The sequence below is a fragment of the Paraglaciecola arctica BSs20135 genome (assembly GCF_000314995.1).
GTDB classification, from domain to species: domain Bacteria; phylum Pseudomonadota; class Gammaproteobacteria; order Enterobacterales; family Alteromonadaceae; genus Paraglaciecola; species Paraglaciecola arctica.
Map to the genome: position 1 here is coordinate 1 of NZ_BAEO01000014.1, position 57671 is coordinate 57671.

Here is a 57671-nt window from a genome sequence, read left to right on the forward strand (position 1 = left end):
GAATTAGTTAGCGCAGCTAAAGGTCATCCAAAAATGCATCGATATCATCTTCTAGTGCTTCTTCCTCTTCGGATTTTTCTACCTTTCCATCTTTCACTTTAAATTCTAAGTTTTGGAAATAGGCACTTTTTACAAAAGCATAGGGATCGGCTGAAGAATTGAGTTGTTGTTCTTGTTGTATTACCGAGGCTCGGCTTTCTAATGCTTTAATACCTATACGCAAGAAGCTAAAGTAAAAATTGAGACCATCTATAGGTAAGTAGTATGAATCCACATAATCGCCTACTGAACTGCGTATATCGCTAGGTCCTAGCGCAGGTATCATCAAATAGGGTCCTGTATTTACCCCCCACTTGCCCAAGACTTCTCCAAATTCCTCTTCCTTAGGCTCTAAACCAATTTCACTGGCGACATCTATTAAACCAAGTATACCCACAGTGGAATTCAACAAAAAACGGCCCAGACTAATAAAGGTGCCATCCAGCTTGCCTTGCAGCAGATTATTCAGACTGTTTGAAGGCTCTTCAAGATTTTCTGCCATGTTCAGTAAACCTGTGCGCGCTATTTGTGGCATATAATCCACATAAGCCACTGCAGTAGGCCTTAAGATATATTCATCTAAAACCTCATAATTGAAGTCCCACATAGTGCGGTTTAATGATTCTAATGGATCTTTAGGATCTTGGTACTGCTGCGCTTGGTCACTAGTAGTTTGCTGGGAAGCACACCCTCCGAGCAGCAACAAACCAGTTGCCATTATTAGAACAGCTATTTTATTCATTATAATTCTCTATCTATCGTTATTGTGACTTGCGTCATCTGATCTGCGCTCAGGACTGTTATCAATTCACCTTGCAAGTCACCTGCTGCCTGAGTCCCATTTCCATCTATAGAAACCCTAGCGACCAACTTAGCTTGTTGTAATTGCGACAAGGTATAATTTGGCGTCATGGCATTGTCATCAGACAACTCAACTACAATTGGGAATTCACCTAGAGGCATTTTCACCACAGCAGCTGGCATTTTCATTTTTCCGGTACTTTCTTGAGCAAATACGAATAAAAAGCCGTTTTCAGGCAATTTTGACTGCAGCTCAGCATTGATATTAATAGTTACCGATACTCGTGTTGAACCTAGGCTGTCCTCTGAAGGCTTAGTCTGGTTCTGAGCCACTTGCTGGCTAGTTTGGTCAAGTTCTGCCTGCAATTGCAAAATTCGTTGATTAACCGCCATATAATTCGGGTCAGTTTCAGGTATAAAAACCATTAATCTTTGCCAATTTTCCAGTGCTAATGCCTTATCACCTAACTCAGTGGCAGCAATAGCCAAAACGCCCATAGCATTAGTGTTGTCTGGTTCCAATTTGAGTATGTACAACAACACATTTTTAGCCTGCAATACTTGCTGCTCTTGCCCTGTCATCAATAACGCTTGAGCGTAGCTTGATAAAGTTCCAACGTTATTGGGATCATATTTCAAAGATTTTTCAAACGCTTCAATAGCGCTGTCAATCCTATTAATGGCACCTGATACTCTGCCTAACAACATCCAACCAGTGGCGTCTTCAGGGGTGTCGACCAATTTTGTGCGCAATCCTAAGGCAAAGGTTTGTAAATCTTCTAAATTAAGGCTTTCATCGCCTTTAATCATTCTCTGCCCAAGCTCACTAGTTTGTTGTTGCGCAATCTGCCATTGCTCAATAGATTGAATTTGATTCGCATAATAATACACAGCTATGCCTATCGACACACTCACCAAAGCGCCAATGATAATAGCCAGTCGTGCACTAGAACCATTGTCTTGACTGGTATTAATTTCATCTAACAGAGCTAGTTTTAATTCATTTTCTGACTGTAGTCTGTCTGTGTCGCTCAACAAACCTTGTTGCTGCTCAGTCTGTAATTCATTTAGTCGTTGTTTAATTAATTTCTTATTGGTTAACGCACTAACAGATCCATCAGCAGTTTTTCTAAAACATGGAAAAGCGATAAACAATAGGCCAATAACAACAAACAACACTGCACCTAGATAAAAAAGAGTCACTCGTCACGCTCCAAAATTTCTTGAGCCTTGGCTAACTGCTCACTGTCCATCTCAACCCCTTGACGTTTGCGAGTGATAACAATTCCCACCAAAGCGGCAAAAACAAATAACACAGGCAATAACCATAACCAAATTGTCATAGGATTTACTGGGGGTTGGTAATACACAAAGTCGCCATATCTTTGCTTCATATATTCAATCACTTGCTCTTTATCGTAATCTTTTTGTAGCAAGTCGTAGACCTTGCGTTTTAGATCCACCGCTATCATGGCATCAGAATCGGCAATATTTTGGTTCTGGCATTTGGGGCAGCGTAATTCTTTGGTTAACTCTAAAAATAATGCGTCTTTTTTAGGCTCATCAAAGTGAAACTTGTCTTCTGTTGCAAGTGCAAGGTTGATAACACTGCCTAGTATAAGAATCATTAAAGTAGTGACTAAGCGATTCATTGCGCCACCAACAAGTCGTATACAGGTGCAAATTTGTTCTTCCACACACGAGGATTGATATCACCAATGTGGTGCAAGCGTATCTTGCCTTGTTGATCAATAAGATAAGTTTCTGGTGCGCCGGTTACGCCAAGATCCATGGACAGATCCCGTTTGACATCAAATATATTGAAGGCATAAGGATTGCCCAATTGACTGAGCTTATCTGTGACTTCCTGCTGCACGCGTGCGACAGTTTTAATTCCAAAATCCGGGTCCATATCTTGGTCAAAGTACAAACCCACAATGTGTTTACCTTCACCTTGTAACTGCTTGAGGTAAGGCAACTCAATGGCGCATGTGATGCACCATACTCCCCAAACATTAAGAAGTGTCACTTTGCCAAGAAATACATCTTCGTTATAAGTCTGCTCAATATTCATTAAATCAGGCAAAACAAACTCAGGCATAGGTTGTTCAAGTAGGCTAGATTGATGCTCTCTTGGATTGGAAAACAACCCTTGATACAAAAATATAATTAACCCCAAAAACAGTCCCAATGGGATCAAATATAATGCGATTTTTTTCAAGACAGTTGCTCCGCTAAGGTCGGATTGGATGTTTTATTCGCTTTGGATTTATGCACAATTTTAGTCATACGATAACGTTTATCACTAATAGACAAAACTCCGCCAAAGGCCATAATAAATGCGCCTAACCATATCCAGTTAATAAAAGGTTTTACATAAATACGTAATGACCAATCGCCATTTTTAAGCTGCTCACCTAAAGCCACAAATAAATCTCGTGTGAAACCAGAATCTATACCCGCTTCGGTCATGACATTTCGTTGCACCGGATAAAAACGTTTTTCAGCGGCAACTGATGCCACTTTATTACCCTGTTGATATACATCAACATGGCCTACATCAGCAGTAAAATTAGGGCCGGAATATTCTGATACGTTTTTGAAAACAAACTCATAACCTTGCAATGTTACGCTGTCTCCGGGCGCCATTCTGACATTGCGCTCTACGTTATAGGCACTAACTAATGCAATACCGATAAGCGTAACGGCAAAACCTAGATGCCCAGATACCATGCCCCAATGACTAGGCGTCAGTTTTTGTAAGCTCTGCAAAATGGAATATTTACCTGAGGTGATTTGTGGCTCAATACGCTGGCGAATTTCCATAATAGTAGTGACAACAATCCAAAAACTCATCACTAAGCCTAAGGTCGCCATATAACTGGATTGTTCAAAACTGGCATTAACTAATACTGCAGCCGATACACTTAAAGCAAAAGCTATCAACAATTGTTTGTAAAGGGCCTGTGGCGATTGGCTTTTCCAGCGCGACAGTGGGCCTATTCCCATAATCAATACAAATGGCACAATGAGATAAGTAAACATTTGATTGAAGAATGGCGCGCCGATAGAAATAGACCCCATGCCTATTTCCTTGTGAACCAAAGGTAATAAAGTGCCTAACAACACCACCAAAGTGGCGGCGCTTAAGAACACATTATTACCAATCAATAATACTTCTCTTGAAAACAGTTGGTATCTGCCATTACCTTTTAACTGTGGAGCCCTGTAGGCGTACAAAGCCAATGAACCGCCGATAATCACCACTAACAAGCCAAGAATAAATAGTCCACGACTAGGATCGCTAGCAAATGAATGCACTGAAACCAATACCCCTGAGCGCACTAAAAAGGTACCCAAGAGGCTTAATGAAAACGCAGATATCGCCAGCAACACTGTCCAAGACTTAAACACTTTACGTTTTTCAGTCACAGCCAAACTGTGGATCAAAGCAGTACCTATCAACCAAGGCATAAAAGAAGCATTTTCAACAGGATCCCAAAACCACCAACCGCCCCAACCAAGTTCGTAGTAGGCCCACCAACTACCCAGGGCCACCCCTACAGTGAGAAACGACCATGCAGCTAATGTCCAAGGCCTAGACCATCGAGCCCAAGTTGAATCCAACTGGCCAGAAATCAACGCAGCAATCGCAAAAGCAAAAGCAACAGAAAAACCTACATATCCCATGTACAACATTGGAGGATGAATAATCATGCCAATATCTTGCAATAATGGATTTAAGTCTTTGCCATCTATAGGGAAAAAGGGCAATAAACGATCAAATGGGTTAGAGGTAAGTAACATAAACAAGTAAAAGCCAATCGCTACCATACCTAAGATGGATAACACTCTGGCGACCATTTTGATGGGAATAGCCTTACTAAAAAGTGCCACCGCCACTGTCCAGGTAGAGAAGATCAACACCCACAATAAAAACGAGCCTTCATGCCCGCCCCACACGGCGGTAATTTTGTAATAAATGGGCAAGGTACTGTTCGAAGTATTAGCTACATAAGCCAAACTAAAATCATCGGTAATAAAACCATGGGTCAGGCAAGCATAAGCAAATACAGTAAACACAAACATACCAATGGCTAAAGGTTTTGCCATGGCCATCATGCGAGAATGATTCACGTAGGCGCCCCACATAGGGTAAATAGACAACAATATGCCCATCATCAAAGCCATTACTAACGCAAAATTTCCTAATTCAGCTACCATGATTATTCACCTGCCTGTGCTTTACCATAACTAGCCTGGTCTGGTTTAATGTGTTTAATGCCTTTCATTTTTTCTGCCAACTCGGGTGGCATATATTCTTCATCATGTTTAGCTAACACTTCATGAGCATCAATATGGTTATTTTTAGTCAGCACTCCTGTTGCAACAATGCCCTGCCCTTCTCGAAACAAGTCGGGTAAAATCCCTTGATAACTCACAGTCACGACAGGGCCGGTATCCACTAAATCAAAACTGACCTTCAAGGTTTGTTGATCTCGCTTAACAGTACCGGGCACAACCATGCCACCGATACGCAAACGCTGACCAACCTGAGGAATTTGTCCATCTTTACCCTCAATAATTTCGGAAGGTGTATAAAACAGGTCGATATTTTGGCTAAGTGCATACAACATCAAACCAATAGCGCCACCTAATACCAGTATGATTGAAGATACCACCAGCAATCGTTTTTGACGTCTTGGGTTCATATTGTTTCTCCGTTAGTTCTTTGTTCCGCTGTAGCACTTTTCTGAGCTGTAGCACTTTTCTCAGCTGTAGCACTTTGCTCAGCCGCAGCTTTAATGCGCGCTTGCCTTTTTTGTTCAGTCAAGACTTGTTTCAACATGGCTCGTTTTGAAAAAAATGAGTCTAGCCATAAAACCAATAGACTTATGGCTGCACAACCAAATGACAACCAAACGTATAAACCGTAACCGGCCATATCTAAGAAACTACTGAAGTCTTCAAAATGCATTATTTGCCCTCACTAGAGGCTGCGCTTTTATTTGCCAAAGCCACTACCCAAGGGCGTTTAAGCTCTCGTTGCAGGATCTCGTTTTGCATACGTAATAAAAAAATAGCCCCACTAACCAATGCCCAGCCAAGAATAGACAGTAGAAGTGGCCATAACATTTCTGGCGGCATTGAAGGTTTATCGAATTTCATGATGCTGGCGCCTTGATGCAAGGTGTTCCACCATTGTACTGAGTAATGAATAATCGGCAGATTGATCACCCCAACTATCGCCATAACCCCAGCAGCTTTACCCGCTTGTTGTTTATCTTCAAAAGCTTTGTATAACGAAATCACCCCAAGAAATAAAAACAATAATATCAATTGCGACGTTAACCTAGCATCCCACTCCCACCATGTGCCCCACATAGGTTTTCCCCAAGCGGCGCCAGTGATAAGCGAAACAAAAGTAACAGTTGCACCTACAGGTGCTAAGGCCATCATCGCCATAAAAGACGTTTTAACCTGCCAGACTAAACCAACAAAAGCGGCAATGGCCATTGCGCTGTATAAACTTTTTGATAGAACGGCACTAGGTACATGCACATAAATAATTCGGTAGGCTTCACTTTGTTGATAATCCATAGGGGCAAAAGCCAAGCCCCAAACGGTTGCGACTAAAATGACAGCCAACCCCAGCAGACTAAACCAAGGCAACAATTTTTGGCATAGATGATAGGTACGTTCAGTTTTAGCGTAAGGATGTAACCACTTCCACATCAGGTTTGACTCACTCTAAGTGCATAAGCGATGGCAAAAGGGGCCAAGGCTAAGGAGAAAAGGAACATAGCGCCAATGATCGCCAGTTGTGCAGTATATTGTAATTGCATAGAAGCAGATTCTACGGCCGAGGTAGCAAAAATTAACAGCGGAATAAACACCGGAAGTAGCAATAACGCTAACAACACGCCGCCGCGATTTAATCCAACAGTCAAACCTACCGCTATAGCACCAATCAGGCTCAATAAAGGAGTGCCTAATAACAAGGTTTTTAATAATGCCCAATACATTGGTTCACTCAAGTGTAAAAACAGCGCCAACAAGGGCGATAATATGATCAAAGGCAGAATACTAGTTAACCAATGGACCAGCACTTTTACTAAAGCAGCAGCAGGTAATGAAGTACTCGACAACATCAATTGTTCCAATGAACCATCTTGAAAATCATCTCGAAATAATCGCTCTAAACCTAACAGCGAAGATAATATAGCAGCCACCCAAATAACCCCTGGGCCAATGAGTTGCAAGGTTTTTGGTTCAGGTCCCACAGCCAATGGAAACAGGCTTATCACCAAAATAAAAAATAACATCGGCTGCATCAACTCAGCTCTTTGTCTATATGCCAAGGCTAAGTCACGCTTTAAAATAGCCATCAATGCCGCCACTAAATCCGGTACTCCAAGGTCAGTTCATCCGTTGGATAATCAATACGTAAAGCTTGGTGAGAAGTCATCACTACTGCACCACCACCACTGAGAAATTGAGTAATTTGATTGCTTAACAAATCAATACCTTGAGTATCAAGCGCGGTAAAAGGTTCGTCCAAGATCCATAATTTTGCATCTCGTTTAAACCAAAATCTTGCCAATGCCACCCTACGCTGTTGTCCAGCAGATAAATTTGCTACTGGAATATCTTCTAATCCTACTAAATTTAGCTGAGCTAAAGTGTCATAAATTGTATCAACTGAAATACTAACCAGATGTTGTTTGCACCAAAACTGCAAATTTTCCACCGCACTGAGTGTCTGGTTAATTCCTAACTTGTGACCAAAATACACCAAATTTTGATGATAATTTTCGCGACAATCTTGGATGTTTTGTTGTGAGAAATAGACTTCACCAGAATCAGCCGCCACTAAACCCGCCAGCACTCTAAGCATACTGGTTTTACCGGCGCCATTTTGCCCTTTGACGTACAGTAAACCGCCTTGCTTTACGGCAAAGTTTAGGTTTTCAAACAATAATCGATCTCTTTTGACTACAGACAAATTAGTTACAGAAAGTACCGCCAAACGGATCCTCGTTTTTTCTATTAGAGTGCGTTTAAATTAGAGTGCGTATAATGCGTATAAAAAATAGTGCTTATAAATTTAACTTATAAATAGCACGGCAAAGAGCGCAGCAAATTAACTTTCAATAATATCATAGGGTTTGGCTCTGACCTACTAGCAAAAACAAATTGAAATACCAATTTGTCCTAATAATTGGTAACAAAATAATTAGCATGCTAAATCCAATAAAGTGTGACTAATAAACAAGTGGATTAGCCAATATAGGTGAGTTGCGGGTAAACTATAATTTAACTCATGCTTAATAATATCAGCCGATAACCTTTATATGCCTGACATTTCCCAATCTTCCCAAGCAACCATATCTCAGGCTATTACCCAACTGAGTCAATTGGCCCCTACGTCAGAGGTAGCTCGACAAGGTGTTGATGTATTAGTGAAACATTTAGCCGGTAACGTTTTAAGTTTAAATAAAAACACTGTTTTACTGAATAAAGTTGTTTTAATAAACAATCCAGAGATCACAGGAAAACTAACAGAAGGTCAAACTCACCAAGTTAAATTATCTTTAGAAAATAGTCCTGCACTTGAGTTTTTTTTCAACATCAAGTGCCAAATTAACGAATGTTATTCCACTCACTGAACAACAATTGCAAAGTTTACTGAGGTTACCAGCAAAACAATTAATTCCCAGTAACCTACTCGTTAAATCAGATACAACCAATACACTCCCCGTTCTTAATGCAACAGTTTTAGCTGCATTGACCAAAGGACTACCCAATACCCAAATACCTTCGGAGTTAATCAAACCACAAACTGCAACAAGTCCTATACAGACACAGCAGAATACTCTTAGAGTAAGTCTGACGGATCAAAAGCCAGCTATCGAACTTGCATTACCGGTCAAACAATTAAATCAATTTACAGTAGGTGAAAAAGTCAGCCTGAGTCTTGCTCCTAAAGGCAATAATTGGCAACTTACTATTGTGCAAAATAAAATGGACCTATCTAATCAGCCAAAAAGCATCAGCGAAGATAAGGTGCAGTTAAGAAACCAACTAAGCACTTCTGCTTTGCCTACTCAGCTAGCGCCAAATAAAATTGCGAGTCAGCTTTTAGCGCAAACCAATGTAACTGCAACTCAAACAAACTCCAATTCAGAAATGAGAGTTGTTAAAGATCAACAAAGTTTACTCACCCCAATACTTGCCACGCCTATAATAAAAGCCAGCTTAGGAGAACTAAAGCTAGATAAATCAGCTAGTTTTGAACTACCCATCAAGCCAGTTTTACAGCAATTGAGTAAAATCAATAATGAACAGAATCAAGCTCTGATACAAAAACTGCAAGCCTTACCTATAGATAAAATATCTCTGCAAATAAAACCCAGTGGTGAAATTGGTTTATTAGTACAAAACACTAAACCTGTAGCCACTATTGTTATTACCAAAGAGATTGCTCAGGCATTAGCACCACTCAAACTGCCAAATCAATTAGCAGTCATGAAAGAATTAAATTTATCTATTGAGAACAGCAAACTAATTCAAACACCGGTGCAAACAACTCGCTCAGAAGTAAGCCCAAAGACCCAAAGGTTAGGCACTGAGAACTTGCAGCAAATAACCGCTGACAATAAAACTAGGCCTATTGTGCCTCCAGTGGATGGCACTAAATCCCCAGAAACTAGATTAAGCATGCAAGAGGCCGCCTCTAATTTGCAGGCTCAAATACAAGAAAGACCTTTGGCACAAAGTGTGATTAGCCAGAGTCTACTTGCCAACAAACCAGAACAAATCAACTTAGTACAAAGTTTATTACGCATAGTCCAAGCAAAAGCAGAAGCACCAGCTATCACCCTGCAATCAATAGAAAAAGCTTTAGTTGATGGGGAGTTTTTTAAGGGAGTAACCGAACAACCAAGCAAACAATTAGTAGAACAAGTATTACAACAAATTAAACAAGCTTTGCCCCAAGGTAAAGAACAAGACGTAAATCAAATAAGACAATTGCTCACCACCCCAGCACTGAATTTATCGGCTTTACAAATGATTAATCCAACATCAAGCCAAGGGTTTATGAGTGGTTTGATTACCCTATTACAAATGTCTCTGAGTGCAAGGCTGACACGTATACAAACAAGTCGTACTGAACATATTACTGAAACATTAAATAATGTATTAAGTGGCACCAGCAAAGCCAAACCAAGTGTGAGCTCAAAAGCCATGGGCGAGATGTCACAATTGGAACAAAGACACCAATTGATGAAGGAAATTGGTCGTTTGTTATCTGGTCACCAAACAAGCAAACTAAGTAATGCAGAACAAATGATCCAGGGCCAAGAAAGCTTCTATTACAATTTACCAACAGCCTTTGGCGGTACCATCAAAGATATTGAACTGCTGATTAAACGAGAAGATAACGATAAAGAAGACCAAGCTGCTGACGAGCAGAGTAATAAAACTTGGCAACTTACTATGAAATTAGCGGTTGGTGAATTAGGAGAGTTATTAACTAAGGCTAAACTGAGATCTGACACCTTAGAAATAAACTTTTACGCCTCCAATGAAGCAGTAAAAATTCAGGTAATGAACTACCTGCCATTATTACGTAGAAAATTTGATTCTCTTGGCATTGAAGTGAGCAAAAGCCATTGCCAGTTAGGGAAAATCCCAGATACTCTGCAACAACGTCCGTATCACATGTTCCAAGCTAAAGCTTAAGAGGTCTAGACATTTATGACAGACAAAACACCAAAAAAGCCCAAGCAAAAAAGCGCAGTAGGCCTTAAGTATAATCAGAGTAATCAAAATATCCCGCCTACTGACGGCGCATCATCCGGTGGCGCACCAACCATAATCGCCAAAGGATTTGGCGATTTGGCAGAAGAAATTATTGCACTGGCAAGACAAAACGGAGTGTTGGTGCATGAAGACCCTTACCTGAGTGACTTTCTAGCCACTTTAGACTTAGGTCAAGAAATCCCCGACCAGCTATACCATGTAATAGCAGAGCTCATATCGTTCTCATACGTATTACAAGGTAAGTTCCCCGATAGCTGGGCCAAAACACATAACAAAATATCCAAGAAGGTATAACTTTATATATGCTATTAACTTTAAGTAGTACCAAATTAGTGGTATAAAAATTAATTGCTTGAAATTAGATTAAAATTTACTTGAATTTTAGTTAAATTAAGCTTGCTCCGCCAAATACACCTAGGGAATGAATATTTGCCATCTGATTTTAGCGTTCGTGCACTCGTCATATTATTATTATTTTCAATAAGTGTTCTGATATTTCACAGATACGATGGCTTACAAATAACCTTACCCTTGTTATCAAAAAACGAAAATTTTGGTTTTGGTTCGTTATCTAATAATAACGTTATCAGTAATGTTGTAGAGCAAGATGGCGTTCCTTCAGTTACTTGTCAGTTAATGGAGCCATCGGGATATAATTATTGTGGCCTATCGATTGAGCTAGGTGAAAATCCGAAAATAGGCAGGGATCTGTCTGTATTTAACGCGATCGAATTAAATATAGATATACAAGCGCCCACCGAAAACACAAGGGTCCGCTTCTCATTTAGAAACTTTAATGCATCTTATTCAGACCCTGACGACTTTGTTTCATTAAAATTTAATAGTATTAAATATGCCCCAAACTCACTTAATGGCAGCATCAAAGTACCACTCAATGCCTTTCAAGTTGAGTCTTGGTGGTTGGAAGAATATACAATTGGGTTCGATGATGCGCAGCTAGATCTCTCGAATATCCCCTTTGTAGAAATAGTCACTGACGATATGAAAGCTGTCGGCACTTATGTCATTACTGTGCGCAATGCGACACTTTCAGGCGAGTTAATCTCAGAGCAGGATTTGCTTAAAATCATTTTGTTGGTTTGGTTAATTGTCATCATTTTACTCATCACCTTACAACACAATAAACTAAAAACAGTATCAACCACAGATCCACTTACTGGCCTTATTAATAGAAGAGGATTAGAAGAATGGGTAAGTAATAATCTGCCAAGTTTTTCAATTGGCGCTCCCCTTACGATGTTCTATTTTGATCTCGATGACTTTAAAAAAATCAATGATTCCTTTGGTCACCTTGTTGGTGATGAATTGTTGTGTCGTTTCAGTGAAAAGATATCTTCCACCATAGGATCCTTGCCATTATCTGCCCATAAATATGTCTTTTCACGCTTATCTGGTGATGAATTTTCACTGGTATTAAAAGGATTAAATGCACAACAGATAGAAAGTCTAGCGAAAGAAATCTTTCATGCATTAAAAAAGCGAATTTCACTTAGCAGCAGCACAGTAAATATCAGTTTAAGTTTAGGCATTGCCTCTAGTGATCAGAGCGCCTCTACTTTTAGTAGTTTAATGTCTCGAGCAGATTCGGCGATGTATTACGCCAAAAAGAGTGGTAAAAATCAGTTCAAAATATTCGATGAAAATGTATCCAAAGACATTCTTTTCCGTAAAAAAGTAGCAGAAAAGGTACGTACAGCTTTAAAGAAAAATGAATTTACCCTCAATTTCATGCCCATTTACCAAGCATCTGATTTAACCATTTATGGAGCGGAAGTGTTACTAAGAGCTGGATCAGAAAGTCTCAAAAATATAGGCCCAGATATATTTATTCCTATTGCGGAAGAATTTAACATCATTAAAGATATTGACTTATGGGTAATCGAAAACACTTTCAAATTAATTGACGCCAACCGAGTATATATTCAACAAAATCCGCTAATGTTTGGGATCAACATTTCATCTGTAGAGCTTCATAATAATTATTTCCCGAAAGAAATAAGTAAATTATTGCACAAATATAAAATTCCCCCTGAATGGATTGAAATGGAAATAACCGAAACCAGTTTAATTGAAGCCGATGAGCTCAGCATTACTGTTCTCAACGATATTCGTAATCTGGGTATTAGGCTTTCACTGGATGATTTTGGCACAGGTTACACCGCGTTTAACCAGCTTATGCGCTACCCAGTAGCCTGTCTAAAAATTGATAAATCATTTGTAGATGATTTGACTTCAACAAACGAGTCTAGAAAAACTATGATTAAAGCCATACTGTCTATTGCCAAAGCGTATCGTCTGGCAACTGTAGCTGAGGGTATTGAAAATATCGAGCAATACAAATATGTCTCCGAAAGAGGATGTGACATGGTGCAAGGGTATTTATTTTCTAAACCACTAGACTGGGTATCCTTGACCCTATTGCTTGCAGAACCTAAAGAAAAACGAATGGCATTAATTCAAACAAATTCGACTAGTCACGGCTCCATTAGGGATTAGGGCTATTTTAGCTTTTTCTTGTGTCTAGTTTAAATCAATAGGATTGTTTCAGTTTTACACCAATCAGCCGAAAACTAACATAAGAGGAAAATAGCAGGAAATTATACAGAGCTTAAAACAGAAGTTATGTTATAAATCTTCATTGCTTACAAAAGGGACATTGGACCTTTATTATTTTATTGCACATCTGGAGTCTCAATTTATGTTGGTCAGGAAAAGCAGATACGTTGAATTAGAACAAAAACTAGCTCATCTAGAAGCAGAAAAAAATCGCTATAAAACTGAGAACGAAGACCTCATTGAAGAGTTAAGTGCTGAGAAGGCAGCTGCGGCCGTTCGACAAGAAGAAAGTTTTGATCAGCAGATTTGGCCAAACTTACTTGATTGTATTGGTCAGGTAACAAGCATAAGAGAGTCTGTACTGTCTTCATATGAAATGATAAATCACGAGTCTGAATCTATCTATGAACTAAACGAAGTATTAAATTTAGGTCAAAAGTCGATAACAGCTATTGCTGGCGGTATGGAACAAATTACCAAAAAAATGCACAATATGTCGCAAAGCATGGCTAATCTGGAAGCCATCGCCGATAGCATTAATTCATTTGTAGAAACCATATCCAAAATATCCGACCAAACCAACTTGTTAGCACTTAATGCGGCAATTGAAGCTGCCAGAGCTGGCGATGCGGGTCGAGGCTTTTCTGTTGTAGCGGATGAAGTAAGAAGTTTGGCAAGTAATACTAGTAAGTCTGCCGAAGAAGTAGGCGGCCTTATTGCTAGAATTAAACAAGACACCGAATCAGGCGTTAAATTTGCTACTGAGCTGGAAGAGTCGAACGTTGAATTATCTAACACCATCGCTGGTTTAAACGATAGTTATAGTGGTATCAACGGTACAGTCAGCACAATGAAATCATCTATTGTAGGGGTAACGGATAGAAGTTTTATTCAGACTGTGAAGTTAGATCATATAGTTTGGAAAGGCGAAATATATGAGGTGGCACTAGGAAGATCTCAAAAATCTGCGGATTCATTCGTAGATCATAAACAATGTAGATTAGGACAATGGTATAACAGTGAACAATCACACAGTTACCAAAAAAGTTCGTCTTTTAAAGCACTCGATAGACCTCATGCAGAAGTGCATCAAAATGGCATAGCTGCATTAGCACAATTACAAAAAGGTGATATCAAACAAAGTTTATTGTCTTTCGAAAAAATGGAGCAAGCCAGCGAACAAGTTATTAATATTTTGGATGACTTATCAAGCCAACATAATTAGAACGAACATATTTCAAACGGAACAAAAAAAACCCGCTAAGTTAGCGGGTTTTTGGTTTTAATCTTTAAATTATTAAGCGTCTTCTTTTTTCTCAGTTTTGTCAGCCTCTACTGGCTTTGACAATAATAAATCTCTTAAACGCTTATCAATGTCTTGTGCCATCTCAGGGTGCTCTTTCAAATACACGATTGAATTAGCTTTACCTTGCCCAATACGCTCACCATTGTAGCTATACCAAGCACCGGCTTTCTCAACCATCTTATGAGTGACACCTAAATCAATGAGTTCACCGTGGCTGTTAATGCCTTCGCCATACATAATTTGGAATTCAGCTTGTTTGAAAGGAGGCGCAATTTTATTTTTGACTACTTTAACGCGGGTTTCATTACCCACTATTTCGTCACCGGCTTTAACCGCACCAATACGACGAATATCTAAACGTACCGAAGCATAAAACTTCAAAGCATTACCACCAGTAGTGGTTTCAGGAGAACCAAACATTACGCCAATTTTCATACGAATTTGGTTGATAAAAATCAACATTGTATTCGAATTTTTTAAGTTACCAGTTAGCTTACGCATAGCTTGGCTCATCATTCTGGCAGCAAGCCCCATGTGTGAATCACCGATGTCGCCTTCGATTTCAGCCTTAGGTGTAAGCGCAGCAACCGAATCCACTACTATTACATCAACTGCGCCAGAGCGGGTTAACATGTCGCAAATTTCTAGCGCTTGTTCACCAGTATCGGGTTGTGATACTAAAAGCTCGTTTACATCCACACCAAGTTTTTTGGCGTAGATAGGATCAAGCGCATGCTCTGCATCAATAAAGGCACAAACCTTACCGTTACGCTGTGCTTCGGCAATCACTTCGAGAGTTAAGGTGGTTTTACCACTGGATTCTGGGCCGTATATCTCAACGATACGTCCTAAAGGTAAACCTCCAGCACCAAGAGCAATATCTAAACCAAGAGAGCCAGTTGAAATAGTTTCAACGTCCATGGTTTTATTATCGCCCAATTTCATGATAGAGCCTTTACCAAATTGCTTTTCGATTTGGCCTAAGGCGGCGCTCAACGCTCTAGTTTTGTTGTCATCCATCAGAATGTCCTTTGTGATTGTCGTGTATCGAAGTGGTTTGCTTCAATACTTATTCATATACCGTAGTTGGGCTCGAAGTATACTGTATGGTTATACAGTTACAAGCGAAATGTAAAAATTCTTTTTTGCTCTCAAAGTATTGTTTATTTTAGCAACAATTTGAGGGTATTTGATAAAGCAAACTCAATCGCTTTTATTCGAACGGCTTGCCTGTCGCCATTTATTAGCAGTTTTTGGCTTATGTTCTGTCCGTTAATAAAAAAACCAAACCAGACTGTACCTACAGGTTTATCGGGCGTTCCACCATCGGGGCCAGCAATACCGCTGATGGCAATGGCAACTTCAGCATTGGCCTGCTTTGCAGCACCAGCAGCCATTTCTTCCACTGTTTGCGCCGACACAGCTCCGAACTGAGTTAACGTACCTTCACTGACTCCCAACAGTTCATGTTTAGCCTCGTTTGAGTAAGTGATAAAACCTTTTTTAAACCAAGCTGAGCTTCCAGAAATACTTGTGATCGCGTATCCTACTCCGCCTCCGGTGCATGATTCTGCACAGGAGATTTGCCAACCTTTAGCAGAAAGCTGATTTCCTAAAAGTTGAGCTAATTGGGTAATGTCTTCAGTCATGTTGGCAACCTTATATGTGATATCTAATAATCAATATGTCACGCTAACCATCAGATAAAAAGAATAAAAGTAATCGCTATTATGCCATCGAGTAATTTTTCAGAGCAAACCTTAACAAATAGTCCAGCGCTGCAAACTCATACCCCAATGATGCAGCAATATCTAAAGATAAAGGCTGAACATCCCGACATTTTACTATTTTATCGTATGGGCGATTTTTATGAATTGTTTTTTGATGATGCCAAAAAGGCCTCTGAATTACTGGATATATCACTAACAGCTAGAGGTAAATCAGGCGGCAATGCCATTCCTATGGCGGGTGTTCCCTACCATGCGGTAGAAAACTATCTAGCCCGTTTAGTCAAAATGGGACAATCAGTTGCAATAGTCGAACAGGTTGGCGATCCGGCCACAAGCAAAGGTCCGGTAGAAAGAAGAGTACAACGTATTGTCACTCCAGGCACTGTTTCAGACGAAGCCTTATTGGAAGATAAACAAGACAACATATTAGCCGCTGTGGTCAGCGTCAAACAACAGAACAATCTATATTTCGGCTATGCCACGCTAGATGTCACTACAGGTCGTTTTACCCTTTGTGAACCCAAAGATATCGAAGCATTAGCCGCTGAAATTCAGCGCACTAATCCCGTAGAACTATTGTATCCAGAAGACTTTGCGTTTCAACATATTATTGAACAACGCAAAGGTTTGAGACGTCGCCCACAATGGGAGTTTGATTTTGATACCGCTACTAAACAATTAAACCAACAGTTTGGTACCAAAGAACTCACTGGTTTTGGGGTAACAGCCAACAAAACAGGTTTATGTGCGGCAGGTTGCGTAATGCAATATGTTAAAGACACACAAAGAAGCGCCCTGCCCCATATTCGTAATATTGTGCTCGAAACAGAGTCAGATACCGTATTGATGGATGCTGCCACTAGGCGCAATTTAGAATTAACCCAAAATTTAGCGGGCGGCAAAGAACACACCCTTGCCAGTGTGTTAGACAACGCTTCAACACCTATGGGTAGTCGCTTGTTACAACGTTGGTTACATCGCCCTTTAACTAATATAAAAATACTCAAACAACGCCAGCTAAATATTAAATCACTGCTCAACAGTGATTATCCACAGTTACAAGCTAGCCTCAAACAAGTGGGCGACATGCAACGCGTATTAGCCCGTTTAGCGCTGCGTTCAGCAAGACCTAGGGATTTCACCCGTCTCAGACAAGCTTTTAAGTTACTCCCTGATATTCAAGGTTTTGTCACAGACCAATCAGCAGAGTCTGCTAACGCTGGATTGATGCAGTTGGCAAACGATATCAATCAGTTTCCTAGTTTTGCAGACTTGCTCACTAATGCCATAGAAGAAGCCCCTCCGGTATTAATTCGTGACGGCGGCGTGATCAAAACAGGTTACAACGCCGAACTAGACGAACTTCGTGCCTTATCTAAAGGGGCGACCGATTATTTAGATGAATTAGAGCAGCGCGAAAAAGAGCGTACCGGCATTTCTACCTTGAAGGTCGGATACAATCGCGTACATGGATATTTTATCGAAGTCAGCCGCAGTTATGCCGACAAGGTACCCGCAGATTATGTACGCCGGCAAACCCTAAAAAATAATGAACGTTATATTATTCAAGAATTAAAAGAACACGAAGACAAAGTGCTCACCAGTCAAAGTAAATCTTTGGCCTTAGAAAAACGCCTTTACGACGAACTGTTCGATATTTTATTGCCTGAGTTGGCAAGTTTGATGCAAAGCGCAGATGCCGTAGCCGAACTCGACGTGCTCACAAATTTAGCCGAACGAGCTGAAACCCTAAACTATCATTGCCCTGAACTCAGTGAAAAAAACGGTATTCACTTCGAACAAGGTCGCCACCCGGTAGTCGAACATGTGATGAAAACGCCTTTTATTGCTAATCCTATTGCAGTCACCCCACATAGACGTATGTTAGTGATCACCGGCCCCAATATGGGCGGTAAATCCACATACATGCGCCAAACAGCCCTCATAGTATTGATGGCATATATAGGTAGTTTTATACCTGCCGAAAATGCCCAAATTGGTCCTATTGACCGAATTTTCACCCGTATTGGCGCATCGGATGATCTAGCCTCAGGTCGCTCAACTTTTATGGTAGAAATGACCGAAACCGCTAACATCCTCAATAACGCCACCGCCAATAGTTTAGTATTAATGGACGAAATAGGCCGTGGTACCAGCACCTACGATGGATTATCATTGGCTTGGGCATGTGCTGAATACCTAGCAATCACATTACAATCTTATACCTTATTTGCCACTCACTACTTTGAACTCACTCAGCTCGCCGATGAGTTGCCTGAACTGGCTAATGTGCATCTTGATGCCGTAGAACACCAAGAAACCATTCGTTTTATGCATGCAGTGCAAGAAGGTGCGGCCAACAAAAGTTACGGCTTACAAGTGGCGCAACTAGCCGGTGTTCCCAGAAGCGTGATCCAGCAAGCCAAACGTAAATTAGCGGAGCTAGAAAGTCAGACGGTGTCGGGCAGTCCGTCACCCGTTAGGCACGAGCAGCAACTCAATCTACTTAATTCTGTAGATGACTTACGCCTCAGTTTAAAACAAATTAACCCAGACGATTTAACCCCTAAACAGGCGTTAGAATATTTATATCAACTTAAAACCTTGGCTGCTGAAGACTAAACTCAGCCATACCATTTAATAAGGAATAGCTATGGAATTACCTGCAATTGTTACGCTTATAGCGTTATTAGAATATTTATTTTTTGCTTTCAAAGTAGGCTTTAGCCGCGAGAAATATAACGTGATTGCTCCAGCTGTGTCTGGCAACCCCATTTGGGAAAGACTTTATCGGGTTCAACAAAATACCCTAGAGCAATTAATTGTGTTTTTACCTGCTTTATGGATTTTTGCCTATTTTGTCAGCCCATTAATAGCTTCCATAATTGGCATCTTTTTTCTGGTAGGCCGAGTTATTTACTACATAAGTTATGTCAAAGATCCTCGCAGCAGAGCCATGGGTTTTGTCATGGGATTTTTAGCAAACCTAGTCCTAATACTGGGTGGTTTAGGCGGAGCGATTTATAGTCTAATAGGATAAGAATATGTTATTCAATTAAATGGAATACATTCTGACTTTTATTTCAGATTAATCTTTGTCTGAGATGGCAATCTTGGGTATACTATTGCGCCGTCTGGTAGTGGTTTTTTTCTTGGCTTTATAGCGAGAAATTCAAACCTAACTGTACAAAAATAATTCAACTCAACGCCTATATTAGGGTTCTCATGACACATTATATTTTCGTCACAGGTGGTGTAGTTTCATCACTTGGAAAAGGTATTGCTGCCGCTTCGCTTGCAGCAATTCTAGAAGCTAGGGGCTTAAACGTCACTATGCTTAAGCTTGACCCTTATATCAACGTTGATCCAGGCACTATGAGCCCAATTCAGCACGGTGAAGTATTTGTCACCGATGATGGTGCCGAAACGGATTTAGACTTAGGTCACTACGAACGTTTTATTCGTACCCGTATGACCAAACGCAATAACTTCACTACTGGCCGAGTGTACGAAGAAGTACTCAAACGGGAACGTCGTGGTGATTATTTAGGTGCCACCATTCAGGTGATCCCCCATATCACTAACGAAATTAAACGCCGAATTATTGAAGGTTCAGAAGGTGTAGATGTCGCCATAGTAGAAATTGGCGGCACTGTAGGTGATATTGAATCACAACCTTTTATTGAAGCAATACGTCAATTAGGCGTTGAAGTAGGCCGTAACCGTGCGATGTTTATGCATCTTACCTTAGTGCCCTATCTTGCAGTGTCGGCTGAAGTTAAAACTAAACCCACACAGCATTCAGTAAAAGAATTACGCTCGGTTGGGGTACAACCCGATATTCTTGTATGTCGCTCAGAAGTACCTTTGCCCTCTAATGAAAGACAAAAAATAGCCTTGTTTACCAATGTTATAGACAAAGCCGTTATTTCTCTTAGAGACGCTGACAGCATTTACAAAATCCCAGCCATGCTTAAGGCCCAAGGCTTAGATGAATTAGTAGTTGAACGTTTTGGTTTGGAATGCCCAGAAGCCGACCTAACTGAATGGGAACAAGTACTTTTCGCAGAATCGAATCCTATCGGTGAAGTCACTATTGGTATGGTGGGTAAATATGTTGAATTGCCAGATGCTTACAAATCCGTAAACGAAGCCCTAAAACATGCCGGTTTAAAAAATCGCTTGGCTGTGAATATCAGATACATCGACTCACAAGATGTCGAGAGCAAAGGCGAACATATCTTAGAAGGCCTTGACGCCATCTTAGTACCCGGAGGTTTTGGTGAGCGTGGTATTGAAGGTAAAATCACCACAGCCAAATTCGCTCGTGAAAATCAGGTACCTTATTTAGGCATTTGTTTAGGCATGCAAGTGGCATTAATTGAATATGCGCGCAATGTGGCTGGTATGGAAAATGCCAACAGTACTGAATTCGATCGTGATACACCTTTCCCAGTTGTAGGTCTAATCACCGAATGGTTAGATGCAGGTGGCACTACTGAGTCTCGTGACGAAAGTTCAGACTTAGGTGGCACTATGCGTTTAGGTAGCCAGCTATGTCACTTACTTCCTGGTAGCAAGGTACATGCTATGTACGGAGCCAGCGAAATATACGAACGTCATAGACACAGATACGAAGTGAATAATAACCTACGTGACAAAATCGAAGCTGCGGGATTAAAAGTCACAGGTCTATCTGCTGACAAACGCTTAGTAGAAGTGATCGAAATTGCCGAGCATCCTTGGTTTGTAGCCGGTCAATTTCACCCAGAATTTAACTCAACTCCTCGCGACGGACACCCTCTTTTTACAGGGTTTGTAAAAGCCGCAGGCGAATATTTTAAGAATCACAATTAATAAAGGGCAACAACAATGTCAAAGATCAGCAAAATTATCGCTCGTGAAATCATGGACTCTCGTGGTAACCCAACAGTAGAAGCAGATGTGTATTTAGAATCTGGTGCTATGGGTAGAGCTGCTGCGCCTTCAGGTGCATCAACAGGTTCACGTGAAGCGTTAGAATTACGTGATGGTGATAAAAGCCGTTATTTAGGTAAAGGGGTATTAAAAGCCGTTGCCGCCATCAATGACAACATCGCTCCTGCATTAATTGGCAAAGATCCTATAGCGCAAGCTGAAATCGATCAAATAATGATCGATTTAGATGGCACAGAAAACAAAGAAAAATTTGGTGCTAATGCAATTTTAGCGGTTTCTTTAGCCGTAGCTAAAGCAGCAGCAAATGCAAAAGGAGTTCAATTATTTGAGCACATTGCTGACTTAAACGGCACCCCAGGTATTTATTCTTTACCATTACCAATGATGAACATCATCAACGGTGGTGAGCATGCTGATAACAACGTTGATATCCAAGAGTTTATGATTCAACCTGTTGGCGCGAAAAGCTTTAAAGAAGCATTACGTATGGGTGCAGAAATATTTCACGCTCTTAAAAAAGTATTATCTGCAAAAGGCTTAAACACAGCTGTTGGAGATGAAGGTGGTTTCGCACCAGATTTAGCATCAAACGCTGATGCATTAGCGGTAATCAAAGAAGCTGTTGCGGCGGCAGGTTACGAGCTAGGTACAGACGTTACTTTAGCCATGGATTGTGCGGCCTCTGAGTTCTACAACAAAGAAACGGCTATCTACGACCTTAAAGGTGAAGGCAAACAATTTACAGCTAACGAATTCTCTGATTTCTTAGCCACACTTTGTGATCAATACCCAATTGTTTCAATTGAAGATGGTTTAGATGAGTCAGACTGGGACGGTTTTGCTTACCAAACTAAATTATTAGGCGACAGAGTTCAAATCGTTGGTGATGACTTATTCGTTACAAATACTAAGATTTTAGCGCGCGGAATCGAAAACGGTATAGGTAACTCTATCTTAATCAAGTTTAACCAAATCGGTACTTTAACTGAAACATTAGCCGCTATCAAAATGGCTAAAGATGCTGGTTTTACTGCTGTCATCTCTCATCGTTCAGGTGAAACTGAAGATGCCACTATCGCAGATTTAGCGGTGGGCACAGCTGCTGGTCAAATCAAGACGGGTTCTTTATGTCGTTCTGATCGTGTTTCTAAGTACAATCAATTATTACGTATTGAAGAATACTTAGGTGACAAAGCTATCTTTAATGGTTTATCTGAAGTTAAAGGTCAATAATTGCTCTTATGCTATTTGTAGTTAATAAAACTGCAAATTCAGTGGCATAGAGTATAAAATGGTCAGCTAACGCTGGCCATTTTAGTTTTAAGCACTTTTATTAGCACTATCCTATATGCACATTTCAAACTCACAACAGGTAGACATTTTTTCTGACGATCAACGTCAGCTGCATTATGCTGAATTATGTAATGCCCTGTATGAGCGTGAACTCGCTAGTTTATCCCAGCAAAAAATAACCAATATCAGCCTGCTACAACGAAAAATAGCAGGCCTTAGACACCATGTGAAACGCGCCGCTTACAGCTTATTAGAACAACAATCACCGCTACAAGTGGATATACACAACGCCAGTTGGCAAGCAAAACAAGCCGCTAAATGTATGGCTAATAACTACGATACACAAAAAACCCAACAATGGTTTTCTAGCAATATTCAAATTGGTTCCAGTATCGCCATTCACGTTAAACAACTTGGCAGTGAACATATAGAACTGGACTCAATTGACAGAATAGAACGAACCACTCAGCGCTTGCATACCAATAAGTTTGGCTGGTTCAAAATTGATGGTGAATTTGCCGAAGAAAATTATAGACAAAGCGATGTGCTGAGTTTAAGACTACTCAAACCCACAAAAGCGATTTTAACTGCAGCATGTTGTGGTCACAAATGGGTGCATAAGGGTAAAGGTCAACAACGGGCATTATCTATTAGGGAGTTACTTTTATCCCTAAGTATCAATTGGAAGACCTTTCGCTAAATCACCTGTAGGCGGGTACAAAACAAGAATTAAAATGAAGTGAATAAGGCTACAACAAAGCTCAAATATTTACACCTTTGTATACAATCACTTAGTAAATAGAAGTTAATTTTGGTCATTTGAAAATTATTTATCAAACTTTAATCTGCTTCAAAACCTAAAGCCTTCGACAATTTAACTATGCTCTGACTTCAAAAATCACCAAAAGTTCACAACATTGCCCGTAATACCGCTATTTAATTACATTTTGAGCAAAGTAATTACAAATTGATTAGAAATTGGAGTACTTCGCCCTCCCCTTCACTATATACTATGTAATTCGCCTGACGTGCGAACCAATATGCGTCAAACGAATTTGATTTAGGTGCTTGACGGCTATGCTGCTCTCATTATACAATTTTGTTTGACGTCATATAGTTATGAAATTAAATAGTTATATGTTACGTGAAATTTTGTTTGAAACAGAACTACTACGATGGATTGTTATAGGTTTTAACTATGAATAAGTGTTTCTACGGTAAATGTTATTTGTCAATAACAAATATATGATGATATATTGTTTGCCCGTAAAACATGATAATGTTGCAAACCGAAAAACAGGATTGAAATGTACTCATATGGTCAACATAGAAAGTACTTAAATAATATTTAAATAAATAGGAACACTATAATAATGGTTAATACAACTCAATTTTATAAAACTAAAGTAGCACTTGCGGTAGTCCTAAGTTTAGGTTTGGCTGCATGTGGCGATTCAGAGGGAGATGCGGGTAGCACAGCTACTACTACTTCTTCTACTGATGCAACTCAGAACACAACTGGTAATCAAAACGAATTATCAATGACAGTTCAAGGTGTTGTTGTAGATACTAACGGTAATCCTCTAGCTGGTGTTGCAGTTTACTTAGGTAGCCTTGAAACTGTAACTAATGCTGGTGGTCAATATACATTCAGTGGTGTTGGCGCTACTAATGTAAACGGCGTTAACAATGAAGGTGATGAAAGTGATGATGATGTTACTCAATCATTAGTTGTTACTATTGCTGGTACAGCTGAGCATTTAGGTGCGTTAGTAACTGTTACTCCTCAAGCACAAGTAAATAACACTGGTGGTCAAGGTGATGCTAGTGGCGGAAATTCAAACACTACTATCCAAACTTTTGTAAGTGGTCTTACAGCACAAGCAGGTACTGCGGTACTTCCAATGCTAAATGCTGGTGCTTATGGTTATATTCGTGATTGTGTCACTGGTGCAGCACTTGTTGATACTGCTGACTTACTATCTTTAGATTTTGTCACAGTTACTGCAGATGCAGATGCAGTAGATCCTATTCTTCCTGCTGATGTCTTTAATGGCGTTCAGTTAACTAATTCTGAAGATAATCATACTATCAGCGCTGATGCTAACGGTATGTTCTCATTGACTGGTTTGGCGGCAAATTCAACTTATAAAGTAACAGCGAAACAAGGCTGGGCAATCAAATCAGTTGCTCCTGAGCTAATAGAAGGTGCTACTTTTACTACTGATTCAGAGGGTTCTTCTACGTTCTTAAATACTGTCGAAGTTTGTCCAGTTGATTTCACTCCTGTTGACAAAACAACTGATCCAATCATTAAGTCAATTGATGGTCAAATCGGTACTACAACAGTACTTGACGGTGGAATCGACTATGCAGCATTAACTCAAAATGTAGTAAATGACTTTGTAATCCGTTTTAATGAAGAAATGGCCGCGACATTCGACTTAAGTGAAGCGCGTGTGAAAGTAGATGGTGATACTATTGCTGATGCAACAGTAACATTGTCAGCTGATGGTACTTTTGCAACAGTAAGTTTTGTTGAAGATCTTGATGAAGGTTCTAAAGTTGACGTATGGTTCCCTCATTGGTTAGCTGTAGATGCAGATGAAGGTGTATTCTTAATTGATAACGCAGACATCGACTGGGATGACATTGCGGTTGTAACTTCAACTAAAGCTGTATACAGCCATGCATATTTCTGTACGTTTAATAAGCCATCAGGTGATGGTGATATAGTTCTAGGGCCACAAGTGATTGATGCTGATGCATCAGAAGATGCTGGTGACACTGAGCTTGCTGCCTATAGTTCTGCTTTTGCTGATAACTTAGTTGGCGCAACGGAAGCTACTGCTACACCTATATCTGCTGTTTTGTCTCAACTAAATGGTGACGCAAATACAGCGGCTCGTTTAGAAGCTTTGGGTGATGAAATTATTGGTACTCCAACGCTTGGTGGTTTGTTTGATTACAACTATGCCGTAGTAACTGTTGATGCAGAAGATTCTCCAGGTGGTATTGTTTGGGGTGGTACAGCAAATGCTTCACAAGTATCTGCTCCAACTGCTGGCAATAAAGGTGTCGCTACATATGACGGTACTGCTCACGGTAAAACTGTTACATTAACGCCACAAAATGGTTTTGGTGATACGTTGACAGCTAAAACACAATCTGTAACGTTAGTTGATGCCATTGCACCTACTACAGTTCTTCAAGAAAGTTATGCAATTACTTCTGCTGGTGCTCCACAAGACGGTGGTTCATTAACGATTACTTCTAGTACTTTTAATGCTCGCTTCGGTAATGGTGGTGAAATTTCATCTCCTGATGTTGGTGCTCAAGCAACTGTTGGCAACCCAGTTATATACGTGCAACCTCGCCACTTGGCTGGTCAAGACGAACGTAACGAAGAGTTTGATACATTAACTGCTGATATGGGTGGACGTTTGTCTGCTGCTGATCTTACGGCTGGTGCAACTGCTGCAGACGTACGAGTAGTAACCATTAACAATGGTGCTAATACTGCTGACTACCCATTATACGATGAAACTGCATTCGCTGCATGGGCTGCGATTCCTGCTGAAATTGGTGTTGCTTTCTCTGAAAACCTAGTAGTCGGTGCAGGTTCACCTACTTTTACTGGTACTGCAGGTTTAGCTTCAAACTTTGTTATTAACAATGATGTTAAGCATACTATTGATGATGATCCTAGTGGTGCTGGCAGTGTAGATGTTGATTTAGTTGATTTTGATACAACTGACGTTGTTGCACTAGCTAATACTGAAGCAGGTGCAATGCTTGGTTTTGCAACAGCATATGCTGATGCGGTAGGTAACGAAATTACCACTGAATCAAATGCTAATGTAATGATTCAAGATGCAATGCCTCCTATGGTTACAGCTGCTCGCTGGACTGGTCCTGAGTTAGAGATTACCTTTAACGAAGTGGTAGACATTGATGCTACAACTACTATTCAACTTTGGGACCCAACTAACCCGACAGTTGGTGCTGGTAATACCTTAGCTGTAACATTAGACCCAGATGCAATTGCTGGTTCAGCCACAGCATTTACTCAAAATGGCAATGTTATTACAATAACTTTATCTGGTACTGATTCAACTGCAATAACTGCCTTGTTTGAAAATGGTACTAATGGTGAGTTCTTGTACGAAGAAGATGGTGAAGCTTCTCAAGAAGAGCAACATTTGATTCTTTCTTGGGATAACATCAATGATGCAACGGGTAATAAATGGGCTGATTTCACTCCAGCAGTAACAGGTACTACTGGTGGTATTGAAGATACAGCTGCATTGATACCAAATCGTTGGGAAGTGGTTGCACCTCGTTTCTTAGCATATAACGATGTAGGTCCATACACAGTAACAACATCGTTCTCTAACTTAGAAACTGCACCTGCAGCTGATAACGATGGTTTCACTGCTGTTATCACTTTTTCTCATAGAATTAGTGTTGGTGGAGCACTTGGTAGTGCAGATGACGGAACTCAAGACATTGAAGTTGCTGATATCGATAATGATGGCGTGTTCTTTGAAGATGTAGCTGATGTTAATGCCTACTTCTTCCTAGATTTAGATGGCAATGGCACCGATGCAGGTGCTGGTGAAGATTTCCCTGCAGGTACTTCTGCAGCATTAATTCACACTGCTACTAACTCTCGCATTGAACTTGTTATTCCAGCAGTTGCTGCCACATCAGGTACTACTCGTATCGTTGCTGATGCAACTGTTGATGTTAATGGTGATCTTATCAACACTGTTAACAGTTCTATTACTGGTCAAAAACGTGTTGTTGATGTAGTTGTTACTAACTAATATTACTTTTAAGTAACTTAAAAAGGAGGCTTTGAGCCTCCTTTTTTATTATCTGGAATTAATGGATATGAAATTATTAAGATCAACTATATTTATAGCTTTATTTTTTGTTCACACGTTCAGCTTAAGCTTTCCTCAACAGTTCACCCAAAAGCAAGTAGCACTATTTAAAGAAAATGCAGAATTAGGTGTTGGCTCTGAACAGTATAATTTGGCATTTGCGTACCAACATGGTCATGGCATAACCAAGGACAGTAACAAAGCAAAATACTGGTACTCAGAAGCTGCTAAGTCGCCCCATGCAAATATTAGATATAAAGTAGGTAGACTCTTTGAAACGGGACAATTGTTTCCGCAAGACTTTAAAAAAGCTATTGAACATTATACATACGCAGCAAATAAAGCCGATCCTTTCGCCCAAAACAACTTAGCCTTAATGTATTTATATGGCAAAGGTGTTGAAAAAGATATAGATAAGGCGATTGTATGGTTTGAAACGGCCGCAGAATCAGCTGTTGTAAACGCTTATGTAAATCTTGCTGTAATCTACCAACAGAATAAAAACACCCATGACAAATCAATTTATTGGTGGACTAAAGCTGCAGAAGAAGATTACCCAGACGCATATTTTCAGTTAGGTCAATTTTATTACTGGCAAAAGAATTATCAAGAGGCGTTTAACTTCTTTAAGAAAGGAGCTGAAATCAACCATACAGACGCTCAGTTAAAGCTGGCTATGTTTTATTATAAGGGTATTGGTACAGACAAAAACCACGAGCAATCCTTAATGTGGCTCAATAAGGCAGCTAAATCAGGGAATGAGAAAGCGATAGCAATGCTAAAAAACATAGCTAACTAGGGAAAGGAATGCTGGATTGATGCAGGATATGAATTTAAGTTGGAGGAAAATCTATTTTGAGGGTAAATAAATACTACGACAGTAGTTCTATTTACCCAAAAAAAATAAATGAATTAATCTAGTATGGCTATATAACTGCCATATTGTAATTCAGTATCTGATTTTATAGTCATAGTACCGGTATCAACTGGAAATGTTTCCTTATTTCTATCAGAGGGAAATACCAAATTGATAGTATTACCCGTAATGGTATAAGTACCCTTTACACTACCAGCTAATTCAGGATTAGGACTGATCATTTTTCTATTTAACGCAAAAGTTCCATTTGAAGAAAAGTCGAATACTTGACTAGTTTCTGTGGTATCAGTGGTTATATTGAGAATGTAGCTACCATCGATAGTGGCACTTTGATTGTCATATACATCTTCAACTACTTCTTCAACCACAGCTGTATTCTCAATAATATCTTGCTTATCTAAAACCTTTTCAGAGGTAATAGCTGCAGACTCGTCTTCACTACTCACTGCGTTATAAATTAAGTAAGCAGATAAAATTATGCCTATTCCGATTAATACTTTATTCATTAATTTTTTACCTTTTGTGGTGGTTTCTAAAGTTTTGCCATTATATGGGAAATTGAATAAGGCATAAAGTTCCATTACATTTGAAATATAACAAAGTTAGCAGGGGGTCAAAAGTTAGCAGGGGGTCAAGTTGCTTGATTCATAACAAAAGTTAGCAGGGGGTCAAGTCGCTTGATTCATAAAACTCTTAGGTCTACGCTTAATTTATGCCAAGACCTCAACGAATTGAATATGAGAGAAGCAGGGGGTCAAGTTGCTTGATTAACAAAACTCTAAGGTCTACGCTTAATTTATGCCAAGACCTCAACGAATTGAATATGAAAATGCATTTTACCATGTGATGAATCGTGGCAGAGAGCGGCACACAATATTTCATGGGGATGAATATTACCTTTGCTTTTTAGACACTATTGCACAAGCTCAGCAACGTTTTAAATGTATTGTTCATGCCTATTGCCTGATGGGTAATCATTATCACCTTTTAATAGAAACCCCAAATGCCAATCTAAGCAGAATTATGCGCCATATTAATGGTGTCTATACTCAGCGCTACAATCGTCTGAAATTAATTGATGGCCCGTTATTTAGAGGGCGTTATAAAGCCATTTTAATAGATCATGAAGCTTACCTTTTACAACTTTCCAGATACATTCATCGTAATCCTATCGAGACAAAAGTGCCCTTGGTAGAACAATTGGAAGACTATCCTTGGTCAAGCTATCCAGCATACGTTGGCAAGGTAAAACCTATTAATTTTCTTAAACGCGATACAATTTATAAGATGTTAGGTCATAAACAACATTATAAAGATTATAGAAAATTTGTTATGCAAGGCATTGATGAACAAACAGCAACATTTCATCGTAAAGGCAACATGTCAGCCGTTTTTGGTGACGAAGCGTTTAAGAAATGGGTTTACGATGAGCTATTACCCGAGTTGACTGCAGAGGGAAAAAGTCGTGTCATACAGCCAAATTTGACAATTCAACAAGTAACCGAAGCCGTTGCAGCTTATTACAAGACAAGTACAAAGGAACTGCTAAAAGTCAGTAAAGGCCCGCAAACAGAAAATGAAGCACGCAAAATTGCGATGTATTTATGTCAGGAGTTAGCAGCAGCAAAATTATGTGAGATAGCAGAATATTTCAATCTGAACCACGCAGGCTCAGTTAGTTTTATTACTCATCAAATACGACAGAAAAAAAGAGAAAATGAACAGCTCAAGCTTACCATAGAAGGTTTGATCAAAAGTCTTGTTAATCAAGTAACTTGACCCCTACCCGTTTCAATCTGAACCATGCAGGCTCAGTTAGTTTTATTACTCATCAAATACGACAGAAAAAAAGAGAAAATAGACAGCTCAAGCTTACCATAGAAGGTTTGATCAAAAGTCTTGTTAATCAAGTAACTTGACCCCTACCCGTGACCCTGTGAGGTTGCCCCCTACCTGCCCCCTACCCCGACAAGCACTTCAGCTCAACCAATAATTGACAATCTTCGTCTCTAGCATCATATTGACTCTAACTAACATGAACTTTGAAATTATTTATAAGTGGTGGTTATGCATATTTCACTTACGACCGAATTAGAAACAAAAATTAAATCAAAAGTAGAAAGTGGCTTGTACAACAATGCCAGTGAGGTTATCCGTGAGGCACTGCGTTTTATGGATAGTCATGAGGAATGGATTATGGAAGTAAAACTGGCACATTTGCGTAAACAATTGAATGTTGGGATTACTCAGTTAGATAGCGGCCAAGGAATTGAAATTAACTCTAAATCAGCGCTAGATAAATTATTTGAAGATACATCCGAGATATGAAAACTTATCAATTGGTTATTTCACCAATTGCACGAAATGACTTAGCCGACATTTCCAAATACACAACACAAAATTGGCGAGCGAAACAAACTAAAGGTTATCTTTTGTCCTTGAAAGAAGATATTTGGTCTCTCCTACAATTACCACTAAAAGGGGTAGCAAGGCCGGAGTTAATAGCTGATTTGAAAAGCTTCCCTACCAGTAATCATGTCATATTTTATCGGATAACTCAGTCTAAGGTCGAAATTGTCAGAGTTTTACATAAAAGGCAAGATCCACAATTGCACTTTTAATCTACAAACACCTAAAACATTTGAATTTATACTTTTAAGTTATATGTTTCTCGTAATAGGTGGTTGACGTGTTGGTGCTATCCGCGATACAAATACACCGTGATTTCAAAATAACTTTGTTACACATAAATTTAAGAATTTTAAACATGAATAACGCTATTTTATCTACTTTACTTCTGCTGGCAGCAAGACTGCACGGGTAGGTTGTAAGCGAGCGTTAACCAGTTTACAAAACCCGTGCATAGCGCGGGTTTTTTGTATGCGTATTTCCAGTAATTCACAACCAACAGAGCATTTAGGAGAAAGGTATGTCTGGCCAATTCAAAACAAACCAGGTCAAAATTTTCGACACCACCTTGCGGGACGGCGAACAAGCGCTGCCTGCCAGTTTAAGTGTTAAGGAAAAACTAAAAATTGCTCTGGCTCTGGAACGTCTTGGTGTAGACATTATAGAAGCCGGTTTCCCAGTATCTTCGCCCGGTGATTTTAAATCAGTACAAAGCATCGCCCGTGAAATCAAAAATGCGACTGTGTGTGGTCTTTCACGTGCTTTGGCAAAAGATATCGATGCTTGTGGTGAAGCGTTAAAAGTAGCAGATCAATTCCGTATTCATACATTTATTGCGACCTCTGACATTCATGTAAATACCAAATTACGTAAGTCTCAAGACGAAGTGGTTGAGATGGCCGTACAAGCCGTAAAACACGCCCGCCGTTATACTGACGATGTGGAGTTTTCCTGTGAAGATGCGGGTCGTACCCACATAGATTACCTATGCCGCATGGTAGAAGCCGCAATCAACGCTGGCGCTACCACAGTCAACATTCCCGATACTGTTGGCTACACTACCCCAACAGAATTTGGTGGCATAATTAAAGACCTATTTAATCGCGTGCCCAATATCGACAAAGCGGTCATTTCAGTGCATTGCCATAATGATTTAGGCTTAGCTGTAGCGAACTCTTTAGCGGCAGTAGAGCAAGGTGCAAGACAAGTTGAAGCCACCATAAACGGTTTAGGTGAACGTGCTGGTAACTGTTCTTTAGAAGAAATCGCCATGATTTTGCAAACTCGCCATGCAAAACTGGGGTTTACCACCAATATCAAGAGTGAAGAAATTTCTCGTACCTCTAAATTGGTCAGTAACTTATGCAATATGCCGGTGCAAGCAAACAAAGCAATTGTTGGTGCCAATGCCTTTAGTCATTCATCAGGCATTCACCAAGACGGCGTATTAAAAGGCCAAAACACCTACGAAATCATGACACCAGAAAGTGTCGGCATTAACAAAAACAACTTAAACCTCACCTCTCGTTCTGGCCGTCATGTGATCAAACATCGCTTGATCGAATTGGGTTACAAAGAAACCGATTTTGACTTAGAAACTGTATACGAATCTTTCGTGAAACTAGCCGACAAAAAAGGCCAAGTGTTTGATTATGACTTAGAAGCGCTATTATTTTTCAGTCAAACAAAACAAGAAGACCAACATTACAAACTCACTTATTTGCAGGCCAATTCGGGTAAAGAAATCATACCTAGCGCAACAGTACGCATGTTAGTGGGCGATAAAGAAATTACCGAGTCTGCTACAGGTAACGGACCAGTTGATGCCGCTTACAACGCTATCACTAAAGTGGTAGGTCATAACCAAGTTGAAATTGTCGATTTTAAACTTGATTCAAAAGGTGAAGGTGCCAACGCACTCGCCCAAGTATCTGTGGTAGCTGAATACAATGGCCGTCGTTTTAACGGTATTGGTTTGGCAACAGATATAGTGGAGTCTGGAGTTAAAGCCTTGATATATGTATTAAACAACACACATTTAGCAGATCAAATTGATCAACAGAAAGAGCAACAAGTAAAAATTGCAGGGGTATAGAAGAGAATGTCTGACTACAACATAGCTGTATTGGCAGGTGATGGAATTGGCCCAGAGGTCATGGTCGAAGCCAAAAAGGTGTTAGCAGCCGTAACCAAAAAATTTAATATTTCATTTCAACTGAACGACTTCGATGTAGGTGGTTTAGCCATAGATAATCATGGTAAAGCCTTGCCTGCTGCCACCCTAAAAGGTTGTGAAGACGCCAGTGCCATTTTATTTGGCTCAATAGGTGGTCCTAAGTGGGACAGCTTACCCTTAGAAGAACGTCCAGAACGTGCCGCACTTTTGGCATTACGGGGTCACTTTGATTTATTCAGTAATTTACGCCCAGCAAAAATTTATCAGGGTCTTGAAGCCTTCTCTCCTCTAAGGGCAGATATTGCTGCTGCCGGCTTTGATGTATTAGTAGTGCGCGAACTCACCAGCGGTATTTATTTCGGTCAACCTAAAGGTTTAGAAGGCGAAGGCGAAGAACAATTTGCTTATGACACTATGCGTTACAGCAAAAGAGAAATACGCCGCATCGCTATCAGCGCCTTTGACGCTGCGCAAAAACGTGGCAAAAAAGTCACCTCGGTAGACAAAGCTAATGTATTGGTTTGCAGCCGTTTATGGCGCGAAGTGGTAGAAGAAGTTGCTAAAGACTATCCAGAAGTAGAGCTTGAACACATCTATATCGACAATGCGACTATGCAACTTATCCGCAACCCGAGTCAGTTTGATGTGATGTTATGTTCAAACTTGTTTGGCGACATTATTTCTGACGAATGTGCGATGATCACAGGCTCTATGGGGCTATTACCTTCAGCCAGTATCAATCAAGACAATTTTGGTATGTACGAACCTGCAGGCGGCTCAGCCCCTGATATCGCAGGTAAAGGCATTGCCAACCCTATTGCGCAAATACTTTCAGCTTCCATGCTGTTACGTTTCAGCTTAAATGAAACAGCCGCCGCAGATGCCATTGATTCAGCCGTAATGAAGACCTTAGGTGATGGTATACTGACAGGCGATCTACTTGGACCTGATGAACGTCATTTAGCTAAAAGTACCAGTGAAGTGGGCGACTATATCGCCGCGTTAATTTAACAGATTTAGGAAATAGTCATGGCTACCACCTTATATGACAAAATATGGCAAGCGCATATTATCGATGCGAAAAAAACCTCTGAAACCGGCGAAGAGGGATTAATTTATATAGACAGACATTTGATCCACGAGGTGACCACCCCTCAAGCTTTTGCAGGTCTAGATGAAAAAGGTCGTAAAGTACGTTGCCCCGAGCGCACTTTTGCCACTATGGATCACAGCATATCAACTCGCTCTTTAGCTCTTGATGCTTGTGGACCTACTAATAAATTACAATTACAAACTTTAGCAGACAACTGCAAAAAGCACGGTATTGAGTTATTCCCTGTAGGTCACCAAAAACAAGGTATTGTGCATGTGATGGGTCCTGAACTTGGGCTTATTCAACCAGGCATGACTGTTGTTTGTGGTGACTCACACACTGCTACTCACGGTGCATTTGGCGCTTTGGCTTTTGGTATTGGTACCTCTCAGGTAGAACATGTATTTGCTACCCAAACACTGAAACAAAGCAAAGCCAAAAGCATGCAAGTGCAAGTTAACGGCAGCTTACCTATTGGCATTACTGCCAAAGATATTATCTTGGCTATCATAGGTAAAATTGGTCACGCTGGTGCTACTGGCTACGTCATTGAATATAGTGGTGAAGCGATTTCAGCACTATCAATGGAAGAGCGCATGACAGTGTGTAACATGAGCATAGAAGCAGGCGCTAAAGCAGGTTTAATTGCCCCAGACCAAACTACATTTGATTATCTTGAAGGCCGTGAATACGCTCCTAAAGGCGATAATTGGACCCAAGCAGTTGCTTATTGGAACAGCTTAAAATCTGATAAAGATGCAACTTTTGATACCGTTATTCAGTTAAACGCTGCTGATATCACCCCACAAGTGACTTGGGGCACCAACCCAGGGCAAGTTATTGGTGTTAATCAACCTGTGCCATCTCCAAACGATTTTTCAGATCCCATTGATAAAGACTCAGCTAACAAAGCCCTTAAATATATGGACTTAGCGCCAGGTCAAAAACTATCTGAATTAAGCGTTAATAACGTCTTTATTGGTTCATGCACCAATGGCCGTATTGAAGATATGCGCGCCGCAGCGGCAATTGCCAAACATGGCAAAGTAGCACCAGGTGTGACTGCTATTGTGGTACCAGGTTCGGTATCAGTTAAAGCCCAAGCTGAGGCAGAACAACTCGATAAAATATTTATCGAAGCAGGTTTTGAATGGCGCTTACCTGGTTGTTCCATGTGTTTAGGCATGAACGACGACATCCTGACCCAAGGCGACCGCTGTGCATCTACCAGCAACCGTAACTTTGAAGGCCGTCAAGGCAGAGGTTCGCGCACTCATTTAGTTAGCCCAGCTATGGCCGCAGCGGCTGCATTGGCAGGTCACTTCGCCGATGTGCGCGACTATCAATAGATATTAAGGAATTTTTCATGACAACAGCAGGAATTAATATCCATACAGGTAAGGCAATGCCTTTAAATCAAGCCAATGTTGATACTGACCAAATCATCCCTAAGCAATTCTTAACTGCGGTCACGAAAAGTGGCTACGGCAAACACTTGTTTCACGATTGGCGTTATCTGGATCAACATGAACAAGTACCTAATCCTGACTTTGTATTTAACAAGACAGAACACCAAGGGGCCAGTGTTTTACTGACTAGGGAAAACTTTGGTTGTGGTTCAAGCCGCGAACATGCGCCTTGGTCACTAGACGACTATGGTTTTAAAGTGGTAATTGGTACTAGTTTTGCTGACATTTTTTACGGTAACTGTATCAACAATCAATTGTTACCTGTGCAGCTTACAAGCAGTCAAATGGATCAACTTTTTGCTCTGGTTGAAAGTGATGCCTCTGCGCAAATCACTGTGAATTTACAAGATCAAACAGTTAAGGTTAAAGACTTGAATTTTGGCTTTGAAATTGCTGAGCAGCATAAAACCAATCTACTCAAAGGTTTGGATGCAATAGGTCAAACTTTAGAACTAGACGATAAAATTACCGCGTTTGAGAATAATTTGCCACAGTGGCAAAAAGCTTAAATTCAATGATTAAAAAACGGCTCACTTTGAGCCGTTTTTTCTATCCTCTGCAAATTTAATTCATAATTGATTTATTTGCTGCCCCAAATCAAACTTGCTATCTGTCACAATTTTTTCAAGCACTATCACTCTTGCAACCAGCACTTCTACCTTCTCTTGCATGGTTATCACCGCTTCAGTATCGCTGTCTTTTTGCAGTGCTAATATTTTCTGATTGACCTCTGATTTGTAATTAAAATAATTACGCACAAAGATAATAATTAAAATCGGTGATGTCAGTGCCATCATAACTAAAAATAATTCAAACATAGTTGCTCTCCAAGTGGGTGTTTTGTTTTGTTGGTTCTAAGTTAGGATTAGTTTTGGGATTGTTATGCCATAAGGATGCGAAGGTTACTTGCCTAGGCTTACCTTTACGAACCAGCATATACACGTAAACAATGCTTAAGATAATTGAGGTAGCTTTGAATAGGTTACCTTCTAAGTCCCCTGCTGCGCCCCCTGACATACCAAATATGCCGTATGCTGCGTTCATAAAGATATGCATAAACATTGGAAACCAAATACGGTATCCACATTCACAATATAACCACGCAAACCAAGTGCCAGCGATAGCCGTTATTGACAGCGCCATCACAGCCGATATGACATCATGGCCTTGATAAATATGTCCTAAACCAAAAATAATCGAGCTAATTAATGCGGCAGGTATAAACCCCCAGCGACAATAGTGAAATAACACCCCAAATAACGCTGCCCTGAAGATAATTTCTTCGAACACACCGGCATATATTGACCCTGTAATGATGGCAGAAAGTGACAGATTTAACTCGCTACTTAAAAATGCATAACCTAAAGTCATAGGGATACAACAAGCAACTGCCGCCAAAAAGTAATGTTGAGAGCCAGCCACATTAAGGCCTAAAACGTCATACCAAGGATGTTCTTTAAACAGAAAGGTCGCTACTAATATTAGTGGTCCGTAAATAAATAGATACTTGGCCACTGTATGTAAAACGTAAGATTGTTGATCTAACCTGAGTAAAACGTCGCTCCAACTATCGCCCCAAAACTCTCTCATCAAATAGTGACAGAACATAAAGGTAGTTAATAACACTAGTGATTTTATTATGTGATTCATATATACCTGCTTAATGTGAAATTTAAAATTCACACTAAGCATGACAGCACAATCCAAAAGAGCGATTAGTTAGGGATAAACCTGGTTTTTAAGGGGCTAGTAACAAAAAACTGGGGTGATTAACAAGCTTTAGGGACTAATGACAAAGCCTGTTTTATGACATCCACATAAGTACGGGAGACGGGAACCACAACATCACCTGCCTGCATGGATAATTGCAAACCAGCAGCATTACCCTGCCATGCTTTAACTAATAATACATTCACTGCATAAGATCTATGGCAACGAATCACCTGTAAGTTATTCGGCAGCTGTTTTAAAAGGTTGGTTAAGGAGCAGCGCAATAATTTATGGCTGCAACTATCACCATCAAGTAAAGCAAGCTCACAATAGTTATCCGCAGATTTGATAAACAATAAATGCGACAAGGCAAGTTGCACATAATCGTCTTTATTTTCACCGCTTAAGGTTATGAGTTTAACTTGGGTTGATGGATTGCCTTCAGTTTGAGTTTGACCAAGATCAATCTGCTGTGGTGGCGAGATAGTGACTGAATGACGATTAACTAGAAACATAAAACAGATAGGAAATAACCCTATTGCTAAGGTATAAAAAACAAACAACAACTGATTCTGCCAATGCCAAGAGCCCAACATTGCCACTACAAAATAACTGTGATTAAACACCGCAACTATCACAATATAAAGACTAGGAATAAGCAACCGATGGAAATGACTCTTTAACTTGAGGCGAGTTAAGCCTATCTCTAATGCGCCAGATAACAATAAAGCACAAAACGTCACTAAACCATAACCTGCAAGTCGCAGAAATTTGTAGGAAATAAGATCGTTGTTAGTACCAAAAGGCTGAAACAAAAATAAAACGAACAAAGTCACTGCAGAAAAAATCAATGCCCTTCGCACCAGCACTTTTCTGGACAATAAATCATCTTGAAGCCACAACTGCACTATTTAGACACCCCTACCCTTAAAAAACGGCCATAAAAATACCACAGATATAGCTACTTAATGGCACTACATTTATCGCTTAGCAGAATAAGGATCTTCAGCCATCAAATAGGCCCGTAAATCGGCTTTATGGGGCTGTGATTTTAACCATTCTCGCATTTCTTTTACTTTGTTATACACTTCGTCGCCAAATCTATCGCGGTATATATCTGTAAGATGTTCTCGAGCACTGTCTTGACGAATTTTTCGTTGCCATGATTCTGTCACTAATGCATTAAGACTGCCCGCTAAGCCTTCGTGGATCAGCAATTCCCACTCGCCTTTATCTAACCATAAACCACCTATGGCAGTACTGTAATCGAGTCTATGGCTATTATTCGCTGATATCTTAAACTTACGCATAATAGTGTGCGTGACTGGGCATAATATGGCTTGTTTTTTCTCTACAGCTTCCACTTCCTCAAATTGGATATCTTTTGCAAATTCATAATCAGGATGCCGTTCACGCCATGCAGCGTAATCTTCAATTAAAATCCAATCACCACCACAATCTGAACAGGTGTGAGCTCTGAATAAACCGTCGATAAAGCTGGGGTTTAGTTTTCCAGTATTACAAGCTGTGCATTTCATATTAGATCCTGTTTTCATTCGAAACTGATGTTAAATATGCCAGATAAGTAAAGTCTAGCGCAAGTGAACCTCTATTGGTGGTTAATCCACACTCTTAATCCATATTCTGTTTATCTTCTTCAAACAAATGTTGTAGTTCCAAGCGCCCTTGTTTGCTGATTTTAATGAGTTCTTCAAAATCCATATTTTGCATCAAAGTATTATCTAATAAGTGCTTATCATGGGTGGCAAAGATATCTATCAAATGTTTGGCTTCGGTGTCGCTCTTACCGTAGGCTTGAAGCAGCATATTTGCCGCTTCTAAGCCACCCGCAAACACTTCTCTGACGTTTGTTTGAATACCAAGGTTATATAGTTTAATTGCCGTAAAACGATTTCTCGCTCTGGCAATAACCTTAACTTCAGGGAAATGTTCTGTGACTAACTCGGAAATTTTAAGTGCATCATCTTCATCATCGACTGCCACCAAAATCACCTTAGCGTGGGCAATGCCTGCGGCCTCCAATAAGTCTAATCGACATGCGTCACCAAAAAATACTTTATTGCCAAACTGCCTTACAAATTCAATATGTTCGGCGTCTTTATCTAGCGCCGTAAAAGGAATATTGTTGGCGGCCAAAATCCTGCCAGAAACCTGACCAAATCGGCCAAACCCAGCAATCAGCACTTCAGGCTCACTCAAATCCGCTTTAGAGTCATAAACGGCTGGACAGTTTTTACTGGTAAACCATAAGCTGTGCAAAATCACTAAAGGTGCAGTTAATGCCATAGAGACACCTACAATTAATGTCACTTCACTACTAATTTGCACGGGTATTATTCCATTAGTCGCTGCTTGTGCCATCACCACAAAAGCAAACTCCCCCCCTTGGGATAACATCAATCCCACCCGCCAAGCATCGGTATTGTGCTGTTTGGCTAACTTAAGCACTGCGAAAATAATCAAGGTTTTAATTAACACTAATATTAAGCTGGCCGAAATAATAAACACTGGTTCTGCCATCAAAATACTTAAGTCTAAGTTCATACCTATAGCAATAAAAAACAAGCCTAATAATAAACCTTTGAATGGTTCGATTTCGGTTTCTAGCTGATGTCTGAAACTAGAATTAGCGAGTAACATTCCGGCTACAAATGCCCCCATACCCATGGATAACCCAGCTTCCTCCATCCCTATTGCAGTCGCCATAACAATAAGTAACGCCGCGGCAGTCATCACTTCCCCGCTACCATATTTAGACACTAGTCGTAAAAACGGATTAGTTAAATAACGCCCTACAGCTAAGACTGTCACTATTGCTAACACACCAATCCACCAAGGTGGCCCAGCATTATTGCTTGTGGTTGAGAGATGTTCGATTAACAACAAGATAGGAATAACCGCTAAATCTTGCATTAATAGAATAGAAAAACCCTGTTGACCCGGTGGCGATTTAAGAATGCGATGTTCTGTCATTAACTGCACAGCAAAGGCGGTAGACGACAAAGCCAGTGACAAACCTATCACTAAGGAAATAACCCAGGAAAAATCCATCACAAAATGCGAAATTAAACCTATGATGCAGGCACTTATCAGAAATTGTCCGCCACCAGTAAATAAAATTTGATTGCGCATTCCCCAGAGTTTTTCGGGTTGTAACTCTAAGCCAATCACAAACAGCAGTAACACCACCCCGAGTTCAGCAAAATGTAATATGGTCTGAGGATCATTCACCCAATTCATAACTTGTGGGCCAATCACTAACCCAGCAACCAAATAACCTAAAATAGCGCCTAATTTAAACTTTTTAAAAATAGGTACCGCAATCACAGTTGCGGCTAAAAAAATTACAGCTGAACCCAAAACACTCATCAAATTTACCTAAGGTTATAAAGTCTGGAAAAAGTAGAGAATACCTTCAAACTGCTATTCAGACACTAAAAAAGCAAACTCGCCTTAAATTTAACAGTTTGTTAACATTGATATAAGTTAATAAAATAACCAGAGAAAATACATGAACGACACCATTGATCACACAACAACAACGCCCAAGTGGTTTTTAATTTTGGCCGTTGTATTAGCTATATGGAACCTTATGGGTGCCATGGCTTTTATTATGCAAATGACTATGACAGCAGAACAAATTGCTGCACTGCCAGAAAAGCAACAAATGTTATATCAAGATATTCCACTTTGGGTGAATATTGCCTTTGGTTGTGCAGTATTTGGTGGGGCTTTAGGCTGTATTGCTTTAGTCTTTAAAAAGGCCATAGCGCTACCAATTTTGTTGATTTCCTTGATTGGCGTATTAGTGCAGATGTTTCATGCATTTATTCTCACAAACTCATACGAGGTATTTGGTCCAGGTGGCGCTATCATGCCAATGTTGGTGATAGTCATTGCACTATTTCTAGTTTGGCTGACAATTAACGCCAAGGTTAAAGGTTGGATAGCCTAAGTTACAGTGCATCAAAGCCTATCTGACAGTTTGCAATTAGTCGTTTTTATCAAATTGGAGTAACCCAGAGTAGGTTTATTTAAACCTCGTTTACTGGGGTTGCTATTATTGAATTGAGCATTTCATTAACCGCTGTTTGGGTTAGCTACCAATCAGTTAAAGCCGCCATAGAAAACGTTTGCCCAGAGAAATTTAAGATAACGTGCTGTGGCTCGATACGAACAATTTCAATCAGGCCATCAATTTTATCGCCTTCAACCATTCGAGTGCCGTTGACTCTGACCCACCTCTCTGAATCAACAGATGCATACATATGTGCTGAAAAAGCCATACTGGGTAATCTTGTCATCACCCAAGGAGGAAGCTGGTCAATTCTAGGTACTTCTTTGCTGTTGGATACACTTTTAACAGGTGGTGGTGGTGGTGGCGAGTCTTCCACCTCGGTGATGGCTTTTTTAAATCGTGCTAATACATCAGCAGAAATTTGCGGCTCAGACTCAGGCTCAGGCTTTGATACCGGTGCTGATGGTGCTGTAATTGTTTGCTCTATATCACTTGGCTCAGAAGGTTGTTTAGCCTTTTCTGAAACCGCGACTTGTTGTACAGCAACCGATGCAATTTTGTTGGCGTTTGTATCTTGGGGATTAGCCACTTGTTTTAATGGCTTAACATCATCAGTCTGTTGCTCACTCACCTGACTACTCGAAGTTAGAGCTGGAATTGGCACACTCACTCTTGGCATCTCATCTTGTGAGCTAAATAAGCCTAAAACGCTCTGATAATTGGCCAAAGTCCAACCAAAACCCAAACCACCTAAAGCGATAAAGGCCGCGAATAAATAACGTTTGCTATAGTACTGCCAAGCCGAGGGCATATCTTGAACAGAAGGTAAAAACAAACTGCGATGATATTGATCTGACAAACCATCGTTGTTTCGGGTACTGGTAACCTTATTGCTCTCGAGCATTCTGCGAGTCGCAGATTTTTTAATCTTTGGCGCTTCTGCTTCTAGTTCAACGGTTTGGTCAGGATCAACTTCCACTTGTTGAATACCCATTTCAATCAAACCTTGCACCATATCTTGGCTAGTAACTAACCCTGATTTCTTAATCTTGACTGGTCCATTTTGTGCGGTGATCCGCACAATCACCATGCCCGCCCGTAAATCATGAATATCTATTTGTTTAAGCATTGAGTCGACCTATCGCAAATCCAAGTACGGCCGCGCCTAAAAATAGTGCTAACAAGGTGTAAGTCCAGCGTTTCCCCCGGCGCTGCTGCACTACATCTTCCCCTAGAATTTGTTGTGCTGCGGCAATAAAAACATGTTGCGGAACAACAGGCATTTGTTTAGTAAAAGTTAAGGTTAACGCTCTATCACACAACAAGTTGATGACCCTTGGGATCCCCCCAGTAATATCAAATGCCGCTCGAATAGTCGCCTTAGAAAACACACTAATGTCACCATTGGCCACACTTAACCTATGCCCAATATAAGCACCTACTTCAGAAGAGCTTAAAGGCAAAAGGTGATAACGAGCAGTAATACGCTGGGCTAATTGACGCAATTCATTACGTTTTAATAATTGCTGTAATTCAGGCTGGCCAATCAACACCACTTTAAGCAGCTTTTCACGATTGGTTTCTAGATTGGTCAGTAACCTAAGTTGTTCTAATACTTCGGGCAATAGATGCTGCGCTTCATCAATAATCAACACTGTATTCACACCATGATCATGATTATTGGCCAACTTGGCGAGAATTTGGTCGGTAAAATACTTTAGGCTGGCATGTTTACGTTTGTATTCAATACCTAACTCATTGCAAATTGTACCGAGCAGCTCTAGCGCAGATAAAGTAGGATTCAAAATCATAGCAACTTGGGTGTTTTCGGGTAATTGCTGCATAAGTTTGCGCGACACTGTGGTTTTGCCTGTGCCAACTTCACCCGTTAACATCACAAAACCACCACTTTCACGTAGTCCAAAAATCAAGTGAGCCAAAGCTTCTTTATGACGAGGACTCATATACAAATAGTCAGGATTGGGCGCAATAGAAAACGGATTATCGGATAATCCAAAATAGCTGAGATACATAAGTTAGGCTGAACAGTCCGTGAAAAAATACAGTTTAATTTTGCAAACTAAACTAACCAGTTAGCAAGATATTGTCAAAGAGACTTTGGTTATTTTAATGTGATTGGTATTAGGTCTAAGGCATAATACCCTCAATGAAACATTCTAAGATTTTATGCAAACTTATTTAGTGGGTGGCGCAGTGCGCGACAAGTTACTTGGTCGCCCAATAAAAGACCAAGATTGGGTAGTGGTAGGCAGCACCCCAGAACAAATGTTAGCCCAAGGTTATCAAGCTGTTGGCGCTGACTTTCCGGTATTCTTGCACCCCAAAACCAAAGAAGAATATGCCCTTGCCCGTATTGAACGTAAAATAGGCGCAGGTTATAACGGTTTTAGTTGTGATGCCTCGAGCGAAGTCACCCTTGAAGAAGATTTGTTACGCCGCGACTTAACCATCAACGCCATGGCGATGGATGATCAAGGCAATATAATCGACCCCTACAACGGCCAACAAGATCTTAAAGACAAACTACTACGTCATGTATCTGCCGCTTTTGTTGAAGATCCTCTGCGTGTTTTGCGTGTCGCCCGCTTTGCGGCCCGTTATCACAGTCTGGGGTTTAGGATCGCACCAGAAACTTTAACTTTGATGCAAACCATAGTCGCCAATGGCGAACTCACTGCCCTAAGTGCAGAGCGTGTGTGGCAAGAAACCGCACGTAGCTTGTTAGAAGACCATCCTGAAATCTATTTTGAAAACCTTAGAGCCTGTAACGCACTAGCCGTTTGGTTTCCTGAGTTAGATGTACTTTGGGGTATACCTAACCCACCCAAGTGGCATCCTGAAATTGATACCGGCATTCATACTATGATGGTGTTGCAGCAAGCAGTGAAACTTTCAGACAAGCTTATTGTGCGATTCGCAGCGCTAGTGCATGACTTAGGTAAAGGGCTGACACCGCCTGAAAGCTGGCCATCTCATCGAGGTCATGAAAAGATCGGGCTTGAGGCAATCAACACTCTCTGCGATCGCTTAAAAGCTCCTAACGACTGCCGCGAACTCGGTTTAATGGTCAGCGAATATCACACTCATGTGCATAATGCCTTCGAACTAAAAGCCAGTACGATACTGGGCATGTTGAATCGTTGTGACGTATGGCGCAAACCACAAAGGTTCGCCGACTTTTTACTTAGCTGTAAAGCCGATGCTAGAGGCAGAACAACCTTTGAAAACTGCGAATACAAAAACGCCGAGTATATTTGGCAGGCATACGAGGCGGCAGCAAAAGTCGACATCAAAGCCATAGTCGCCAAAGGTTACCTAGGTAAAGCCATTAAAGAACAAACTGAACAACAACGTATAAGTCTTATTCAAGAATTTAAGACTCTTTATAAAAAATAATGTAAAAAATCACCACAAGAAATAACACTAAAAAACAAAGGACAACCAACACTATGCTCAGCTCAACCCAACTCGCCACTATGTTATCCCTGCAAGACGGCATGAACAAAAAGGTTAACCCTGATTGGCTCAACGCAGGTTACGCTTATCTACGGGCCGCCATGATTGAGTCGGTAGAAGGCATTGAGCACCACGGCTGGAAATGGTGGAAAGCCCAGCAAAAAGACTTACCTCAGTTACAAATGGAACTGGTTGATATTTGGCACTTTGCCTTATCGGACATCATCATTGGTTTTAAGGGCGATATTCAACAATCTGCCAACACCATAGCTGAGCAACTTGCCTCTAACCGCAGCCAAGTGACTTTTGATGGCAAAGACTATGAATTCACCAAACAAGACATTCTCGACAACTTAGAGTTAATGGCAGGCCTATGCGCCGCCAAACGTTTCGATGTGCCCTTGTTTCTGAAGATAGTTGAACAAGCCGAAATGGACTCAGACGAGTTGTACCGTCAATACGTAGGTAAAAACGTGCTTAATTTCTTCCGACAAGATCATGGTTATAAAGCAGGCACTTACCAAAAAATCTGGAATGGCCGTGAAGATAATGAACATTTAGTGGATGTGTTAAGCAGTCTTGATATTAACCTGAGTGATTACAGTGATAAAGTTTACGCTGGTCTTAAACATCGTTATCCCCAGTAACGGAAGTGGTAATGGCGAAGTAGCTAAATTGCAATACTTCGCAAAAAAAACATTTGGTCAAAGCGGAAAGCTCGGGAGTAATTAAAAGCAACAGATATTGAACCACAGAGGGCACAGAGATCACGGAGGAAAAGCACATAAAAATATAGTTATTATTGGGGAAAGGAACTAAGTCCATTACTGCCCGTCAGATTTATTAAGCCACATCAGAGTGCTAAATATATCTTTTTAGCGAATTCGTAATTTTCTTTTCGCTGTGTCCTTTGTGATCAGAAGCTTTTGTCTTTTGCTTTTAACTAGTATCTATTTACTAGTCACTGCTTTTCCCCAAAAGGATAGTCATCACAATAACAATCAACAAAGTGCATTAAATTAAATGCTTTAACGCTTCTGGATTAAAATCACACCAGAGAAGCTAATTATGAGTAATTAAAAATGCCAAGACCGAGTATTTCATTAACAGATAAAAACGACGAATGGTTGCGCGAGCATGTCAACGAAAGAGGCGAATACTCTAATAAAAGCGAATTAGTAAACGACCTTATTCGTCGAGCAAGAAGAGATGAATTCATCAACAACAAGCTAGAAAATGCAGAAAAAACAGGATTTACTACACAATCCCTCACCGAGATATTGTCCGAAATAAAATCTGGAATTAGGCGATAAATGTATAGTCATTCTTACGATGGATGTATATGTAATTGTTTAGTTTAATAAAAAAAGGCGAGCCAATAATGGCTCGCCTTTAATATTATACAGTCAATACCTTATCCCTTGAAACTGCAGCTTTGTTGGCTGCAACTTCAATGGTTTTAGGTATAGATGCCATTAGTTAATAAAAATCGTACGACATTCTCATACCCACTGTACGGGGTCTGTTGGTGACAACTTTAGGTGTATATTGTTGGTTGTCGATATATAACACCGCATGTTCATCGGTGACGTTATCAACATACAACTCAACTTTCCATCCGTCGTGATTAACACCAACGGATACATTTCCCAGTACATAACTATCTTGGATATAACGACCACCAGCAAAGTCTTCACCATTGCGGTCCGGATAATTTACCCCAGAGTATACATCGGCTTCACGTTCAATAGACAAGCCCGTCCCTGTACCGTAAATTAAGTTGGTGGCATCTTCAAGGGCATATGCGCCCATGTTCATGCCAGCCAGGCGATCGCCGGTATAGCTCAGCGAACCATTAACAAATCCATCCCAGCCATTGGGTAATTGAAAATAGTAGCGGGCACGTACATTAGCCGACAAATCTGCTGAGTAGGGTAATTTGCTGCCAACTGGCGGCGCGATACCTTGTAACTCGTCATTTAAGCGGGTTAATTCACTATCGATCAAGCTAAAAGCACCGTTAATCACCAAATCATCCGTGGCTAACCAGGTGATATCGCCGTCGATCCCTCTAATTTCAGCATCCCCGACATTATCTGCAAACTGTAGAAAACTGATATTGGTGGGGTCGTAGCGTGAGGTTTGCAGATCCGTTATTTCTGAATAATACCCAGTTGCGTTAACCCGTAAAACACCATCGAAGAAATCCCCCTTCATACCCACTTCATAATTTTTCAGGGTATCTGTGGTGGAATAAACCGGAATACGGAAATTCTCGAAAGCCCCCTCATTACTGGTCGCCTTACCGCCACCTACACGGTTGGTAACTGGTGGTCTGAAGCCCTCTGAGTAGGTGGTAAACAACAATACATCGTCATTTACTTTCCAGTCCACTGAGGCCTTATAAATCACATCATCAACCGTCAGTACTCCATCGCCATCCAGTAAGTCCACTTCTAGTTGGCCACTGTCGATGGCGGCCATGACAGCTTCTACACTATCATTTTTATCAGTTTCAAGCAGCGCACTTTCTAACAAACCTTCATCTTGCGTGCCAAAGGCCTTCACCCTGCTGCTAACATCCACTGTGCTGGTGGAGCCTTTATAGATATCTTCAATTTGATACCAACGGGCCCCAAGGGTAGCGGTAACGGAATCGGTTAGATCATATTCAGCCTGGCCAAATACCGCGACCTGTTTAATCTGGTGATTGACATCATTAACAAAACTGACTTCCGATGAATATGGGCCGCCATCACTGTTAATGCCATCTTGACCTTTTAAGACTGTGCTCAGATCCGGGAACAGTTCAGTATTAGCCATCTTAAATTTGCCCACAGAGGCAAGAGTCTGGTCGTCATAAAAGACCCCGGCCGTTACACGCCAAGAGTTATCGGTTGACGTATTGAAACGCAGCTCGTGGGTATTACGGGACGTTTCAGTTTTTTCTTTGTACCATTTGGTAGGATCAGCACAATATTGATCGGCGGGATCCGCGCTGGAGTATTCACAAGTATAAAAAGCCGAAAACAAACCGGCATTTGTATAACCCGTATAATCAATAGTCGAATCGATATTTCGGTCTAGGTAGCCGCCGGTATAAACGACATCTAACTTAGCCAGACGGCCTTCTAAGGTCCAAGTGGTTAAACCAAATTCATCCTGATTGTCTTCCGGTACAAACCTGTTAGTGGAACTTTCCCCTTCAAGGTTAGGATCGTATGAGAAAACCCCATCGGTGTTCAGTGTCTGCGCAGTATGCTGCACCAGCAATGACCAGTCTTCATTAAAGTTATGATGCACACCAAAGCGTACACCGCTATAGGTTGCATCGTTAAAGTCATCTTCTACCAAGGCATCATTTTTAGGGGATATTGTTGGTGTGTTAGTAGGATCGGCCAACGGGCCATTAGACACACGGTCAATGACTACGGCGCTACTTTGATAACTGCCATTGCCAGTGCCAGGCTCATTTAAAACGTTATCAATCCAACCGCCCTGGTGTTGATTGTAGACAACAGCCCGAATGGCCGTATCATCACTTACGGGTAAATTAAAATAGGCTTCAACGGAGTTACTCATTTCACCACCACGTGTGAAACTAACGCTGCTATCAAATCCTCCACTCACACCGCTGTGATCGGGTTTTTTGGTGATCATGCGCACGGTGCCTGATTGAGAGCTGGCGCCAAACAAAGTGCCCTGTGGCCCAGGCAATACTTCAACCCGTTCCATATCGGTGGCATATATATCCAGATTTCGGCCCTGCATAGAAACCGGCTGTTCATCCAGATAAAAAGCAACTGACGGTTGTAACGCTGTTACGGATGACAGTGCAATATTAGCTTGGGTGGTGGCAGCACCACGAATGTAAATTTCATTTTGGCCAGGTCCTGTGCCCTGAAACACAACATTAGGTAAAAATTCAACATAGTCCTGAAAATTATCAATTCCCAGGTTTTCCAGACTGCTACCGTTTAACGCAGAGACCGAAACCGGAATATCCTGGATGGATTCGGTTCGTTTAGTCGCGGTAACCTCAATTGTTTCTATTTTATTATTTTTAACTTCTGGTGCAGTTGATTCGGCTGCAATAACTGGCACACTGGCCATGGCAAGTAATACGGCGCAGGTAATTTTGCGTTTATGAAATGTTTGCATTTGTGGTTGTGTAAAGATGGTTTTTTCCAATTTATTAATGAGCTCCATTGATTAGACTTCGATCTATATTTACCTTCAAGAGACACCGAAAAAGGTGCGATTAAGCCGCAAACTTAACAAATTATGGGTAATCAAGCAAAATTGGATCTCAAAAAGTAATTAGTTTGCAAATCATTACTTTATATTAACATTATAAAACTGGTACAGGATTAACAGAACATCCACATTAATTAGCAATAAAGTAATCTAAAACTCTCAGTAGGTAAAACCGATGATTTTGTTTGAAGGAAGCTAGGGAGGGCGGTAAGCTTTAGCGCTGCTTGAAATATAAAAGAACGTTATGCTCCATCATCCAAGATGGTTTTGACTCAAATCCTTTCTAGCCAATTACTTATTTTATAAAGTGCGTTCTGCACTTTACCTTTCAGGCCAGCTAAAGCTGTTCCATATTTATCCTGTAAATATGGTCAACAGCAAAAAATAAGAGCAGCGATTTATTAAGCCGATTTATTAAGCCACCCATAACAATTTGACTAAATATAAAGACGAGCTAGGCTTTGATTAAGAAATAAATCAAAGGATTGATGTCATGCCCCAGCCACGTAATAGTCAAATTTGTTTATCAGATACCCCTTATTACCATTGTGTTTCCCGCTGTGTACGGCGTTCTTTTTTGTGCGGTGTGGATAGTTATTCAGGTCAAAGTTATGAACATCGCCGTGAATGGGTTGAAGAGCGGTTGTTGTTTCTATCTTCAATATTTTCAATTGATATATGTGCTTATGCTGTGATGAGTAATCATGTGCATGTGGTGTTACATGTAGATGTGCAACAAGTGATGGCTTGGACAGATAGTGAAGTGATTGAGCGCTGGCACCGCCTACATAAAGGCACATTGCTCACTCATATGTTTGTCAGGGGAGATACGTTAAGCCAAAGTCAACAACTCACCTTAGATGACACCATAATCGAGTATCGCAAACGCTTACATGATATTAGCTGGTTGATGGGTAACCTGAATGAACATATTGCCCGAGAAGCCAATAAAGAGGATGACTGCACAGGCAGGTTCTGGGAAGGACGGTTTAAATCACAGGCTTTATTAGATGACGCCGCATTACTGTCCTGTATGGCCTATGTTGACCTTAACCCCATTCGAACCAAGATAGCGGATACCCCAGAAACCTCAAATCACACCAGTATTAAAAAACGCTTAGAATCGATAAAAGGCCCCATCACAACACATTCACTGATGTCTTTTGTCGGTAACCCCAGACAAGATATGCCAAAAGGCATCGCTTTCTCACTCAAAGACTATTGTGAGTTAGTGGATATAACAGGCAGAATAATCAGAAATGACAAAGCAGGCCATATTGACCATCAACAACAACCCATCTTACAAAGGTTAGGCCTATCAGACGAACAATGGCTCACCCTCACCACTGAGTTTGAAAAGCATTTTTGTTATGCTGCAGGAGCAGAAATGATGATGAACCAGTTCAAAGCGCACACAGGCCATCAACGTATTCGAGGCATGGGTAAAGCAAAAACATTGCTACACTGCGCATAACCTCAAGAAACCAACCAACAATTATCGAAAAGGTACAGTTGTGCCCACAATCCCGTTAAATACCTATTATTCCCACCAAATAGGCTGAAACTAATCCTCATCCTCCATCTTTCACTCAATCCAAGCCATTTTCACGCTGAAAATCGATATTGAATCTTTGGGTTAGTCTCAAAATCCAATTATGGGTGGCTAGATAAATATTCATTATGGGTGGCTAGATAAATATTCTGCTCACAAGCAACAAACTCACTGTCAGAATATAAAAAAACCTTAAAGAATTTTTTGAAATTCAGAAATGACTAATTCTGGCTCATCAAGGTGAATAAAATGGCCACTTTGGCTGGTAGACACAAATTGCCCTTGCGGAAATTCATTAACCCAAGACTCAAGCATTTTTGCTCTAATTTTCATAGCTTCAAGACTGCCTAATACTAATTCATCCCCCATAGCCTGAACACTGGCTAACACTGTTACCTTGATATCACCAATATCAGCAAAGTCTGGTAGAGGGGATGTAAGCCATAAATCCCGTAATTCATTCTTTAAACCATCTGGCCTAGGCTTTTCTTCTGTCATGCGTCTGCCCATAGCCTTCAAAAATTGGATTTCCGCTTCTACTACAGTGGGATCAATCTTGGCTATGATCTCACGTTCCCATCTTGTACCAGGATCAATCAGTAGTAGTGCTCTAGTGTTACTTGGATACATATCCGCAAAGTGCCTAGCAATCATTCCGCCATATGAATGCCCAACAAAAACCACAGGTTGTTGTATATGTAAGTGATCTAATAATTTTTTGGCTATTTCGGCATAGTTTTTAGTACTCAGCTTGGTATTGAGTTGAGACGAGAGCCCTTGACCTACTCGTGAATAACGAATAACAGTGCAATTTTCAGATAGCTTGTTGAATATAGGGTCAAAAGTTTCAAGGTCGAATCCTGCGCCCGCTTCAAATAAAGCAAAACAAGTATTACTATTCCCTAAAACTTGGTATTCCAAAGAATAAGTGTCAATAGTAGCGAATTGATAAGGTTCTCTGGAACACCCTAGAATTAAAAAGCAAAATATCAATATGTAGTAGCGCATATATTCCTTATTATCAGTTCACCTTGCCACACCGAATTATTAACCTTAAATCTGTAAAATACATTTTAATAGGCCAGCCATCGCATGAGTTTTACATAAATTTTCTTTGAAATACCACAGTGGCGCAAAGAAGGTATTTGATTTAATCTGTGTGGAAGGATATTTTCCTTAAATTATTAGCTTTTTAAAATAGAGATTAATAATGGATATAAAAAAAGGGAAATGGAAGACAGCAACAATATTGGTGGCCTGTTTATTGATGCCGTTGGTCTTGATTTATTTTTGATATTAATCCAAGCACAAGTCATTGCTGTAAGTGGCTATTTATTTCAAGTTTGGATTAAACCAATGCTAATGCCATTCTATAAATATTTACTAAAAGTAGACCCTTATTTTTTTATTCCATCAAAGGACATTGTTCGCCAATGCCCTACTATCCTATGTCATTCAGTTCCATTCTTAATGGTAATAATGTTGCTTATATAGCAATTTGCAGAACAACGACAGAGGCGAATACTTACGATGGTTGTCCATGTAATTGTCTTGATTATCCGAAACTCACTGACGAAAGATTTTTTTTAGCCTCGGAGGCCCATTTTGTGGCAAGGCCTTTCCTGCAATGTCGGCGTTAATTGTAGCGGTTCACTAAAGAATAAGTAGAAAGAAAAGAGGATAAATAAGTGTCGAACAAAGATATGTTAATTGCCCTAAGTATAGTGGTGTTATGGGGTGTTAACTTTGTGGTTATCGCCTGGGGCCTTGAAGGCATGCCGCCTTTATTAATGGGTGGTTTGCGGTTTTTATTGGTGGCCAGTATTGGCTCGTTATTTTTTAAACGCCCTGACATTCCTTTTGTTTGGTGGGTAGCTTATGCCATACCTATTAGTTTTTTGCAGTTTGCTTTTTTATTTAGTGCCATGAAATTTGGTATGCCCGCAGGGTTAGCCTCCTTGGCATTACAATCACAAGCCTTGTTTACCTTGTTATTTGCCTTTTTAATTTTAAAAGAAGCCATAAAAGGTTATCAGCTGTTAGCTATTATTGTCGCAATATCGGGCTTAAGTCTCATTGCGTTTAGCCACGATACCACCACTATGACAGCCATAGGTTTTGGTTTAACCATGGCTGGTGCAGCAAGTTGGGCTATGGGCAATATCTGTAACCGGACCATCAGTAACCGTGGTTATAAAGCCAACGTGAATTTAATTATTTGGAGTGCTTGGGTACCGCCTATCCCGTTTTTTATTTGTAGTTTGTGGTTTGAAGGCCCAGAGATAATCATCGACAGTTTAGTGAGTTTCAGCTGGCAGTCTATGGCATCGCTCATTTACCTTGCGGTATTTGCTACTATTTTAGGTTACGGATCGTGGAGCTATTTACTGTCTCGCTACCCTACTTCTCAAGTTGCCCCTTTGTCATTAGGTGTGCCTATTGTGGGGCTAACGTCAGCTAGCTTATTATTAAACGAGTCTGTATCAGCTATTCAATGGATGGGCGCTTTTTTGGTGCTAACAGGCTTATTAATGAATACCTTTGGTAGCCGATTCAAGCGTAAAATAGCCATTGAGGCGCAATAGACGATTTATGACATCCTAATCACCTGAATAAAAAAGTACAGTTATTACATTCAACCCACTTAAACATAGAATGAAGTGGCAAAACGTTGTGGTTTTTACGACCCTAGGTATTTTCGTCGCTTATGGCTCAGATACCACAACAGCCCACCTTCTGCATTTCGCCACGGAGTCTTTAAATAATGCGTTATATGCTTTTACTGTTATCACTAGTATCCACAATTGTTAACGCACAAACCAAACCCGAGTTGCAAAAACAACTGCTCAACATGGCCCAACAAAGCCAACAAATACAAGCAAGACAAAAAAGCAAAGCCTCTGAAGTACTAAAAAACATAGCAGCTGATATCACTCAATTACACACTCAAACTCTGAATGAAATAGTGCAACTACAAGGTTGGCCAACCAAAGAGCAAGTCACAGAAGAAGGTGTGAACGCCGCATTTGAGTTAGTTAATCATGCAAACAACTTAAGTTTTCAGCAAAATATGCTGCCTTTTATTATTCAGTCTTATATGGATAAACAAGGTATTAGTGGTGAAGCCGTGGCAATATTTACCGATAAAGTGTCCATCGCTCAAGGAAAAAGTCAGGTATTTGGTACACAAGCAGATTTCATAAGCGGTAAAGTAGTGTTTTTCCAAATACAAAATCAAGACAGCGTAGATCATCTAAGAGCCCAGATGGGTATGCCGCCTTTAGCAGAATATAAGAAAACCTTGGAGCTTTTTTACGGTGTTCAATAATAATATTGATTGCATATTTTAGGTGGTTACTGACGCTAAAGCCCCTATCTAAGGTAAAATTTTTCGCTATATTTGGTTTGGCATATCCATGCTCTGGTGTAACACTCTAACAATTTGAATGTATTTTTCTGTATGTATATAAACAACTAAGTGGCTTTTAAAAGGGGCTAATCTAACAGATGGTTGAAACTCTTGTCGCAATGGAAATTTTTCAGGGAAATGAATCAAGTAGCGTAAAAAAACATCAAGAGAATCGAGATACCGATCTGCACTCATTGCTCCCAAATTATTTTCACCATACAACCATATATCGATGAGATCTTCTTTGGCGAGCTTAGATAACTTTACGTTCAAGATTATTTCTCAAATCTGGCTCGTGCCTGCGTTTTTATAGAATCAATATCTAAAATTCCTGCGTCACCACTAGAAAGGCCATCACTTATAGCTGTTTGAAGAGCGTGTTGTTTAAGCCTTAGATACTCATTCACTGAAACTAACACCCCTTGTTCTTTGCCATTGCGCGTTATGGTAATAGGTGCCGATTGTGCGTTCATCAACAAATCACCAAAATTATTTTTTGCTTCTGTTGCTGTTATGCTTTTCATAAAAAACCTCTATTTTGGCATTTTTCATTTCAGATATTAGCTAAATCAGCTAACTTAGACAATTAGTAAAACATATACGGTCAAATCTAATGGCAATGATAGGCTAGTATAGACAGACTAAAACCATCTTTTATAAGTTACAGTTGGAGGCTTTTATTATGAAAATTGAAGGTGCGATTAAAGACTATACAGGCAAAGATCTTGCGAGAACATTCAAACAGTTACAACCATCACCAGAACGCAAATCTGCACTAATCAACCAAGACTTTACAACTTTAATGACTGAAGGTTATGTGATTATTGAAAATCTGCTTACGCCTAGTCAATGCGATCAAATAAAAAGAGAATGTATTCCTTTATTAAACCACACCGGCAGAAATAATTTTGAGGGTGAAAAAACCCAAAGATTATATAACGTTTTAGGGAAGACCAGATGTACTGATGGTCTGGCTGACCATCCTAGGATACTAGGGTTAATGGATTTGTTGTTTAGGCCAAACTTTCTGCTGAGTCAAAGTCAGGTGATCAATATATTACCCGGCGAAAGCAAACAGGCATTTCATTACGATGACTCCTTTTATCAAATCCCTAGACCTAGGCCAGCCTTAGGCGCTGCCAGTATTTGGGCTATCGATGATTTTACTGAAGAAAATGGCGCAACAGTTGTTGTTCCTAAAAGCCAAGAATGGGATGGACAACGCTCTCCAACCACTGAAAAAACCATAAAAGCAGTGATGCCCGCAGGCTCGGCTATATTTTTCCTTGGCACAACTTGGCATGGTGGTGGTGAAAACCTATCGACTTCATCCAGACTGGCTGTTACCCATCAATACTGCGAAGCATTTCTGCGGCAGCAAGAAAACTACTTGTTAGAGTTAGACAAAGATATTCTACGTTCCTTGTCACCAGAATTACGTTCTCTAGTGGGTTATTCAATTTATCCGCCATTTATGGGCATGGTGGATGGCAAACATCCACTTCGCCTTCTCGATGAATAGCTAAGGTCGATGTATTATGGCAATCCCAATAATTGTTTACGCTGGAAGCTCAAATTATAATCCTAAGAAAAACTACCAGAGTATGACTATTGATTGACTATATATTTTACTATTTTCTCTAAACGGGGATCATCAGGATCTGAAATACTGGTACTAGCAACAATATGCCCTGTTTTGTCAATAAACACAGTAGTGGGAGTCCCTTTCACGTTAAATAACTCCCTGCCTACAGCATCACCATTTATTAGGGTTTTAAAACTCATGCCTCTACTATCTAATTCTTTTTGAGGTGTGGCACCGTCGTCTTCTCTGATACTTATGGCAATCATTTGCAGTCCCTCAGCTTGATATTTTTTATAGAGTGTATCTAAGCCAGGTTGAAGTTTTTTACAGTATGGACACCAAGTCGCCCAAAAATGAATCACTAGTGGCTTTCCAAGAAAGTCGGATGACTTAACTAATTGCCCCGCTTCATTGTATAGTTGCCATTCTGGCATTTTCGATAACTCTGTAGTTTTAACCTGCTCTTGGGCAAAACAAAAAGAAGTAAACAAGATAACCGTAAGAAAAGTAAAAATTCGTAACATAGCAATAATTTATTTTATGGAGTTTACAAACTAGAAAGCGTAAATAAACAATATCTTTCAGTAGAAAAACAACTTCTTTATGGGTATTGGTCTTAAATAACTACTCATCAATCAATAACATTAATGTGAGGACAACTGTGGATAGTGGGAAGAATAACAAATGACATGGTTTGAGCGTTTCGAGCAACATAAAAGTCGCTATCTATATTTATTAATGGGCGCGTATTTTTTCATCAACAGTACAATCAATGCCACCTCAGACTGGATGGAAGAAACCCGGGATGGTGTGGCAGATTTCCATATCATAGAACCCTTTCTGTGGGAGTATTCCAGTGCCATAAGTATTTTATTGCTGTTACCTTTATTAGCCATATTCTGGCAAGGCAACCCACTTCAACTCACGCAAATCAAAAGCCAACTAGGTAAACACTTAGTCGCGTCACTGGTGTTTTCAATTTTACATGTGAGCATAATGGTCTTGATTAGAGAAATCGCTTACTGGTCTGCGGGAGGAAATTACGACTTTGGGCCAATCTTGCGAGAGTTCATTTACGAATACCGCAAGGATGTTTGGAGTTATGCGTTTTTTTTACTCTTTTATCAGTTATATCAATTTGTCTACAGCCGCCTAAAAGGTGAAGCGAATCTAATAGACGCAGAGCCAGAGCAACAAAGTCCAACTCACGTACCTGAGCATCTACTTGTTAAAAAACTCGACAGAGAATTTTTGGTTAAAGTCGACGATATTCAATGGATGGAATCAGCAGGTAATTACGTTAATCTACATAGCGGTGGTCGTATCTACCCACTGCGATCTACCCTAGCCGACTTAAGCAAACGACTCGCCGAAAAAGGCTTCTGTCGCACCCACCGCTCATACGCTGTTAACTTTTCGGCCATAGATCATATTAGTTATCAACCAAGTGGTGACGGCGAAATTTGTTTGAAAAATGGCACTGTGGTGGCCTTGTCTAGGCGCTATAAGGATGAGTTTAAAAAATGCTTAGAATAGTGATAGGGAATGCTAAGTAAATAGTTTTCGAGTATTTTCGAGATCCACAAGTCTAAAATTAAGCTTTTGGATAACAGAACGTTTCGGTGAAGTAATAGGCCAGAGGTTGCGGCCTACCAAGTAGGTAACCTTGTTGCAGGTTATAACCAAGACTTGCCAACAATTGCGATTGATGGTTGGTTTCAATTCCTTCAATCAGGCTCTGCATATTGAGTGAATTTACCAAGGTATGAATACATTCGAGGGTAACTGTATTGTTATCTGCTTGATCTAAAAAGCTTCTATCTACTTTGACGACTGAAGCAGGTATTGCATGTAAATAAGCCAGTGATGAATATCCGGTACCAAAATCATCAATGTTCAGTTTTATGCCGTTTGAGGTGATTTGTTGAGTAGGGTTTTGTTCTTTGTCTATATCGGATAACAACACACTTTCTGTCAATTCAATGGTTAAATCTACCGGTTGTAAACCGTGCACATCTAACATAGCGATGATTGTCTCTAGTAGTTTGGGTTGGGCCATATGCAGCCCTGACATATTGACTGCTATAGTGGCGCTTTTTTCGGTAACACTTCTGAGTTTAGCAAGGTCGCTGAGCGCTTGATTTAACACCCAATTTTCAATCTCGTGAATTAAGCCTGTTTGTTCTGCAACAAGAATAGTTTCTTGCGGTGACACTT

55 protein-coding genes (1 of these 55 running past the window's edge) are annotated in these 57671 nt (G+C 40.3%); 29 read left to right on the plus strand and 26 right to left on the minus strand.

Annotation, left to right across the window (positions count from 1 at the left end; translation table 11 throughout):
• Positions 1–16 precede the first annotated feature (16 nt).
• Genes GARC_RS05455 through ccmA form a run of 10 tightly spaced genes read right to left on the minus strand, consistent with a single transcriptional unit; the run spans position 17 to position 7870 of the window.
• Positions 17–781: an MlaA family lipoprotein gene (locus GARC_RS05455; protein WP_007617615.1), complete on the minus strand. Its 765-nt coding sequence runs from the start codon at positions 779–781 to the stop codon at positions 17–19.
• A complete protein-coding gene (gene ccmI, locus GARC_RS05460) occupies positions 781–2043 on the minus strand; it encodes a c-type cytochrome biogenesis protein CcmI (protein WP_007617617.1) in 1263 nt (420 codons plus the stop codon). Before ccmI ends, GARC_RS05455 begins: the two co-directional genes overlap by 1 nt.
• Positions 2040–2492: a cytochrome c-type biogenesis protein gene (locus GARC_RS05465; protein ID WP_007617619.1), complete on the minus strand. Its 453-nt coding sequence runs from the start codon at positions 2490–2492 to the stop codon at positions 2040–2042. The genes ccmI and GARC_RS05465 overlap by 4 nt, the downstream gene beginning before the upstream one ends.
• On the minus strand, positions 2489–3061 hold the full coding sequence (locus GARC_RS05470) for a redoxin family protein (protein WP_007617621.1): 573 nt from the start codon (positions 3059–3061) through the stop codon (positions 2489–2491). The genes GARC_RS05465 and GARC_RS05470 overlap by 4 nt, the downstream gene beginning before the upstream one ends.
• Positions 3058–5064 (minus strand): heme lyase CcmF/NrfE family subunit, encoded by a 2007-nt coding sequence (locus GARC_RS05475; RefSeq protein WP_007617623.1) that lies wholly within the window; start codon positions 5062–5064, stop codon positions 3058–3060. Before GARC_RS05475 ends, GARC_RS05470 begins: the two co-directional genes overlap by 4 nt.
• A gap of 2 nt (positions 5065–5066) precedes the next feature.
• On the minus strand, positions 5067–5552 hold the full coding sequence (gene ccmE, locus GARC_RS05480; protein ID WP_007617625.1) for a cytochrome c maturation protein CcmE: 486 nt from the start codon (positions 5550–5552) through the stop codon (positions 5067–5069).
• Positions 5549–5818, minus strand: a complete 270-nt coding sequence (gene ccmD, locus GARC_RS05485) for a heme exporter protein CcmD (protein WP_007617627.1) — start codon at positions 5816–5818, stop codon at positions 5549–5551. Before ccmD ends, ccmE begins: the two co-directional genes overlap by 4 nt.
• On the minus strand, positions 5818–6576 hold the full coding sequence (locus GARC_RS05490; protein ID WP_007617628.1) for a heme ABC transporter permease: 759 nt from the start codon (positions 6574–6576) through the stop codon (positions 5818–5820). Before GARC_RS05490 ends, ccmD begins: the two co-directional genes overlap by 1 nt.
• Positions 6576–7229: a heme exporter protein CcmB gene (gene ccmB / locus GARC_RS05495; protein ID WP_193363072.1), complete on the minus strand. Its 654-nt coding sequence runs from the start codon at positions 7227–7229 to the stop codon at positions 6576–6578. The genes GARC_RS05490 and ccmB overlap by 1 nt, the downstream gene beginning before the upstream one ends.
• 11 nt (positions 7230–7240) lie before the next feature.
• Entirely contained in the window at positions 7241–7870 is a 630-nt protein-coding gene (gene ccmA, locus GARC_RS05500) for a cytochrome c biogenesis heme-transporting ATPase CcmA (protein ID WP_007617630.1), read from the minus strand.
• A 325-nt stretch (positions 7871–8195) separates the two neighbouring features.
• On the opposite strand from ccmA, the gene GARC_RS27180 reads away from it, so the two are divergent.
• The 5 genes from GARC_RS27180 (at position 8196) to GARC_RS27625 (ending at position 14470) form a co-directional block, all read left to right on the plus strand.
• Positions 8196–8510 (plus strand): hypothetical protein, encoded by a 315-nt coding sequence (locus GARC_RS27180; protein WP_007617631.1) that lies wholly within the window; start codon positions 8196–8198, stop codon positions 8508–8510.
• On the plus strand, positions 8455–10587 hold the full coding sequence (gene fliK / locus GARC_RS05505) for a flagellar hook-length control protein FliK (RefSeq protein WP_226989067.1): 2133 nt from the start codon (positions 8455–8457) through the stop codon (positions 10585–10587). Before GARC_RS27180 ends, fliK begins: the two co-directional genes overlap by 56 nt.
• A gap of 15 nt (positions 10588–10602) precedes the next feature.
• Positions 10603–10962, plus strand: coding sequence for an EscU/YscU/HrcU family type III secretion system export apparatus switch protein (locus tag GARC_RS05510; protein WP_007617633.1), 360 nt, complete (start codon positions 10603–10605; stop codon positions 10960–10962).
• 135 nt (positions 10963–11097) lie between these two features.
• Entirely contained in the window at positions 11098–13185 is a 2088-nt protein-coding gene (locus GARC_RS05515) for a putative bifunctional diguanylate cyclase/phosphodiesterase (RefSeq protein ID WP_007617634.1), read from the plus strand.
• A gap of 202 nt (positions 13186–13387) precedes the next feature.
• Entirely contained in the window at positions 13388–14470 is a 1083-nt protein-coding gene (locus GARC_RS27625) for a methyl-accepting chemotaxis protein (RefSeq protein WP_007617635.1), read from the plus strand.
• 72 nt (positions 14471–14542) lie between these two features.
• On the opposite strand, the gene recA is transcribed toward GARC_RS27625, so the two are convergent.
• Both recA and pncC read right to left on the minus strand, forming a co-directional pair.
• Positions 14543–15571 (minus strand): recombinase RecA, encoded by a 1029-nt coding sequence (gene recA / locus GARC_RS05525; RefSeq protein WP_007617636.1) that lies wholly within the window; start codon positions 15569–15571, stop codon positions 14543–14545.
• A 143-nt stretch (positions 15572–15714) separates the two neighbouring features.
• A complete protein-coding gene (pncC, locus tag GARC_RS05530) occupies positions 15715–16200 on the minus strand; it encodes a nicotinamide-nucleotide amidase (protein WP_007617637.1) in 486 nt (161 codons plus the stop codon).
• Positions 16201–16281: 81 nt separating this feature from the next.
• On the opposite strand from pncC, the gene mutS reads away from it, so the two are divergent.
• The 7 genes from mutS (at position 16282) to GARC_RS05565 (ending at position 28200) form a co-directional block, all read left to right on the plus strand.
• Positions 16282–18903, plus strand: coding sequence for a DNA mismatch repair protein MutS (mutS, locus tag GARC_RS05535; protein WP_007617638.1), 2622 nt, complete (start codon positions 16282–16284; stop codon positions 18901–18903).
• A 31-nt stretch (positions 18904–18934) separates the two neighbouring features.
• On the plus strand, positions 18935–19321 hold the full coding sequence (locus GARC_RS05540; protein WP_007617639.1) for an MAPEG family protein: 387 nt from the start codon (positions 18935–18937) through the stop codon (positions 19319–19321).
• A gap of 185 nt (positions 19322–19506) precedes the next feature.
• A complete protein-coding gene (locus GARC_RS05545; RefSeq protein WP_007617640.1) occupies positions 19507–21138 on the plus strand; it encodes a CTP synthase in 1632 nt (543 codons plus the stop codon).
• Positions 21139–21153: 15 nt separating this feature from the next.
• On the plus strand, positions 21154–22452 hold the full coding sequence (eno, locus tag GARC_RS05550) for a phosphopyruvate hydratase (RefSeq protein WP_007617642.1): 1299 nt from the start codon (positions 21154–21156) through the stop codon (positions 22450–22452).
• Positions 22453–22567: 115 nt separating this feature from the next.
• Positions 22568–23212: a hypothetical protein gene (locus GARC_RS05555; RefSeq protein ID WP_007617644.1), complete on the plus strand. Its 645-nt coding sequence runs from the start codon at positions 22568–22570 to the stop codon at positions 23210–23212.
• 673 nt (positions 23213–23885) lie between these two features.
• On the plus strand, positions 23886–27341 hold the full coding sequence (locus GARC_RS05560) for a carboxypeptidase-like regulatory domain-containing protein (protein ID WP_007617655.1): 3456 nt from the start codon (positions 23886–23888) through the stop codon (positions 27339–27341).
• Positions 27342–27402: 61 nt separating this feature from the next.
• Positions 27403–28200 carry a tetratricopeptide repeat protein gene (locus tag GARC_RS05565; RefSeq protein WP_007617656.1) on the plus strand — a complete coding sequence of 266 codons (798 nt, stop codon included), beginning with the start codon at positions 27403–27405 and terminating at the stop codon, positions 28198–28200.
• Positions 28201–28313: 113 nt separating this feature from the next.
• Here GARC_RS05565 and GARC_RS05570 read toward each other — a convergent pair whose 3' ends face one another.
• Positions 28314–28784, minus strand: coding sequence for a hypothetical protein (locus tag GARC_RS05570; RefSeq protein ID WP_153810872.1), 471 nt, complete (start codon positions 28782–28784; stop codon positions 28314–28316).
• Positions 28785–29076: 292 nt separating this feature from the next.
• Between GARC_RS05570 and GARC_RS05575 the strand changes: the two genes are divergently transcribed.
• The 7 genes from GARC_RS05575 to leuD all read left to right on the plus strand — a co-directional run bounded on the left by GARC_RS05575 (position 29077) and on the right by leuD (position 35934).
• Positions 29077–30057, plus strand: coding sequence for a transposase (locus tag GARC_RS05575; protein ID WP_007617658.1), 981 nt, complete (start codon positions 29077–29079; stop codon positions 30055–30057).
• Between the two features lie 288 nt (positions 30058–30345).
• Positions 30346–30606, plus strand: a complete 261-nt coding sequence (locus tag GARC_RS05580; protein WP_007617659.1) for a type II toxin-antitoxin system ParD family antitoxin — start codon at positions 30346–30348, stop codon at positions 30604–30606.
• A complete protein-coding gene (locus GARC_RS05585) occupies positions 30603–30899 on the plus strand; it encodes a type II toxin-antitoxin system RelE/ParE family toxin (RefSeq protein ID WP_007617660.1) in 297 nt (98 codons plus the stop codon). Before GARC_RS05580 ends, GARC_RS05585 begins: the two co-directional genes overlap by 4 nt.
• 308 nt (positions 30900–31207) lie before the next feature.
• A complete protein-coding gene (leuA, locus tag GARC_RS05590) occupies positions 31208–32782 on the plus strand; it encodes a 2-isopropylmalate synthase (protein ID WP_007617661.1) in 1575 nt (524 codons plus the stop codon).
• 6 nt (positions 32783–32788) lie between these two features.
• The gene (gene leuB / locus GARC_RS05595; protein WP_007617662.1) at positions 32789–33874 is read left to right on the plus strand and encodes a 3-isopropylmalate dehydrogenase; all 1086 of its coding nucleotides are present in this window, start codon (positions 32789–32791) and stop codon (positions 33872–33874) included.
• 18 nt (positions 33875–33892) lie between these two features.
• Complete coding sequence (leuC, locus tag GARC_RS05600) at positions 33893–35305, plus strand: 3-isopropylmalate dehydratase large subunit (protein WP_007617663.1); 1413 nt, start codon at positions 33893–33895, stop codon at positions 35303–35305.
• Positions 35306–35322: 17 nt separating this feature from the next.
• Positions 35323–35934, plus strand: a complete 612-nt coding sequence (gene leuD, locus GARC_RS05605; protein WP_007617664.1) for a 3-isopropylmalate dehydratase small subunit — start codon at positions 35323–35325, stop codon at positions 35932–35934.
• Between the two features lie 60 nt (positions 35935–35994).
• Here leuD and GARC_RS05610 read toward each other — a convergent pair whose 3' ends face one another.
• From GARC_RS05610 to GARC_RS05630, 5 genes are all read right to left on the minus strand, one after another.
• Complete coding sequence (locus tag GARC_RS05610; protein WP_007617666.1) at positions 35995–36243, minus strand: hypothetical protein; 249 nt, start codon at positions 36241–36243, stop codon at positions 35995–35997.
• A complete protein-coding gene (locus GARC_RS05615; protein WP_039988871.1) occupies positions 36236–37075 on the minus strand; it encodes a CPBP family intramembrane glutamic endopeptidase in 840 nt (279 codons plus the stop codon). The genes GARC_RS05610 and GARC_RS05615 overlap by 8 nt, the downstream gene beginning before the upstream one ends.
• A 119-nt stretch (positions 37076–37194) precedes the next feature.
• Positions 37195–38043 carry a LytTR family DNA-binding domain-containing protein gene (locus tag GARC_RS05620; protein ID WP_007617671.1) on the minus strand — a complete coding sequence of 283 codons (849 nt, stop codon included), beginning with the start codon at positions 38041–38043 and terminating at the stop codon, positions 37195–37197.
• Positions 38044–38115: 72 nt separating this feature from the next.
• Positions 38116–38673 carry a TFIIB-type zinc ribbon-containing protein gene (locus GARC_RS05625; RefSeq protein ID WP_007617673.1) on the minus strand — a complete coding sequence of 186 codons (558 nt, stop codon included), beginning with the start codon at positions 38671–38673 and terminating at the stop codon, positions 38116–38118.
• Between the two features lie 94 nt (positions 38674–38767).
• Complete coding sequence (locus tag GARC_RS05630) at positions 38768–40525, minus strand: monovalent cation:proton antiporter-2 (CPA2) family protein (RefSeq protein WP_007617675.1); 1758 nt, start codon at positions 40523–40525, stop codon at positions 38768–38770.
• A gap of 142 nt (positions 40526–40667) precedes the next feature.
• Between GARC_RS05630 and GARC_RS05635 the strand changes: the two genes are divergently transcribed.
• A complete protein-coding gene (locus GARC_RS05635) occupies positions 40668–41111 on the plus strand; it encodes a hypothetical protein (RefSeq protein WP_039988856.1) in 444 nt (147 codons plus the stop codon).
• A 145-nt stretch (positions 41112–41256) separates the two neighbouring features.
• On the opposite strand, the gene GARC_RS05640 is transcribed toward GARC_RS05635, so the two are convergent.
• A complete protein-coding gene (locus tag GARC_RS05640; RefSeq protein WP_007617679.1) occupies positions 41257–42303 on the minus strand; it encodes a general secretion pathway protein GspB in 1047 nt (348 codons plus the stop codon).
• Positions 42296–43207: an ExeA family protein gene (locus tag GARC_RS05645; RefSeq protein WP_007617681.1), complete on the minus strand. Its 912-nt coding sequence runs from the start codon at positions 43205–43207 to the stop codon at positions 42296–42298. The genes GARC_RS05640 and GARC_RS05645 overlap by 8 nt, the downstream gene beginning before the upstream one ends.
• A gap of 154 nt (positions 43208–43361) precedes the next feature.
• On the opposite strand from GARC_RS05645, the gene GARC_RS05650 reads away from it, so the two are divergent.
• The 3 genes from GARC_RS05650 to GARC_RS05660 all read left to right on the plus strand — a co-directional run bounded on the left by GARC_RS05650 (position 43362) and on the right by GARC_RS05660 (position 45964).
• The gene (locus GARC_RS05650) at positions 43362–44591 is read left to right on the plus strand and encodes a multifunctional CCA addition/repair protein (protein WP_007617683.1); all 1230 of its coding nucleotides are present in this window, start codon (positions 43362–43364) and stop codon (positions 44589–44591) included.
• 53 nt (positions 44592–44644) lie between these two features.
• A complete protein-coding gene (locus tag GARC_RS05655) occupies positions 44645–45298 on the plus strand; it encodes a dUTP diphosphatase (RefSeq protein ID WP_007617685.1) in 654 nt (217 codons plus the stop codon).
• Between the two features lie 435 nt (positions 45299–45733).
• The gene (locus GARC_RS05660) at positions 45734–45964 is read left to right on the plus strand and encodes a ribbon-helix-helix domain-containing protein (protein WP_007617687.1); all 231 of its coding nucleotides are present in this window, start codon (positions 45734–45736) and stop codon (positions 45962–45964) included.
• A gap of 166 nt (positions 45965–46130) precedes the next feature.
• On the opposite strand, the gene GARC_RS05665 is transcribed toward GARC_RS05660, so the two are convergent.
• On the minus strand, positions 46131–48812 hold the full coding sequence (locus GARC_RS05665) for a TonB-dependent receptor (protein ID WP_039988872.1): 2682 nt from the start codon (positions 48810–48812) through the stop codon (positions 46131–46133).
• Positions 48813–49401: 589 nt separating this feature from the next.
• Between GARC_RS05665 and GARC_RS05670 the strand changes: the two genes are divergently transcribed.
• On the plus strand, positions 49402–50382 hold the full coding sequence (locus GARC_RS05670; protein WP_007617691.1) for a transposase: 981 nt from the start codon (positions 49402–49404) through the stop codon (positions 50380–50382).
• Between the two features lie 270 nt (positions 50383–50652).
• On the opposite strand, the gene GARC_RS05675 is transcribed toward GARC_RS05670, so the two are convergent.
• Entirely contained in the window at positions 50653–51468 is an 816-nt protein-coding gene (locus GARC_RS05675; RefSeq protein WP_007617693.1) for an alpha/beta fold hydrolase, read from the minus strand.
• A gap of 222 nt (positions 51469–51690) precedes the next feature.
• On the opposite strand from GARC_RS05675, the gene GARC_RS05680 reads away from it, so the two are divergent.
• The 3 genes from GARC_RS05680 to GARC_RS05690 all read left to right on the plus strand — a co-directional run bounded on the left by GARC_RS05680 (position 51691) and on the right by GARC_RS05690 (position 53788).
• Positions 51691–51954 carry a hypothetical protein gene (locus GARC_RS05680; RefSeq protein WP_007617695.1) on the plus strand — a complete coding sequence of 88 codons (264 nt, stop codon included), beginning with the start codon at positions 51691–51693 and terminating at the stop codon, positions 51952–51954.
• 194 nt (positions 51955–52148) lie between these two features.
• On the plus strand, positions 52149–53045 hold the full coding sequence (locus tag GARC_RS05685) for an O-acetylserine/cysteine exporter (protein WP_007617697.1): 897 nt from the start codon (positions 52149–52151) through the stop codon (positions 53043–53045).
• A gap of 179 nt (positions 53046–53224) precedes the next feature.
• Positions 53225–53788 carry a DUF6624 domain-containing protein gene (locus GARC_RS05690; protein ID WP_007617699.1) on the plus strand — a complete coding sequence of 188 codons (564 nt, stop codon included), beginning with the start codon at positions 53225–53227 and terminating at the stop codon, positions 53786–53788.
• A gap of 66 nt (positions 53789–53854) precedes the next feature.
• Here GARC_RS05690 and GARC_RS05695 read toward each other — a convergent pair whose 3' ends face one another.
• Both GARC_RS05695 and GARC_RS05700 read right to left on the minus strand, forming a co-directional pair.
• Positions 53855–54142 (minus strand): type II toxin-antitoxin system RelE/ParE family toxin, encoded by a 288-nt coding sequence (locus GARC_RS05695; RefSeq protein ID WP_007617701.1) that lies wholly within the window; start codon positions 54140–54142, stop codon positions 53855–53857.
• Between the two features lie 2 nt (positions 54143–54144).
• Entirely contained in the window at positions 54145–54393 is a 249-nt protein-coding gene (locus GARC_RS05700) for a type II toxin-antitoxin system Phd/YefM family antitoxin (protein WP_007617703.1), read from the minus strand.
• A 158-nt stretch (positions 54394–54551) separates the two neighbouring features.
• Here GARC_RS05700 and GARC_RS05705 point away from each other — a divergent pair, with 158 nt between their 5' ends.
• Positions 54552–55391 carry a phytanoyl-CoA dioxygenase family protein gene (locus tag GARC_RS05705; RefSeq protein WP_007617705.1) on the plus strand — a complete coding sequence of 280 codons (840 nt, stop codon included), beginning with the start codon at positions 54552–54554 and terminating at the stop codon, positions 55389–55391.
• Positions 55392–55477: 86 nt separating this feature from the next.
• Here GARC_RS05705 and GARC_RS05710 read toward each other — a convergent pair whose 3' ends face one another.
• Complete coding sequence (locus GARC_RS05710; protein WP_039988861.1) at positions 55478–55978, minus strand: TlpA family protein disulfide reductase; 501 nt, start codon at positions 55976–55978, stop codon at positions 55478–55480.
• Positions 55979–56138: 160 nt separating this feature from the next.
• On the opposite strand from GARC_RS05710, the gene GARC_RS05715 reads away from it, so the two are divergent.
• Positions 56139–56990, plus strand: a complete 852-nt coding sequence (locus tag GARC_RS05715; RefSeq protein WP_007617709.1) for a LytR/AlgR family response regulator transcription factor — start codon at positions 56139–56141, stop codon at positions 56988–56990.
• Between the two features lie 58 nt (positions 56991–57048).
• On the opposite strand, the gene GARC_RS05720 is transcribed toward GARC_RS05715, so the two are convergent.
• A protein-coding gene (locus tag GARC_RS05720; protein ID WP_007617717.1) for a putative bifunctional diguanylate cyclase/phosphodiesterase crosses the window boundary here: on the minus strand, positions 57049–57671 show its end. 1324 nt of this gene lie beyond the right edge of the window; 623 of the gene's 1947 nt are visible here — the last part of the coding sequence; its start codon lies beyond the right edge, outside the window — the gene reads right to left on this strand; its stop codon occupies positions 57049–57051.

What these genes read in the sequence shown, in the direction of transcription:
- GARC_RS05455 (WP_007617615.1), bottom strand. Translation starts at nt 781, where the DNA reads ATGAATAAAATAGCTGTTCTAATAATGGCAACTGGTTTGTTGCTGCTC.
- GARC_RS05465 (WP_007617619.1), bottom strand. Translation starts at nt 2,492, where the DNA reads ATGAATCGCTTAGTCACTACTTTAATGATTCTTATACTAGGCAGTGTT.
- GARC_RS05475 (WP_007617623.1), bottom strand. Translation starts at nt 5,064, where the DNA reads ATGGTAGCTGAATTAGGAAATTTTGCGTTAGTAATGGCTTTGATGATG.
- ccmE (WP_007617625.1), bottom strand. Translation starts at nt 5,552, where the DNA reads ATGAACCCAAGACGTCAAAAACGATTGCTGGTGGTATCTTCAATCATA.
- ccmD (WP_007617627.1), bottom strand. Translation starts at nt 5,818, where the DNA reads ATGCATTTTGAAGACTTCAGTAGTTTCTTAGATATGGCCGGTTACGGT.
- GARC_RS05490 (WP_007617628.1), bottom strand. Translation starts at nt 6,576, where the DNA reads ATGTGGAAGTGGTTACATCCTTACGCTAAAACTGAACGTACCTATCAT.
- ccmB (WP_193363072.1), bottom strand. Translation starts at nt 7,229, where the DNA reads ATGGCTATTTTAAAGCGTGACTTAGCCTTGGCATATAGACAAAGAGCT.
- GARC_RS27180 (WP_007617631.1), top strand. Translation starts at nt 8,196, where the DNA reads ATGCCTGACATTTCCCAATCTTCCCAAGCAACCATATCTCAGGCTATT.
- GARC_RS05510 (WP_007617633.1), top strand. Translation starts at nt 10,603, where the DNA reads ATGACAGACAAAACACCAAAAAAGCCCAAGCAAAAAAGCGCAGTAGGC.
- GARC_RS27625 (WP_007617635.1), top strand. Translation starts at nt 13,388, where the DNA reads ATGTTGGTCAGGAAAAGCAGATACGTTGAATTAGAACAAAAACTAGCT.
- recA (WP_007617636.1), bottom strand. Translation starts at nt 15,571, where the DNA reads ATGGATGACAACAAAACTAGAGCGTTGAGCGCCGCCTTAGGCCAAATC.
- pncC (WP_007617637.1), bottom strand. Translation starts at nt 16,200, where the DNA reads ATGACTGAAGACATTACCCAATTAGCTCAACTTTTAGGAAATCAGCTT.
- mutS (WP_007617638.1), top strand. Translation starts at nt 16,282, where the DNA reads ATGCCATCGAGTAATTTTTCAGAGCAAACCTTAACAAATAGTCCAGCG.
- GARC_RS05540 (WP_007617639.1), top strand. Translation starts at nt 18,935, where the DNA reads ATGGAATTACCTGCAATTGTTACGCTTATAGCGTTATTAGAATATTTA.
- GARC_RS05545 (WP_007617640.1), top strand. Translation starts at nt 19,507, where the DNA reads ATGACACATTATATTTTCGTCACAGGTGGTGTAGTTTCATCACTTGGA.
- eno (WP_007617642.1), top strand. Translation starts at nt 21,154, where the DNA reads ATGTCAAAGATCAGCAAAATTATCGCTCGTGAAATCATGGACTCTCGT.
- GARC_RS05555 (WP_007617644.1), top strand. Translation starts at nt 22,568, where the DNA reads ATGCACATTTCAAACTCACAACAGGTAGACATTTTTTCTGACGATCAA.
- GARC_RS05560 (WP_007617655.1), top strand. Translation starts at nt 23,886, where the DNA reads ATGGTTAATACAACTCAATTTTATAAAACTAAAGTAGCACTTGCGGTA.
- GARC_RS05565 (WP_007617656.1), top strand. Translation starts at nt 27,403, where the DNA reads ATGGATATGAAATTATTAAGATCAACTATATTTATAGCTTTATTTTTT.
- GARC_RS05570 (WP_153810872.1), bottom strand. Translation starts at nt 28,784, where the DNA reads ATGAATAAAGTATTAATCGGAATAGGCATAATTTTATCTGCTTACTTA.
- GARC_RS05575 (WP_007617658.1), top strand. Translation starts at nt 29,077, where the DNA reads ATGCCAAGACCTCAACGAATTGAATATGAAAATGCATTTTACCATGTG.
- GARC_RS05580 (WP_007617659.1), top strand. Translation starts at nt 30,346, where the DNA reads ATGCATATTTCACTTACGACCGAATTAGAAACAAAAATTAAATCAAAA.
- GARC_RS05585 (WP_007617660.1), top strand. Translation starts at nt 30,603, where the DNA reads ATGAAAACTTATCAATTGGTTATTTCACCAATTGCACGAAATGACTTA.
- leuA (WP_007617661.1), top strand. Translation starts at nt 31,208, where the DNA reads ATGTCTGGCCAATTCAAAACAAACCAGGTCAAAATTTTCGACACCACC.
- leuB (WP_007617662.1), top strand. Translation starts at nt 32,789, where the DNA reads ATGTCTGACTACAACATAGCTGTATTGGCAGGTGATGGAATTGGCCCA.
- leuC (WP_007617663.1), top strand. Translation starts at nt 33,893, where the DNA reads ATGGCTACCACCTTATATGACAAAATATGGCAAGCGCATATTATCGAT.
- leuD (WP_007617664.1), top strand. Translation starts at nt 35,323, where the DNA reads ATGACAACAGCAGGAATTAATATCCATACAGGTAAGGCAATGCCTTTA.
- GARC_RS05610 (WP_007617666.1), bottom strand. Translation starts at nt 36,243, where the DNA reads ATGTTTGAATTATTTTTAGTTATGATGGCACTGACATCACCGATTTTA.
- GARC_RS05615 (WP_039988871.1), bottom strand. Translation starts at nt 37,075, where the DNA reads ATGAATCACATAATAAAATCACTAGTGTTATTAACTACCTTTATGTTC.
- GARC_RS05625 (WP_007617673.1), bottom strand. Translation starts at nt 38,673, where the DNA reads ATGAAATGCACAGCTTGTAATACTGGAAAACTAAACCCCAGCTTTATC.
- GARC_RS05630 (WP_007617675.1), bottom strand. Translation starts at nt 40,525, where the DNA reads ATGAGTGTTTTGGGTTCAGCTGTAATTTTTTTAGCCGCAACTGTGATT.
- GARC_RS05635 (WP_039988856.1), top strand. Translation starts at nt 40,668, where the DNA reads ATGAACGACACCATTGATCACACAACAACAACGCCCAAGTGGTTTTTA.
- GARC_RS05640 (WP_007617679.1), bottom strand. Translation starts at nt 42,303, where the DNA reads ATGCTTAAACAAATAGATATTCATGATTTACGGGCGGGCATGGTGATT.
- GARC_RS05645 (WP_007617681.1), bottom strand. Translation starts at nt 43,207, where the DNA reads ATGTATCTCAGCTATTTTGGATTATCCGATAATCCGTTTTCTATTGCG.
- GARC_RS05650 (WP_007617683.1), top strand. Translation starts at nt 43,362, where the DNA reads ATGCAAACTTATTTAGTGGGTGGCGCAGTGCGCGACAAGTTACTTGGT.
- GARC_RS05655 (WP_007617685.1), top strand. Translation starts at nt 44,645, where the DNA reads ATGCTCAGCTCAACCCAACTCGCCACTATGTTATCCCTGCAAGACGGC.
- GARC_RS05660 (WP_007617687.1), top strand. Translation starts at nt 45,734, where the DNA reads ATGCCAAGACCGAGTATTTCATTAACAGATAAAAACGACGAATGGTTG.
- GARC_RS05665 (WP_039988872.1), bottom strand. Translation starts at nt 48,812, where the DNA reads ATGCAAACATTTCATAAACGCAAAATTACCTGCGCCGTATTACTTGCC.
- GARC_RS05670 (WP_007617691.1), top strand. Translation starts at nt 49,402, where the DNA reads ATGCCCCAGCCACGTAATAGTCAAATTTGTTTATCAGATACCCCTTAT.
- GARC_RS05675 (WP_007617693.1), bottom strand. Translation starts at nt 51,468, where the DNA reads ATGCGCTACTACATATTGATATTTTGCTTTTTAATTCTAGGGTGTTCC.
- GARC_RS05680 (WP_007617695.1), top strand. Translation starts at nt 51,691, where the DNA reads ATGGAAGACAGCAACAATATTGGTGGCCTGTTTATTGATGCCGTTGGT.
- GARC_RS05690 (WP_007617699.1), top strand. Translation starts at nt 53,225, where the DNA reads ATGCGTTATATGCTTTTACTGTTATCACTAGTATCCACAATTGTTAAC.
- GARC_RS05700 (WP_007617703.1), bottom strand. Translation starts at nt 54,393, where the DNA reads ATGAAAAGCATAACAGCAACAGAAGCAAAAAATAATTTTGGTGATTTG.
- GARC_RS05705 (WP_007617705.1), top strand. Translation starts at nt 54,552, where the DNA reads ATGAAAATTGAAGGTGCGATTAAAGACTATACAGGCAAAGATCTTGCG.
- GARC_RS05710 (WP_039988861.1), bottom strand. Translation starts at nt 55,978, where the DNA reads ATGTTACGAATTTTTACTTTTCTTACGGTTATCTTGTTTACTTCTTTT.
- GARC_RS05715 (WP_007617709.1), top strand. Translation starts at nt 56,139, where the DNA reads ATGACATGGTTTGAGCGTTTCGAGCAACATAAAAGTCGCTATCTATAT.